Below are 55471 nucleotides of genomic sequence, written 5' to 3' on the forward strand. Positions count from 1 at the left end.
CGCAGGAGACCTTGGGCACATTCGGGGGCTGCGCCGAAGACCCTTCACCGGCGGGCGTATTGCGGTCCAGAGATACCCGGCCACCGGCACATTCATGGCGTTCCGTGGGCTAATGTCCGGTTGCCTGCTTCCGGCCTCGGGGAAAGCGGGTCGTAACCGACGGGCTTCGTCAGGTACAAAGGTCGATTACACCCCTCACCCGGGGACCAGGGCGCGTGTGCGGCGCGCCCGGCGTTCGCTCCATCTCCCTCCGGGCCCTCAAGGCCCGGGAGAGACCAGCCCCCTCGGCCCAGCCGCCGGGGGCGGCCCCATCGGCCCAGCGAGCCGGGGCTCCCACCAGGGCCATGGGCCGTGCGGTCGGCGGACGTGGTTGCCCGCCCGTTCCTCAACCTGGGAGCGGCCACTCTCAAGAAGGTTTTCTACAAAGGGGTTCGACAAGTGGCAGCGGAGATCGTCAATTCGAAGGACGGCCTGGACGAGGACGTGATCGATCCGGCCTTCGCCCTGCACCGCGGCGGGAAGATGGCCGTGCAGGCGACCGTCCCGGTCCGCAACGCGGAGGAGCTGTCCCTCGCGTACACGCCGGGCGTCGCCAAGGTCTGCAGCGCCATCGCGCGCCAGCCGGAACTCGTGGCGGACTACACCTGGAAGTCCCAGGTGGTGGCCGTCGTCACGGACGGCAGCGCGGTGCTGGGCCTGGGCGACATCGGCGCCGAGGCCTCCCTCCCCGTGATGGAGGGCAAGTCCATTCTCTTCAAGCAGTTCGGCGGCGTGGACGCGTTCCCGGTCGCACTGGACTGCCGCGAGACCGACGAGATCGTGGAGACCGTCGCACGTCTCGCACCGTCCTTCGGAGGCGTCAACCTGGAGGACATCGCGGCACCCCGGTGCTTCGAGATCGAGGCCAAGCTCAAGGAACGCCTGGACGTGCCGGTCTTCCACGACGACCAGCACGGCACGGCCATCGTCACGCTCGCGGCGCTCCGCAACGCCGCACGGCTGACCAACCGCACGCTCGGCGACCTGCGTACGGTCATCTCGGGCGCGGGCGCGGCCGGTTTCGCGATCGCCAAGATCCTCGTGGAGGCCGGCATCGGCGACGTCGTCGTGTGCGACCGCAAGGGCGTCGTCGCGCAGAGCCGTGACGATCTCACCGACGTCAAGCGGGAGTTGGCCGGCTTCACCAACAAGGAGGGGCGCACCGGTTCGCTCGAGTCGGTGATGGACGGCGCCGACGTCTTCATCGGCGTCAGCGGCGGAACGGTCCCCGAGGCGGCGGTGGCGACGCTCGCCGAGGACTCCTTCGTCTTCGCCATGGCCAACCCGAACCCGGAGATCCACCCGGACGTGGCGTCCAAGTACGCGGCCGTCGTGGCCACGGGGCGCAGCGACTACCCGAACCAGATCAACAACGTGCTCGCCTTCCCGGGTGTCTTCGCCGGCGCCCTTCAGGTGCGGGCCACCGACATCACCGAAGGCATGAAACTCGCCGCGGCGGAGGCCCTGGCGGCCGTCGTCTCCGAGGAGTTGAGCGCGGACTGCGTCATCCCCTCGCCGTTCGACGAGCGGGTCGCTCCCGCGGTGACGGCCGCCGTGGCCGCGGCGGCACGCGCGGAGGGCGTCGCCCGCCGCTGAGAGCCGCTGAGCGCGCCGTCGTCGGACGTCACCGGATGTGCGCGGCGCCGCAGCGGGACGCCTCGACGCGGGGAACTCACCGAGGGCGGTACGGGCAGGCCCTGCCCGTACCGCCCTCACGCGCATCCGGCTGTACGGGCACCCGAGGGCTATTTGAGACCGAGCACGAGCGCGTCGAGGGGCGAGCTCCACACCGGTCGCGCCTCCGAGAAGCCGGCCGCGCGCAGCAGTTCGGCGTGGCGGGCCGGTGACTGCACCTCTCCGTCGGCGTGGTCGCCGTTGAGCGGGTTGCCGATGGTGCGGAAGCGCTCGGCGACTGCGCCGGCCACCGCGGGCTCCCGGGACAGGCCGTCCCACCAGGCGACCCAGTCCTGCGTCCCCGCCGCCTCGGCCCGTTCGCGGCGCTCCTTGTCGAAGGCGTGCGCCGCCTCGTTGATGCGGGGCGTGGTCCCGTCCGGCATGTGGTCGGCGTTCATGAACACCCCGCCGTCGCGGAGCACCCCCGCGATCTGCCCGTAGAGCACGCCGAGTTCGTCGGTGCGCAGCCAGTGCAGGGCGGTGGCGGTGAGCACCGCGTCGTACGAGCGGTAGGGGAGCCTGCCCGTCCACTCCGGGTCGGTCAGGTCCGCGCTCACGAACTCCACGCGCTCGTCGCCCGCGAAGTAGCCGCGCGCGATCATGAGAAGGGCCGGGTCGAGGTCCACTCCCGTCGACCGCGCCCCGGGGAAGCGCCGCAGCAGCCGCCGCGAGATGCTGCCCGTCCCGCAGGCCAGGTCGAGCACCACGGGCCCGGGGGCGCCGGCAGCGTCCTCTTCCGCGGGGCCGGATGGAGCGGTCAGCGCCTCGGTCATGTCGAACATGACCCGGAAGCGCTCCTCGCGGTCCGGGAGGTAGAACTCCTGCTGCCGGTCCCAACTCTCCTGCCATGCACGCCAGTCCGGGCCCGCCCCTGCGATCTTCGCGTCGTCCGTGCAGTCCGCCACGCCATCCTCCAGGATGTAATACCCTCTGACCGAAACCGCTCATTACTTCAACGGTGACGATAGCCCGCGGCCGTAAGGACCACAAGTGGAGCTCAGCCATTACTCGGACCTGGCGGTCCGCCTGGTCAACACCGAGGAGCCGGAGCGCGGCACGGACACCCTCACGTCCGTCGAGTCCGTACGGGAGCTGTACGGCGCCGACCGCACGATGGCCCGCCGCGTGACGGAAGCCGACGTGGCACGGCTGCGGGCCGTACGGACACGGCTGCGCGCCGTCTTCGGCGCCGCCTCCGAGGGCGACGAGACGCGCGCCGTGGACCTGCTCAACGCGCTGCTCATGGAATTCCCCACCAGCCCTCAGATCAGCGGCCACGGCGACCCCGCCGCCGACGGACGCCCCCGCTGGCACATGCACCTCGCGGAGCATCCCGTCACCGCGGCAGCCGGCTACACGGCCACGGCCTGCATGGGCCTCGCGTTCCACCTCACCGACCTGGGCGTGGAACGGCTCGGGATCTGCCAGGCGGCACCGTGCAGCAAGGCGTACCTGGACACCTCCACCAACCGCTCCCGCCGCTACTGCTCCGACCGCTGCGCGACCCGCGCCAATGTCGCCGCCTACCGCGCCCGCAAACGCCTGGAGAGCCGGGAGAGCCGCGAGACCAACGCCGCCGAGGACGGCGACGAGCCGGCGCAAGCCCTCCCGGAGCGGCCCGAAGGCAGCACCACCAGCGGCCGCACCGCCGAGAGAGCCCACGGCAGTGCGGGCCGCAGAGAGCGCTGAGGCCCCCGGCGGGGCCGCAGCCGCACCCAGGCACGCGCCACCATCAAGTCGTCCGGGACGGTCCCGAACTCCCGGCTGTCATTGCGCACCTGCGGATTGTCACCGACCACCCACCAGCCACCCGAACGGCGCTCCACGGCCCGTTTGACGATGAGCAGATCGTGCTGGAGGGGATGCCGCAGCAGCACGACGGCTCCGCGCCGTACGCGGGCGCCGTACTTCACCACCAGCCGGTCGCCGGGACGCAGCGTCGGCAGCATCGACGGGTTGTAGACCTCCGCGAGCCCGATCCGCTTCAGCAACCCGCTCACAGTCCCGCTCCTTCGCTGTCCGTACCCTCGCGACACCCGCGCCCGCTCCGGCATCTGTGCGCCTCACCCCGGTCCCGTCCTCACGTTCACCCAACACTGGACTTTTGTCCTAAGCGCTCGGGGGCACACGCGAAAGGGCCTCCCCTACGGAGTAATCTCACAGGTGAGAAGACGATCACGAGGAAGGACGGCTCTATGCTTTCCCGTCTGTTCGCGCCCACGGTCAAGGTCAGCGCCCACTGCGACCTGCCCTGCGGTGTCTACGACCCGGCGCAGGCCCGCATCGAGGCGGAGTCGGTCAAGGCCATCCAGGAGAAGTACCAGGCCAACGACGACCCGCACTACCGCGCTCGTGCCACCACGATCAAGGAGGAGCGGGCCGAACTGGCCAAGCACCACGTCTCGGTGCTGTGGAGCGACTACTTCAAGCCCCCGCACTTCGAGAAGTACCCGGACCTGCACCAGCTGGTCAACGAGACCCTGAAGGCCCTCTCCACGGCCAAGGGCTCGACCGACCCGGCGACGGGCCAGAAGGCCCTCGACTACATCGCCCAGATCGACAAGATCTTCTGGGAGACGAAGAAGGGCTGAACGTCCTTCGCCTGCACGGGATTTCCACCGCACCCGGTCCGCACGGCGCCCCACGAAGGCGCCGATGCGGACCGGGTGCGGTCTTCGTACACACCTCACGCCACGCCGACAGGTCCCGGAGCAATGCCTCATCCGGGACCTGTCGTGTCCTCAGCACCTTCTACGGGGTGGTGCGTCATGAGATCGGCGGACGTCCGGGGTCAGACGTTCACGATCGCCACCCCGAACGGGTTGTTCCCGACGGTGGTGGTGGTGACGCTGTTGTCGCTGGTGTCGATCACCGACACCGTGCTGCCGCCGTAGTTGGCGACGTAGACCTTGCTTCCGTCCGGCGTGACGGCCACTCCCCTCGGTTCGTTGAAGCCGGCGTCGGTGATGGTGGTGATGACGGTGTTGTCGCTGGTGTCGATCACCGAGACCGAGTTGCCGCCTTCGTTCGTGACGTAGGCCTTGGTTCCGTCCGGGGTGAACGCCACCCCGTAGGGGGAGGTCCCGACGGTGATGGGGGTGCCGGAGACGGTGTTGGTACCGGTGTCGATCACCGTCACCGTGGTGCCGCCGTTGTTGGCGACATAGGCCTTGGTCCCGTCGGGCGTGACCGCAATCTCCCTGGGTGAGTTGAAGTTCGTGCCGTTGATGGTGGTGGTGACGGTGTCAGTCGCGGTATTGATCACGGTCACCGTGTCGTTGGCGGCGTTGGTGACATAGGCGGTGGTCCCGGCAATCGCCACCCAGAACGGGGTGTTGAAGTTCTCGCCGTTGATGGTGTCGGTGACGGTATCGGTGGCGGTATCGATCACCGACACCGTGCTGTCGGTGCTGTTGGGGACGTAGGCCTTGGTCCCGGCAATCGCCACGCCGTACGGGGAGATCCCGACGGTGATGAGACTTCCGGTGACGACGTTGTTGCCGGCGTCGACCACCGTCACCTCTTCCCCGCTGCTGTTGGCGACGTACACCTTGCTTCCGTCCGGGGTGAGCGCCACTCCGGCCGGGCCCTGGAAGTTCTCGCCGTTGATGGTGTCGGCGACGGTGTCGTCGCTGGTGTCGATCACCGACACCGTCGCGTCCGTCTGGTTGGTGACGTAGGCGAAGAGGGTGTAGGTGTAGCTGCCTGTTGCGGTACCGCCCGGTGTGGTGACTTCCACGTCCACCGTCGTGTAGGCCGTGCCCGGGGGTGTGGTTGCGGTGATGGTGGTGTCGTTCTCGACGATGAACGACGTTGCATCAACTCCTCCGAAGGTCACCGATGTTGCACCGGAGAACCCGCTGCCGGAGATCGTCACGTCCTGACCGCCGACTGCTGGACCTGTGGAGGGCTCCACAAGGGTGATTTCTGGTACGACGACGTAGGTGTAGGCGTCTGCGAGGGTGGCATCGCCGTTCGGGGTGCTCACGGTCACAGCCACCGTGCCGCTGCCCGCGGGCACGACCGCGAAGACGGTGTCGTCGTCCGCGACCATGAACGACGTGGCTTCCACTCCCCCGAACGTCACTGATGTTGCGCCGGTGAACCCGAAGCCGGAGATGATCACCTCTTGACCCTCGGGGCCCTCGTCCGGGACCACAGAGGTGACTGCCGGCACATAGGTGTAGGCGTCTTCGAGGGTGTCGCTGCCGTTCGGCGTGGTGACGGTTACGTCCACCAGCGAGCCGGCCACACCGTCGGGTGCGGTCGCGACGACGGTGCTGTCATCGACGAACACGAATCCGGCTTCCACCACGCCGAACTGCACGGACGTCACACCGGTGAATCCGCTGCCGGAGATCGTCACCTGTTGGCCCGCGGGGCCCTCGTCCGGGACCACCGAGTCAACCGACGGTGGTACCGGTACGCCCACGTAGTCATAGGCGATGCCGCAGCCCGGACCCACGGGAGTCACCACGCTCACCAGCACCGTACCGGTCCCGGCCGGGGCGGTGGTCTGGATCACCTTTCCCTGCAGATTGGCGAGGATGGGGGCGCTGGTGCTGCCGAACTTCACATCGGTCGCACCCGTGAATCCGTAACCGACGAGGGTGACAGGAGTGCCGCCCGCAGAAGGCCCGGATGTCGGCTGAACGGCCTGAATCGTCGCACCCGGTGTTCCCGAGTAGCAGAATGCTTTGCCGTTGCTGGTGCCGCTCGGCGTCACGACCGTGACCAGAACCGAACCGCTTCCCGCAGGAACTGTGGCTCTGATGGCTCCGTCGTTGAACAAGGTGAAATTTGCATTGGTGTTGCCGAATTTCACGGCAGTCGCACCTGTGAAACCGGACCCGGCGATCCAGGTCGTGGCTCCCGCAGGCAGTTTTGAAGGCTGAACGGCAGTGATCGCTGGCATATATTTCCTCCTCCGGGACGGGATTCCAGGCAGCAGGCTCCGTGCACCTGGACAACCCTTTCCAACCCCCCGTACACGGCTGGAATCCCGGCCGGAAAGCGGTCACCCCTGCCCCGTTGCTGGGTGTTGCCCATTGCCTCTTACCACAATGGAAGCGAACGCCAGAAACACTCGACAAGGCGTGAACGCAGGCAGAAGATGCATACATAGTGAATACGACAATCCTAGGAAGCATCAACCGCGCCCCTGCGCACCGCCGCACGCCCTCCGGTTTTCCCCTCTGCCGGACCTTCAGGGGGCGTCCGATCAACGGAACAGAACCCGATGGCAACCCGATGGCCCGAAAATCACAACGAGACCGGGGCCGGCCTCTGACCTGCACTCGAAATGGGAGGAACCCAGGGCCGGGCACCAACGGCGTGCGTGAACGCGGCTCGGTCTCAATATTTTGGAAAAGCAACGGAGTTGAACAGCAGACTCAAACTCGCAATTCAGATGTGTCACTCTTGCGAGTGAAGAAGGAACAACCGAACCCCGTCGGCAGCGGACGCCACCATTCTGACTGCAGGGCAACAACACACCTGCCCTGTCCTTCACCGACCAGAATGAGGAGGGAAGCGTGAAAGCTCGCTTCGGCGTTACACGAAGAATGGCTTTGGGGGTCGCCGCGCTGGCTGCGATCGCCGTTTCGTCTGCCCCCGGGCCGGCATCCGCCGCAACCGCCGACTCGGAACACTGGGGTGTGATCACCCGCAACACCATCGGCTCTCCCGTTGCCGAATTGAGGAACGGCCCGTACGGGTCGTTCGGCAAAACGGGCCCCACCTCGAAGCCGCCTTACGGAAAGGGCAGCCTTGGGATCGAGGTGGCGAACAACTCCACCACCCTGACTCCGCCGAGCGAGAAAGTCGACTTCGGCAACGAGGTCGACTTCTACGGTGACCCGGTGCTCGGCCTGAACCAGGTCGGCTTCTACGTCTTCCAGACCGGTGAGAACATCAGCTACGGCGGCGCGAGCAACATGCCGAACATCAGGTTCGAGATCGATCCGAACCTCTCGTCCACACCCACCAACTACTCCACGATGACGTGGCTGCCCGACCCTGTGCCGATGGCGAACGTGGACGCCTGGAGTCCCTACCTGAACGCCGCCACGAGCGGGAAGTGGATGCTCTCGGGCGCCGCGGGGACCGCGACCGGGTGCAACCAAACCACTCAGTGCACCTTCTCGGCGCTCAAAGCCGCGCTGAACGACGGCGGCGATGCGCCGACCATCCTCACCGCGGCAGTGGGCAAGGGGCGCGACAACATGTGGATCGGCGCCGTCGACGGCCTGCGGATCAACCAGAAGATCTACGACTTCGAAGCCAACGGAGTTGTGACCCGTTCGATCCTGTGATGCTTTCCCGCCTCATCGACACCCTCACCGCCTCGGACGAGAGGACACCGCTAGCCATACGCCGGGGCACTGCTGCCCACCGGCCCAACCATCGCCGGGGGACCAAGAAGGGCTGAACACCCTGCGTCCTCGCGGGATTTCCACCGCACCCGGCCCGCACGGCGCCCCACGAAGGCGCCGATGCGGACCGGGTGCGGTCCTTTGTGCACATACGCCGACGCCGACAGGTCCCGGAGGAATGCCTCATCCGGGACCTGGCGTCCTGGTTGCCGACTCCTGTCAGTGCTGCGCCGTGGAAATCCTGTAACTGAGCGGTCTGTTCAGTGTCTTGTGTGCCGAATGCCGGCGGGGCCGGACGCCGCGTCAGCTCCGAGGCGCCGCCGGTGGGACAGCGGCTGGATCACATCGGCCGTCCTCCGGTGCCGTCCCGTCGGTGGCCGGCCGGAGCCCGTCGCCCCTGTGCACCTCACTCCGCGCGCTTCAGCCGCCACAGTGACGTGACCTCCGCGCCGCGGGCGAAGTGCAACGGGTCGGAGGGGTCGGCGGACCGCTTGTGGCGGGGCCGGGCGTCCTCACGGCCCGCGACGGCGAGGCCCGCCCCGGCGATCCAGCCGAGCAACTCCTCGCGCGTGCGCAGCTGAAGACGCTCGGCGAGGTCGGAGAGGACCAGCCAGCCCTCACCGCCCGGGAGCAGGCGCTCGGCCAGCCCGGAGAGGAAACCGCGGAGCATGCGGCTGCCGGGGTCGTAGACCGCGTGTTCCAGCGGCGAGACGGGTTTCGCGGGCAGCCAGGGCGGGTTGCACACGACGAGCGGGGCCCGTTCGGTCCCCGGCGGGAAGAGGTCCGCGGCGACGACGCTCACCTGCCGTGCCACCCCCAGCCGTTCGGCGTTCTCCCGGGCGCAGGCCAGCGCCCGCTCGTCCTGGTCCGTCGCGACGACACGGGCGAGGCCGCGCCGGGCGAGCACCGCTGCCAGTACCCCGGTGCCGGTGCCGATGTCGAACGCGAGCCCGCCCGGGGGCAGTTGGGTACGGGCGACCAGGTCGACGTACTCGCCGCGCACCGGTGAGAAGACGCCGTACGCCGGGTGCACGCGGTCGCCGCCGAGCGCCGGAACGGGTACGCCGCGCTGCCGCCACTCGTGGGCCCCGATGACGCCCAGCAGCTCGCGCAGCGGCACAAGGGAGTGCCCCGCGTCGCCGCCCTCTGCTCCGTACGCCTCGGCGCACGCCTCCCGGATCTCGGGCGCGCGGCGCAGCGGTACGGCGTAACCGTTCTCGCCCCGGGGCCCGGAGTCGAGCGGCACCAGCAGCATCCCCAGCACGCGGGCGCGGCGCGACTGCGCCTGCCTGTACAGGTGGAAGGTCTCCCGCGGGTTCGCTCCGGCCTTCGGCGGCTTTCGGTCGACGCGGCGCCCCAGTGCGGACAGCAGCTGCCGCGCACCGTGGTAGTCGCCGCGCCACAGCAGCGCCGTCCCCTCGCAGGCCAGCTTGTAGGCGGCGTCGGCTGTCATGCGGTCGTCCGCGACGCGGATGTGCCGCGGGGGCCTGGTGCCGCTCTCCGAGCGCCACAGCGCCGTGCGTTCGACGCCGTCCTCGGTCCAGACGGCCAGTGGCCGCTCAAGCTCGCTCACCGGCCCACCCTATGGCGCACGGGAGACCTCACGGCACGGAAGGACCTCACGGCGCGGAAGGACCTCACGGCACGGGCGGCCCGGCGCCCCTGGAACGAGGGGCGGGCGGGGTACGTACCGCGCCCATGCTGGCGACGATGACCAGGCCGATGGCAACGAGCTCCTGCGCTTCGAGGCGCTGGTCGAGCACCAGGAATCCCGCTGTCGCCGCCGCCACCGGCATGAGGCTCATCAGCAGCGCGAAGGTCGCGGCGGGCAGCCTCCGCAGGGCGAACAGTTCGAGCGTGTACGGAACCCCCGAGGAGAGCACCGCCACCGCCGCGCCCAGACCGAGCGTCACCGGGTCCAGCAGCGCGCGGCCGGCGCTCGCGGCGCCCAGCGGCGCACTGATCAGGGCGGCCAGCCCCATGGCGAGGGCGAGCCCGTCGGCTTTCGGGAAGCGGGCGCCCGTACGGGAGTTGAAGAGGATGTAGGCCACCCACATGGCACCGGCGGCCAGGGCGAAAGCGGCGCCCGCGAGGTCGATGCGGCCGAAGCCGCTGCTGCCCAGCAGGTACACGCCGGCCAGTGCCAGCGCGGCCCACAGCAGACTCAGCAGGCGCCGGGAGCCCACGACGGACAGCACGAGCGGGCCGAGCAGTTCGAGGGTGACGGCGGCACCGAGCGGAATGCGGTCGATGGCCTGGTAGAACAGCGTGTTCATGGTGCCGAGCGCGACACCGAGGCCGGTGACGGCGGCCCAGTCCCTGCGGGAGTGCCCGCGCAGGCGCGGCCTGCACACGGCGAGCATGATCAGCGCGGAGAAGACCAGCCGGAGCGCCACGACACCGAGCGCTCCGGCGCGGGGGAAGAGCGTCGCGGCCACGGCGGACCCGAACTGCAGCGACATGGCGCTGCCGACGACCATTCCGACGGCGCCGAGCCGCCCGTGGCCCTGCCGTGCGTACGGGCCGTGGGCGCCGGAGCCGCGCCCGGTGCGGGCCGGGTTCCGCGCGGCGGTACTGTCACCAGAGCTCATGAGCACACGTTATGACCGCCGCGTCGCCGTGGGAAATGCGCACCGGCCTGCGGCTGTGCTCCCTGGGCATGGCCGCTGAACTGCGTCATCCGCGCGGCTTCGTCGCCGTCGCCGTCGCGGACGCCGATGCCGACGCCGGCGCGGACGGACGGCCGGCCGGCCGGGTGCCGCCGCCACGGGCATGCCGTCGGCGTCTTCACGGTCGCCACCTCCGCCTCCACCGTCACCTCCGCCACGGTCGCCGGCTTCGCCATGGTCCGTCGCCACAACCGAGATGCTCCGGGCCCGCACCCCCCGCACCCGCACGGGGTTCGCCCGCCGGGAGCGGCGTCGTACCTCCAATGCTCATCTGGCGCGGGAGCCCCGTCGGTTCGGGAAGGCCCGCTGCCCCGCGGGCGCGACAGCTCGTACGGGTGGCGCTCGGCGTACCGGCTGGGGATGAGCGGGGAACCCGCTGATCACCGCATACGTTTGGACGGGCAGGGACTGGGGGGAATCCGGGCATTTCTCCCGGTGACACAGGCACAGGCACAGCCACAGGAGGCAGGAACGATGGCGGGTTTCCTCGACAGGGCCAAGGAGCAGGCGCAGCGCGGACTGGCCCAGGGCAAGGAGAAGATGGAGGTGGTACAGGCACAGCGCACAAGCAGCGACCTGCTGCGCAAGCTGGGCGCCGCCTACTACTCGGAGCAGCGCGAAGACGGTTCCCGCGCGGACGTGGAGCAGGCGATGACGGCGCTGGAGCAGCACATCGCGCAGCACGGCAAGGACTTCCTGAAGAGCACGTAGCGTCCGGTGCGCGCCGCACCCGTGGCCGCACGGACCGCCCCGGCCCCCCGGCCCTCCGCGGGTCAGGGGGCCGGCGTGCACCCGGAGGTGCTCGGACCGGCCGCGAGGGAGCACCCCGGCCGGACGGACGGCCGGCTCGGACGCTTCCGGGCCCGGGCACTGCCCCGGCCCGGGGACCTCTCCCGGCCCAGGCGCTGCTCCCGGCCCCGGGGCTTCGGCGTATCCCGGCCCCGGGGCTTCGGCGTATCCCGGCCCGGGCCTCGGCGTTTCCCGGCTACCCGAAGCGCAGGCGGTACAGCATCAGCAGTGCTGCCGCAGTGTTCGCGGCTGGGACCTCACCCGCTGCGATGAGGTCCGGAGCCTCCTTCAGCGGCACCCACTCGCGCTTGTCCGACTCGAAGTCGTCCTCGGGATGGCCGGCGTAGTCGGCGCCGTCCGCCCAGTAGATGTGATGCCGCGCGTCGATGAGCCCGTTGGAGGGCTCGACGGTCATCAGGTGACGCAGCGGCCCGGGCCGCCAGCCCGTCTCCTCCAGCATCTCGCGTGCCGCCGCGGCGGCGAGGTCCTCGCCGTCCTCGACGACTCCGGCCGCGAGTTCCCATCCCCAGCTGTCGGTGATGAAGCGGTGCCGCCAGAGCATCAGCACCTCGTTGCGCTCGTTGACCGCGGTGGCCATGGCCACCGGCCGCAGCCGGATCAGATAGTGATCCAGATGACGGCCGTCCGGCAGCAGCACGTCCGCGAGATTGACCCGTAACCACTGGTTCTCGTACACAGTGTGTTCACCCAGGTTCTTCCATCGCACGTATGTGCCCCCTTCCTGACGGAGGTTGGGCACATCCCAGCACGCCGCGGCGCTTGCCTGACAGAGGCGCCGACCGGCCACCCTCCCTTCAGAGAGGAACCCGCAACGTCTCCTCGATCAGCTCCGCCGCCTGCGCGACCGGCGCACCGGGGTGCCGCAGCAGCCGCTCCCGCACGTGCCGCATGCGCTGCCGCAGCAGCTGTGATTCGATGCCCTGCGCCTCGTCGGCCATCCGTGCCGCCGTCTCCGCAGCGCGTTCCGTAGAGCCGGTGCGCAACTCGACGCCGGTGAGCGTGACCAGCCGGTTGACCCGGCCGCGCACGTGAGCGGGTGCCCTCGCGGCCTCCTCGGCATACCGCCGGGCCGGGTCAAGCTCCCCGAGTACGAGCAGCGCCTCCGCCAAACGCACCTGCACCAGGCCCGGTTGGACGTAGCCGGTCTCCTCGGGCTCCTCCTCGGGACGTATGCGGGTGGAGCAGGTCTCGGCACTGCGCATGCAGCTGTGCGCACCCCTGCGATCGCCGATGCGCGCGTACGCCTTCGCCTGCATCGCGTACAGGTCGGTCGCCAGGGCCGGAGTGGAGTGCGGCCCCGGCGTGCGTAACACCGCTTCGGCGCAGGCGATGGCGCGCCGGTTGTCCCCGAGGTGCAGGGCCTGGTTGACGATCAGGGAGACGACGTAGCCGCCGAAGAGACGGTCGCCGGATGCCTTGCCGAGACGCAGCGCCTGGTGGAAGTACCGCTGGGCGAGGCCCTGTTCGTCGGCGTCGTACGCGCAGATGCCGCTGACCGCCGCCAACGCGCCCGCGGCGCGGCACAGTTCGCGTCCGGTGCCGTCGTCGTAGTCACCGCGCAGCAGCGGTGTCACCTCACCTGTCAGGAAGCCGACGACGCGGGGGCGCGTGGCGACACCGCCCGCGTTGCGGTAGAGGTGTTCGTAGTGGCCGCGTGCGGCATGCAGCAGTGCGACGTCCGCCTCCGAGACCTCGCGTCTGCCCTTGTGGGAGACGTCCAGGTCGTCGGGAGGGTTTTCCCACTCCCACACCGGCGCCACCGCCGCCGCGCCCGTCAGCAGCGCCGGTCCGGGGGTGTCGGCGTGCAGCTGGTCGGAGCGCCACGAGACCGCCGCCCGCTCCACGAAGCGGCCCAGCGTGGCCCGTTCGTCGTCCTCCGCCGCCCCTCCGGATGCGTACCGGTCCGCCGCCGGGAGCGCGCCCGGGGGTCCGGCCATGCCTATGTCCGCGAGCGTCAGAGTGCGTTCCAGCCGCGCGCCCAGCACCTCGCATATGAACTCCGGCACCCGGCCGCGCGGACGCTGCCCCTTGAGCCAGCGCGCGACAGCCGTGTGATCGTAACGCAGAGTCACATCGTGCTCCGCGCCGAGGCGATTGACCCTCGAGGCCAGACCGGCCCGGGAGATTCCGGACTGGTCAAGCAGTACGTCCAGTTGACTGTTGGGCTCCATTTCGCCCTCCGGTCGTCCAACCCTTGTTTCAGAGAGTAACGGACATCCGTTCACACGGGGTGTGAAAGTCGCACCTCTGCGTGCGCGCAGCACATGCTCCCCAAGAAGCGGAAGACGCGCTTCGCTTGGGAGCACTCCGTACGCAACTTCGCGTCGGCGCACACAAGGAGGAAATTCCCGTGAACGACCCGATCCGATTCCGCTTCACCATCCGTCAGGTGGCCTCGCATGCGGCCCGGTGAGCGCCACCGCCGGGACCCGACGCCGAACCTCGCACTGCGCTCCTTACTGGAGGAGAGCGGATGGACGCAGGAGGCGTTCGCCCGCGCCCTCGCGAGACTCGGCAACGAGGCCGGCGTCCGGCTCGGCTACGACCGCACGTCCGTCGCCCACTGGCTGCGCGGCAGCCGCCCCTCGCCCAGGGTCCAGGGCTTCATCGCGGAGGCGCTGTCCCGGCGGCTGGGCCGCCCGGTCGCCGTGACCCAACTCGGCATGGGCGACGGCCTGTCCGGCGGCCCGGGTCCGCGGCCGAGGAGAAGCGAGGACCGAGCCGCCTGCGAACTCGGCGACGGCGGCACACAACCGGGCCCGGAGGATCTCTCCGGCCTGCGGGACGGGGCGCCCCCCGCCGACCGCCTGGCGGCCCTCACGGCGGCCGTGGTGGGCCCGCCGCGGGCGGACGCGCCGCCGCCGGCCCCCTACCGGCTGACGCTGGGCACAGCCGGCAACACACCTCGCAGCGCGGGCACTTCGGACGCCGCCGGCACCACGGCCAAGCGCGGCGGCATCGGCGACGAGCCGAGCGAAACCGCGGAGCCCCTCCGTCCCCGTCCGCCCCGGGCACACTTCCCCTCCCTCCCCCGGGGCGGACGGCCCGCCCGGCGCACCACGCCGGACGAGGTCGCATCCGCACGCGAACACGCGCGCTTCTTCGCCCAGCAGGCGGACCGGCACGGCGGCGGCCACATCCGCACGCCGCTCGCGGCCTGCCTCGCGGGGCTGGTGCGCCGGCTGCACACGGGCGGGGAGGGCCCGCATCACCCCCGGCTCGTGGCGGGCGCGGCCCGGTTGAGCTATCTGCTGGGCCGCGTCTACGCGGACGAACAGCGGCACGGCCTGGCCCAGCGCGCGTTCGACACCGCCGCCCAGCTCGCCGCCGAGGGGGAGGACCCCGAATGCGTGGCGCTCGTGCAGCGGGCGCTCAGTTCGCAGGCGTACCAGTTGGGGCACCGCCGCCTGAGCCTCGCCCTCGCCGAATCCGCGTGCGGGACGGCGCCCTCCGACGCTGCACCGTCGACGCGCTCGTTCCTGTACGCGGGGCTCGCGGTCGCGCAGGCGGCGGAGGGCGAACGCAAGCAGGCCCTGGCCGCACTCGGCCGCGCCGAACACGAACTCGCCCGCGCACCGGCCGACTTGACGACCGGGCCCGAATCCCCGGACGGCGGCGAGCCCGTCGGCTCCTACCAGGACGCGGCGCTGCACTACCAGGCGAGCCAGGTGCGGGCGGCGCTGGGAGACCGCGACGGTGCCGTGCGCGAGTTGCACGCCTCGCTGCGTTCCCGTCCGGCCGGCGAACGCCGCTCCCGCGCGCTGAGCGAGGCGGAACTGGCGGAACTGCTGCTCTCCGCGGGGCGGTTGGAGGAGGCGTGCTCGGCGTGGCGGAGCTTCCTGGAGGACTCGGCGCTCGTAAGGTCCGGCCGTGCCCGCCGTGCCCGCGACCGGATGCCACGGCTGCTGCGCCCGTACGCGCAGGAAGCCTGCGTCCAGGGCCTGTTGACGAGGGCGGGCCTCCCCTGAAACGCACGGGAAACGGAGTAAGCGCCCGGCCCGGCGGGCATCACCCCCGAACACACGAGCGCTGAGGAAGGTACGGGGCAGACATGGCCACACCCATCACAGCAAGCGCCTTCGTCGCGGCCCTGGAGAACGAGGGCGTGACGGTCGAAGAGGTCCGCGACTGGCGCAATCACAACCGCAACCACAAGGGCCCGTGGGGCCCGGTCCACGGCATCATGATCCACCACACCGTGACCAGCGGCGCCAAGGAGACGGTCGACCTCATCTACGACGGGCGATCCGATCTGCCCGGACCGCTGGCGCACGGCGCGATCACCAAGGACGGCACGGTTCATCTCGTCGGCCACGGCCGCGCGAACCACGCCGGACTCGGCGACGACGACGTGCTACGCGCGGTGATAGCGGAGGACGACCTGCCCGGACCGAACGAGATGAACACGGACGGCAACCGGTACTTCTACGGCTTCGAATGCGAGAACCTCGGCGACGGCGACGACCCGTGGCCCGAAGAGCAGCTCGACGCCATGGAACGTGCCGCCGCCGCGCTGTGCAGGCATCACGGCTGGACCGAGGACTCGGTCATCGGCCACCTGGAGTGGACGAACCAGAAGTCCGACCCGCGCGGCTTCACCATGGACGCGATGCGCAAGCGCATCGCCGCACGCCTGAAGTGAGGGGACTCTGAGGCGACGGGAGGGGCGGTCGGCGCGACAATGCGGGTGTGAACAGCAGCGCCTCCGCCCCTCACCCGCACTCCGGCTCCCCGTGCCCGGCCGGTGACGGCGCGCCCTCGGCGGACGGCCTGCTCACCGCTCTCGCCCCGCCGCCGCTGCTCCCTTCGCCGCTCCAGGAGATCCGGGACGAGCGCTTCACGGGCCGCGGCGTGCGGCTGCTGCTCAAGCGCGACGACCTGATACACCCGCGTCTTCCGGGCAACAAATGGCGGAAACTCGTCCCTAACCTGCGTGCCGCAGCAGAAGGCGGCCACACCGCGCTGCTGACGTTCGGCGGTGCCTACTCCAACCATCTGCGGGCGACAGCCGCCGCCGGCCGCATGCTGGAGCTGGCCACCATCGGCGTGGTACGCGGCGACGAACTGGCCCGCCGGCCGCTCAACGCCTCACTCGCCCAGTGCGCCGCCGACGGCATGACGCTCCACTTCGTCTCCCGCTCCGACTACAGGCGCCGCCATGAACCGGACTTCGCCGACCGGCTCCTCGGCGGCACCGACGGCACCGACGGCATGCAGATGGCGCGGGAGGCGTTCCGGATACCCGAGGGCGGCAGCAACTCCCTTGCCGTGCACGGCTGCACGGCGCTCGGCGAGGAACTGCGCGACCGCACCGACGTCGCCGCCGTCGCGTGCGGCACCGGCGGCACCCTGGCCGGCCTCGCCGCCGGTCTCGGTGCCGGGCGGAGCGCACTCGGCATCCCGGTGCTGCGCGGGGGCTTCCTCGCCGGCGACGTCGGTGAGCTGCAGCGAAGCGCGTTCGGCGGCCCGCGCGGCACCTGGCGTCTGGACGAGCGGTTCCACTTCGGCGGCTACGCCCGCGTCGACCGCGAACTGGACGAATTCGCCGACGACTTCGCCGCCAGGCACGCCCTGCCGCCGCTGGAGCGGGTCTACGTGGCCAAGCTGCTGTTCGCGCTCACCGCACTCGTGGAAGAGGGTGCCTTCGCCCCGGGCAGCACCGTGACCGCCGTCGTCACCGGCCGGCGTTAGCGTGGAGAGATGATCAGAGCCGCGGAGCCGTCCGACGTACCCGCCATCCACGCGATGATCCGCGAACTCGCCGAGTACGAACGGGCCCTGGAACATGCCAGGGCCACGGAGCGGCAGTTGCACGACGCCCTCTTCTGCGAACACCCCGCGGTCTTCGCTCTGATCGCCGAGGAGACCACGGAGAGTGAGCCCGTCGGTTTCGCTCTGTGGTTCCTCAATTTCTCCACATGGACCGGCACTCACGGTGTGTATCTGGAGGACCTGTACGTGCGCCCGGCCGCCCGCGGCGCGGGGCACGGCAGGCAACTGCTTTCAGCCCTTGCCGGAATCTGTGTCGAACGGGGTTATGAACGCTTCGAGTGGTGGGTATTGGACTGGAACGACCCCTCGATCGGTTTCTACAGATCACTCGGCGCCGAACCGATGGAGGAGTGGACGGTCTTCCGTATGTCCGGGGAACCACTGAGGAAGCTGGCAGACGGCAACACAGCGTAACCATCGGGGATTCACGACCTCCGACCCCTAGCCACAGAAAGTACCCATATGTTTACTATGGGTGACGCTCATGTGATGGGGAGCCGCAGTTCGTCGTAGATCCATGCGGGCGACATCAGCTCGCGGATCGCGATAGCGTCGCAGGCGAACCATCGACGGCGTCAGTCCGTTGGTTCTCCGTGGCGGAGATCCACGGGCAGGGCGGCGGACCGACGCACTCGTACAGCGAACGAGCCGAACCGGCTTGTGCCACTTTGGAGGTGAGGGTGTCCCAGATCGCAGGTGAGCCCGTGGGGCAGGACGGACAGGACTTCGTCGAGGTCCGGCTGCCCGCGGCGGGTGCCTATCTGTCGGTGTTGCGCACGGCCACGGCCGGGCTCGCAGCCCGCTTGGACTTCACCCTTGACGAGATCGAGGATCTGCGGATCGCCGTCGACGAGGCGTGCGCGATCCTCCTCCAGCAGGCGCTGCCGGGCTCCGTGCTCAGCTGCGTCTTCAGGCTCGTCGGCGATTCCCTCAGGGTCACCGTCTCGGCACCCACGACCGACGGCAGGGCGCCGGAGCGCGACACCTTCGCCTGGACCGTGCTCTCCGCCCTGGCCGGCGAGGTGGACTCGGCGGTCTCCGACGACCGTACGGTCAGCATCAGCCTGCACAAGAAGCGCGGTGCCGGCCCCGGAGCGCCGTGACCGGCCACGAGGCACGGGAGCATTGGGCGGGCCGCGCCGGTGCGGCGGCCGACCAGGTCGTGCCTGAGCAGGCCAGGCCGCACCCCGCCGACCCCAGCAGTCAGCGACCGGAGCAGGCAGAGCGGGCGGACGCGATGGACATGCAGCAACAGGAGACGCACGGACACGAGACCGCGCGCGGGCACGAGCACGGTGCCGGCCAGCACGGCGCACGCACGGCACGGGCTGCGCAGTTCGCGCACTTCGACCCGCACGACCGCAGCGGAGCCCGGGGGATGTTCATCGCGCTGCGCGGTCTTCCCGACGGCTCCCCCGAGCGTGCCGAGCTGCGCAACCACCTGGTGCGGATGCATCTTCCGCTGGTCGAGCACCTGGCCCGCCGCTTCCGCAACCGGGGCGAGCCCCTCGACGACCTGACGCAGGTCGCCACGATCGGTCTGATCAAGTCGGTCGACCGCTTCGACCCGGAGCGCGGCGTGGAGTTCTCCACCTACGCCACCCCCACCGTCGTGGGCGAGATCAAACGGCACTTCCGTGACAAGGGCTGGGCCGTGCGTGTCCCGCGCCGCCTTCAGGAACTGCGTCTGTCGCTCACCTCCGCGACGGCGGAGCTGTCCCAACTGCACGGCAGGGCCCCGACCGTGCACGAACTGGCCCAGCGCCTGTCGATCTCCGAGGAGGAGGTGCTGGAGGGCCTGGAGTCCGCCAACGCCTACAGCACTCTCTCCCTCGACGTTCCCGACACCGACGACGAGTCGCCGGCCGTCGCGGACACCCTGGGCGCGGAGGACGACGCCCTCGAGGGTGTGGAGTACCGAGAATCGCTCAAGCCCCTGCTGGAGGAACTGCCGCCGCGCGAGAAGAAGATCCTGCTGCTGCGCTTCTTCGGCAACATGACGCAGTCGCAGATCGCGCAGGAGGTCGGCATCTCGCAGATGCACGTATCGCGCCTTCTGGCACGTACGTTGGCGCAGCTGCGCGACAGGCTTCTGATCGAGGAGTGACGGGCGTACGAGAAGGAGCCCGGCCGGGATCGGCCGGGCTCCTTCTCGTACGCCCGAAGGCCGGGGAGAGCTACGCGTCGCGCGGTCCGATGCCCAGCGCCTCCGTCGCCGTGGGATTGACGAGACAGCCGAGCACCGCGACGCCCGTCAGCGCGATGACGATGCCCCCGGCTGTCCACACGCCGCCGTTCTGAGCCATCTGGTAGCCCGTGGGCAGCGCGATCAACTGCACGATCATCGACGGTCCCCGGCTCCACCGCCTGCGCAGCCACAATCCCCGTGCGGCTGCGAGCGGGAGCACGGAGAGCGCCAGGACGGTCACGGCCATGGTGACCGCCTGCACCATTCCGTCCGGCTCGTCCGTCGTGAGCTTCACCAGCGACGCGACACCGAACGCGGCAACGACCGCCCCTTCGAGCGCGGTCAGCACGGCGGCGGCCGTGAGGCGTCGTGGGCGGCGGCCATCGGGAACCTCGCGGGGCGAGGACGTCTCATTCGGTGTCGGCACGGTGAAGAGCGTAGTCCCACGCGTGCAGACGTCCGCAACGCCAGGGGGCGCACCGCCCCGCCTATGTACGCTGCCCTCCATGCGCGCACTCCTCGTCGTCAATCCGGTAGCGACCACCACCAGCCTGCGCACGCGAGAGGTCATCACCCACGCACTCGCGAGCGACCTCAAGCTGGACGTGGTGACGACCGAGTCCCGCGGGCACGCCCGTGAACTGGCGCGGCTGGCGGCGCAGAACGGGGAGACGCGGCTGGTGATCGCGCTCGGCGGCGACGGCACCGTCAACGAGGTCGTGAACGGTCTGCTGCACCAGGGGCCGGACCCGGAGAGACTCCCCCGCCTCGCGGTCGTGCCCGGCGGTTCCACCAACGTCTTCGCCCGCGCGCTGGGCCTGCCCAATCACGCCGTCGAGGCGACCGGAGCGCTGCTCGACGCCATCGAGTCGGGCCGGGAGCGCACGATCGGCCTCGGTCTCGCTTCGGGAGTGCCGGACACGGAGGACGCGGGGCTGCGCCCGCGCTGGTTCACCTTCTGCGCGGGCCTCGGCTTCGACGCCGGCGTCGTGGGCCGCGTCGAGCAGAAACGGGAACTCGGCAAGCGTTCGACCCATGCCCTGTACGTGCGACAGGTGTTGAAGCAGTTCGCCAAGGAACAGCACCGCAGCCGCGGCACGATCAGGCTGGAGCGGAAAGAGCACGAGCCGGTCGAGGATCTCGTGGCGTCGATAGTCTGCAACACCGCACCGTGGACCTATCTGGGCAACCGGCCCGTCTACGCCGCGCCCCGCGCCTCATTCGACACCGCCCTCGACGTGCTCGGGCTCTCGCGGCTGACGCCCCTGGCCATGAGCCGGTACGGCACCCAGCTGCTCACCTCGAGCCCCACCCGCGGACCCCGCGGTAAACACGCGGTAACGCTCCATGACATCGAGGACTTCACCTTGCATTCGCAGGTTCCACTGCCGTTTCAGATGGACGGTGACCACCTGGGAGTGCGGAACAGCGTGAACTTCACAGGCGTACGCCGTGCACTGCGTGTGATTGCTTAAGTCCAAGGCCCAAAAGTCCTTCCACTCGAACGTTTAGGCCAGGATCCACCCCCTGGAAGTACGCCTGTGAGGGAGGCGACACCAAGGAATCAAAAAAAACTTGGCGGAGGGGGTTGTATCCGCCGCCGAGGTTTGCGAGTCTCTTCATGGCGATCGGGCGGCCCCTCACGGCGGCCCCCAGGTGCCCGAATCCTTTCTCTCATTTCCACTGGGACCCGCATCACAGTCGATCGGCAGCCCTTCCCTTGCGAGAGGATTCGTGAAAGCGTTCACATTCACAAGCCCAGCACACTCACAAGGAGAGGTAGCAGCCATGGACTGGCGTCACCACGCCGTTTGCCGCGAGGAAGACCCCGAGCTGTTCTTCCCCATCGGCAACACTGGTCCTGCGCTGCTGCAGATCGAGGAAGCGAAGGCCGTCTGCCGCCGCTGCCCCGTCATGGAGCAGTGCCTGCAGTGGGCCCTGGAGTCCGGCCAGGACTCCGGTGTCTGGGGGGGCCTCAGCGAGGATGAGCGCCGCGCGATGAAGCGCCGCGCCGCTCGCAACCGGGCGCGGAACAACGCCGCGACCGCCTGAGACTGACGCCCACACCCGGCCACTCGCTGCATCCCGAGCCGCAGCACGCAGTGCCACGAAGAGCACCGCGTTCATACAGACGTGGAGCCCCGGCCCAACAGGGCCGGGGCTCCACGTCTTTGCGCCTTCGCCGCGTCTGCCTGTTCCCGGCCGCTTCAGCGTTCGCGCTTCTCCACCGAGACCGGAAGGTCGAAGACGACGCGGGTACCGCGCTCCGGTGCAGGCAGCATGTCGAACTCTCCGCCCAACTCGCCCTCCACCAGCGTCCGTACGATCTGGAGTCCCAGATTGCCGGTCTGCTTGGCATCGAAGCCCTCGGGCAGGCCCCGGCCGTCGTCCTGGACGGTGACCAGCAGCCTGCCCGGCTCCTTGCCCTTGCCGCCCGTGCGCACCGCGCCGACTTCGATCGTGCCCTGTGCACCCGGACCGAAGCCGTGCTCCAGGGCGTTCTGCAGAACCTCGGTGAGCACCATCGACAGGGGTGTGGCGACCTCCGCCTCCAGCACCCCGAAGTGGCCGGTGCGACGGCCGGTGACCCGGCCCGGTGAGATCTCGGCGACCATCGCCAGCACCCTGTCGGCGATCTCGTCGAACTCGACACTCTCGTCCAGGGTCTGGGAGAGCGTCTCGTGCACGATGGCGATCGAACCGACCCTCCTCACGGCCTCGTTGAGTGCGTCGCGTCCGCGGTCCGAGTCCATCCTGCGGGCCTGCAGGCGCAGCAGCGCGGCAACCGTCTGCAAGTTGTTCTTCACCCGGTGGTGGATCTCGCGGATCGTGGCGTCCTTGGTCATCAACTCCCGCTCGCGGCGCCGCACTTCGGTGATGTCGCGCAGCAGGATGAGCGAACCGATGCGTGTTCCCTTGGGTTCGAGCGGGATGGCGCGCAGCTGTACGACGCAGTCGTTGGCCTCGACCTCTGCGCCGCGCGGGGCCCAGCCGCTCGCCAGCTTCACCAGCGCCTCGTCGACGGGGGCGCGGGAGGGCGCGAGTTCGGCGGTGACCCGGCCGAGGTGGAGCCCCACGATCTCCGTGGCGAGGCCGAGCCGGTGGTACGCGGAGAGGGCGTTGGGACTGGCGTACTGGACGATTCCGTCCGAGTCGAGCCGGATCAGTCCGTCGCCCACGCGCGGCAGATGGTCGATGTCGAGTTGCTCTCCCGGGAAGGGGAAGGAGCCCGTCGCGATCATCTGGGCCAGGTCGGACGCACTTTGCAGATACGTGAGTTCGAGCCGGCTGGGAGTGCGCACCGTCAGCAGATTCGTGTTGCGCGCGATGACGCCGAGGATGCGGCCCTCCCGGCACACGGGGATGGACTCGACCCGTACGGGTACCTCCTCGCGCCACTCGGGATCTCCCTCGCGCACGATCCGGCCCTCGTCGAGCGCCGCGTCGAGCAGCGGCCGCCGGCCCCGCGGCACGAGGTGGCCCACCATGTCGTCCTGGTGCGAGGTGGGCCCGGTGTTGGGCCGCATCTGGGCGACGGAGACGTAGCGCGTGCCGTCCCGGGTGGGGACCCACAGCACGAGGTCCGCGAAGGAGAGGTCCGAGAGCAGCTGCCACTCGGAGATGAGCAGATGCAGCCACTCCAGATCGGTGTCGGAGAGGGCCGTGTGCTGCCGTACGAGGTCGTTCATGGAGGGCACACCGACGAGCCTACCGGCGGGCCGGACCGGGCGGTGTGGCCGCCTTCTCCCGGCTCCTGCCGCATCGGCCGGAATTCATACGTTCCTGATGAACTTTGCCGACGGCATGGACAGACAAGAGTGGTCTAGTCCACAATCGCTGCCAGGCAAGCAGTACTGGCTTCTGCCTTCCCCGCACAGGAGGGCGGAGTGGGACCCGGGCGTCGTCTGCCCTGATGGCACCCCGGTCTCCGGCATCGGGCTGCGGTGCCGGACGGGTTGAGGGTCCCGCCCCGGCGCCGTGGCCCGAGGTGTGTCCGGGGTCCGCCCCCTGCGCTCTGCGCCGCTCCCCCGGCCTTCCCGTACCGACGGCACGCGCGCTCAGCGGGTCTCCGTCACCTTTGCCAGCGCGCGGGGTGCGTCCGGGTCCTGGCCGCGGGCGATGGTGACCTCGTAGGCCAGCATCTGCAGCGGGATGATCTCGAGGATGGGCTGGAGCTCCTCCGGCAGTCCCTCCGTCGGCAGGGCGAAACCCGCGGACGCACGGTCGACCTCCTCGCGGCTGCCGATGACGACGAGGTCGGCGCCGCGGTCGCGCAGGCGGTCGAGGACGGGTTGCAGCGCCTCACCGCCCCTGCCTTCGGTGACGACCGCGATGACCGGCGAGATGTTGTCGACCATGGCCAGCGGGCCGTGCAGCAGGTCGGCGCCCGAGTACGACAGCGCGGGGATGTAGCTGGTCTCCATCAGTTTCAGCGCCGCTTCCTTCGCCGTGGGATAGCCGTAGCCCCGGGAGGTGAGCACCATCCGCTCGGCGAACCGGTAGCGCCCGGCGAGGGCCTTGACCTCGGGCCGGCGGTCGAGCACCGACTGCGCCAGGTCCGGCAGCAGCTCCGCCTTGCCGGCGCCCTGACCGCCGCGCATGCCGTCCACGAAGAGGTACAGCGCGAGGAGTTCGGCCGTGTAGGTCTTCGTCGCCGGGAGGGCCTTCTCCTCGCCCGCGAGGACGTCGATGTGGAATTCGCTGACCTCCGCGAGCGGTGAGGCGGAGTTGTTCGTCACCGCGAGGGTGAGCGCGCCCGCCTCACGCGCCGCCCGTGTGGAGGCGACGAGGTCCGGTGAGCCGCCCGACTGGCTGACGGTGATGACGAGGCAGTCCGTCAGGTCCGGCCTGGCACCGTAGGCGGTCGTCGTGGACATCGACGTCAGGCCGCAGGGCTTGCCCAGCAGGATCTCCAGCAGGTACTTGGCATAGAGCGCGGCGTTGTCGGAGGTGCCGCGCGCGGTCAGCAGCACGAAGCGGGGGCTGCGGGCCGCGACCTCCTCGGCGATCTCACGGATCCTCGGCGCTCCCTCGTTCAGGATGCGGCGCAGCACCGCCGGCTGTTCGGCCATCTCACCGGACATCACCCGGCCAGGTGCGCTGCGGGGCCGGCCCTGCGACGAGGCCTGCTCGGGTGTCGGTGCCGAGGTGGCGGACATGCTTGCTGCCTCCAGTGGAGTCGTCGGGGCCGGGGACGCGCGAGCGGACGGAGGGTCGGGGACGGAGACGGGCGGGGCGCCCCGGGGGTCAGTCGCCGGGGGGCTGTCCGGCGATGACCTCGGCGGCGGCCCGTCCGCACACGCGGGCGGCTCCGTGGGTGGCGATGTGCAGGGCTCCGGCGGGCGGTGCCTGTGGCACTCCCATCTCGACCACGACGGTATCCGGACGTGAGGCGAGCAGAGCGTCCAGCGCGTCGGCCATCCACGGATGACGGTGCACGTCGCGCACCACCGCGACGATCCTACGGTCCGCCGCATCGGCGAGCACACCTGCTGCCAGGCCGGACGGACCTTCGCCTGCCGCGTCCGCCGCGTATGCCGCAGTGGCGGTGCCGGGCAGCAGCCGCGTCAGTTCGGCGGCGACGCCCCAGGGGGTCTCTCCGCCGACGGCGATGTTGGCGGCGGGTGAGAACGAGGCGACGAACGCGGCCCCGGTGAGCGGTTCGAACGCCTGCGTCGCGGCGGTGCCTCCGCCGGGGACGGTGACACGCAGCGCGCGGCGGGCCGCTGCGAGGCCGACGCCGTCCGCCGTCCCGGTGCGTGCCCCCGCAGGCTCCGCGGCCCCGGCGGCCTGTGACACCGCACGCTCACGGGTTGCGGCGCCGGCACCGTTCGCCCAGCGCGCGAGCGTGCGCACGCGGCCCGCGGCGTCGGCGAGGCGCTGCTCGGTCAACTCGCCGTCGTGAACTGCCCGTACGAGGGCGTCGCGCAGCCGCAGGACGGTCTCCTCGTCGGCCAGGCCCCCGCCGACGCACAGGGCGTCCGCGCCCGCGGCGACGGCGAGGACGCTCCCCCGCTCCAGGCCGTAGGTGCCGGAGATGGCCCGCATCTCCATGCCGTCGGTGACGATCAGGCCGCTGTGTCCGAGGCCGCCGTCCTGGTGTGACGCGCGTAGCAGGCCCATGAGAGCGGCGGGGCTGAGCGTGCCGGGCAGGGACTCGTCGAGGGCGGGCAGCAGAATGTGCGCGCTCATGACGCCTTTGGCGCCCGAGTCGATCGCGGCCTGGAACGGGACGAGTTCACGCTCGCGCAGGGTCCCCATGTCCACGTCGATGCGGGGCAGGGCGTGGTGGGAGTCGACGGCGGTGTCGCCGTGCCCGGGGAAGTGCTTCACGCAGGCGGCCACGCCCGCCGACTGCAGCCCCTCGACGTAGGCGACGGTGTGCCGGGCCACCAGCTGCGGGTCGTCGCCGAAGGAACGGACGCCGATGACCGGGTTGTCCGGGTCGGAGTTGACGTCCGCGGAGGGCGCCCAGTTGAGGTTGACCCCGCACGCGGCCAGCCGGCGGCCGAGCTCGTGGGCGACGGCACGTGTCAGAGCGGTGTCGTCGACGTGGCCCAGAGCGAGGTTTCCAGGGAAGGAGGAACCCGTGCGGGCCTCCAGGCGGGTCACGTCGCCGCCCTCCTCGTCGATCGCGACCAGCACCTCGGGCCGTACCTCGCGCAGCTGGGCGGTGAGCGCGGCGAGCTGCTCCGGCGATTCGATGTTGCGTCCGAACAGGCCGACGGAGGTGAGCCCTTCGCCGAGCTGCCGCAGCAGCCACTCGGGCGCGCTGGTGCCGGTGAAACCGGGCTGGAGCACGGTGAGAGCGTCCCGGGTCAGGCTCTCGGTGCCGGTTGCGAGCGTGGTCATGTGCGCATTGTCCCTTCACTGTTGGCCCTCACCGGGAGATCCGTCGCGGGCTCGTCGTGCGGCTCGTGCTGCCGTCCCTCGTCGTCCTTCCGTCGTGGTGCGCGTGCGGCCTTCGTCCGTCCGGCCGGTCCTCGGCCCGCCCTCCGTGTGTGCTCCGCCTGCGCCCCGCTATCCCTTCACCGCACCGGAGGTGAGTCCGCTGACGGCCTTGCGCTGGAGGTACAGGAAAAGCAGCAGGATCGGCACGGCGAAGAGTGAGGCGGCCGCCATGGTGGCACCCCAGTCGTCCCCGAACGCCGTCTGGAATCCGGAGAGCCACAGCGGCAGCGTCTGGGACTGTGCGTCCTTGTTGAGGATGAGCACCATCGGGAACTCGTTCCACGCCGTGATGAATCCGAACAGGGACGTGGCCATCACACCGGGCGCGAGCAAGGGGAAAATCACCCTGCGGAACGCCTGGGTGCGTCCGCAGCCGTCGACCATCGCCGACTCCTCCAGCTCCCTCGGCACGGCTGCCACGTAGCCGCGCAGCGTCAGCACGGTCAGCGGCAGCACCATCACCGTGTAGAAGAGGGTGAGGGGTACGAGGCTGTTGAGCATGTCGGCGTCCCGCACCGTCATGTAGATCGCGATGACCATGACCTCCCAGGGGGCCATCTGCGCGATCATGAACGTGAGGACGATGCTCTTTCGTCCCGTGAAGCGCATGCGCGCCAGGGCGAACGCCGCGAAGAGCGCGATGAGCAGGGCGATTACGACCGCCGTGAGCGTCACGGTGACGGAATTCCGCACCAGCGTCCAGAAGTTGTCGGCCCGTACGGCCGTGGCGAAGTGCTCCAGCGTGGGGCTGGTGGGGAACCAGACGGGGGTGTCGGTGACGATGTCGCGGTTCGGTTTGAACGCCGTGCTGAACATCCAGTAGACGGGAAAGACGAAGAAGGCGAAGAGCACGAGAGCCGTCGCGTCGGGCCAGATCCCTGACCAGGCACGAGCACGGCCGCGAGGCCGCCGGCGGCCCGGCCGGAACGAGCGCCGGCGGTCCGCCGGCGGTGCTGTCACTGTCACTTCTCGTCCTCCTCCTGCCGCATGGCGGCGCGCAGGTAGTACGACATCAGCCCCAGCAGGATCACGATCGTGAGGACGGAGATGGCCGCGCCTGTGCCGTAGTGCTGGTTCCCGACGCCCTCGACGAACGCGTAGACGGGCAGGGTCTCGGTGAGGCGGTCCGGCCCGCCCTCGTTGATCGCGAAGATGTGCGGGAACGCCTTGAATATCCAGATGACTTCGAGAAACGTCGTCACCAGCAGGAACGGCCGCAGGAAGGGGAGGGTGACCGTGGCGAAGCTCTGCCGGGCGTTCGCACCGTCCAGCGCGGCCGCCTCGTACAGCTCCCTGGGGATGGTCGTCGTCGCCGCGTAGAGGTTGATCGCGACGAACGGCACCGACGTCCAGACGATGAGCAGCGAGATGACGAAGAACGTCGGGATCTGCCCGCCGGTCCAGTTGAAGCCCGCCATGGAGTGGAGGCCCACCGCGTCCAGCAGCCAGTTGACGACGCCGAAGCGCTGCGCGAACAGCCACTGGTAGACGGTCGTCGCGGCGATGACCGGCATCGCCCAGGCGAGCACGAGACCGGAGGAGAGCAGCAGCCGCATGCGCGGGCCGAGGCGGGCGAGCAGCAGCCCCGTCAGGGTGCCGAAGAGCATGATCACGGCGACGTTGACGGCGGTGAAGAGCACCGACCGCAAGGTGACCCGCCAGAAGTCCTCACTGCCGAGAGTGGCGCGGTAGTTGTCAGTTCCTGCCCACTCGGTGACGTGCTGGATCAGCTGCGTCATGTTGAGGTTCTGGAAGGAGAGCAGGCCGTTCATCACCAGCGGCCAGCCGAGTAGTACGGCGGTGGCCGCGAGCGCCGGGAGCAGCAGCAGGTACGGCAGTCCGCGGGGGCTCGTGCGCTGCCGCCGGCCGTGCGGGCCGCCGGTCGGCGTGGTGCGTGTCCCCGGTGGTGCTGTGCGAGGTGTGCTGCTGCGCACCGGTGGCGGCGCGCCGTCGGTCTGCACTGGCATCGGTGCTCCAGGTCCCGTGGTCGAGAGCCCGGGCTGCCGGTGTGCCGGCAGTCGTGCCGCCCCCTCCGGCAACACGACTGCCGGCACTCCGGCAGCCCGGGGCGTCACTGCTTCTGCGAGAGCCTCTTGTTGATCTCGTCCTCGACCGATTCGGCAGCCGCAGCGTGCGACTTCCCCTTGAGCACGGCCGTCATATAGCTCTTCACGGGGTTCGGCGGGTTCTCCACGGCGGCCCACTGCGGGATCAGAGGCGTCAGACCGCCGCCCGCGACGGCCGGCGCCGCCGCCTCGGCGGCCGGATTGCCCTCGACCTTCTTCTGCAGTGAGGCCTTGTTCGGTATCACGCCGCCCTCCTGGGCGAGCGCGCCCTCGAACCTGTCGGAGAGTGCGATTCTGAGGAACTCCTTCGCGAGTTCCTGCTTCTCGCTCCCCGCGGCCACGGCCAGGTTGGAGCCTCCGAGGAAGACGCCTTCGGGCTTGTCCGCGCTCTCACCGGGGATGGTGAAGTACCCGATGTCCTTCTTGATCCCGGGATTGGCCTCGACCGCCGTCGCCGCCTCCCATCCCAGCCCGATGAATGCGCCCGTCTTCCCCTTGGCGAAGACTTCGGCCTGCTGGGGGGTGGCCTCGTCCTTGTCCTTGGGCGCCTTGGAGTACGACGCGTACTTCTCGTAGAGCTTCATGGCGGCGCCGACCCTGGGGTCGTCGAGGTTGGAGACCCACTTGCCGCCCTGCTTCCTGATGAGGTCCGCCTTCTTGCCGATGAGGAGGCCGTCGAAGAAGTACCAGTTCTGGCCGGGCAGGTAGAGGGGCTCGGCGTCGGTCTTCTTCTCGATGGCGTCGAGCGCGTCGAAGAACTCGGCGCGTGTCGTGGGGGGTTCGTCGATGCCGGCGTCCGCCCAGATCCGCTTGTTGTAGATGACGGTGCGGTTGACCGTGTACCAGGGGGCCGCGTACTGCTTTCCGCCGTACACCGCTGACTTGTTGACGGACTCCGTCCAGTCCTTGCCGATGCTTCTCTTCAGGTCGCCCAGGTCGGCGAGTCCGCCCGTCCTCGCGTACGCGGGGGTCTGGGTGTTGCCGACCTCGATGACGTCCGGCGGATCGGGCTCGGAGAGGGCGGTGGTCAGTTTCTGCTGGATGCCGTTCCACTGCTGGACCTCGAGGTTCAGCTTGGCTCCGGTCTTCTTCTCGAAGGCCGCCTTGACGTCCTTCTCCCACTGTTCGGGCGTGGACCCGTCCATGGCCCACAGCGTCAGCGTCTGTCCCTTGAACCCGTCGGCACCGGAGTCCGGCTCACCGCCCGGCCCGCAGGCCGCAACGCCCGCCATCAGAGCCGCGATTCCTGTCGCGGCGATGAGTCCTCGTCTCACGGCTTCCTCCCCAAGGGACCGGGCCTGGTTTAATGGTTTAGACCAGTCGGCAGCTTGGCCTAGACCTTTAGCTCTTGTCAACGGTGCAGGATCCGACCGGCGGTTCCGTTACCGGAACGACATCTGGGCGGGAGAGTCCCGCAGCGCCGAGCACGTGCCACGATGTGAGCCGCGAAGTACAGCCGGAACGGAGAGCGAAGACCGGGACACCACCGGAAACGCCGCCGCTCCGGTGCCGTAACCGGAGCCGGAGGACGGGCAGTCGGCACGGCCCGCACACACGGAGGAAACCGGTGACGGCGGCACGACACGAAGGGGAAGGCGAGCCATGAGCACGGACGGGGGCGCGGTCACAGCCGCGGCAGAGCCGGAGCCCGGAAGCGGCAACGGCGGCGCGCGGACCACTCGCGTGCCCAAGTACTACCGGCTCAAGCGGCACTTGCTGGAGATGACGGAGACCATGCCGCCGGGCACTCCGGTGCCTCCCGAACGCACCCTGGCAAGCGAGTTCGACACCTCGCGCACGACCGTCCGCCAGGCCCTCCAGGAACTCGTCGTCGAGGGCCGGCTGGAGCGGATCCAGGGCAAGGGGACCTTCGTCGCAAAGCCCAAGGTCTCCCAGGCGCTGCAACTCACCTCGTACACGGAGGACATGCGCGCCCAGGGCCTCGAACCGACCTCACAGCTGCTGGACATCGGCTACGTCACCGCGGACGACCGCCTCGCCGACGCGCTCGACATCCCCACGGGCGGTCGTGTGCTGCGCATCGAGCGGCTGCGCCTGGCCAGCGGTGAACCGATGGCGATAGAGACGACCCACCTCTCGCAGCGCCGCTTCCCGGCGCTCCGCCGCAGCCTGGTGAAGTACACGTCGCTCTACACGGCGCTGGCCGAGGTGTACGGCATCCACCTCGCGGAGGCCGAGGAGACCATCGAGACCTCGCTCGCCACACCGCGCGAAGCCGGCCTGCTCGGCACCGATGTCGGCCTGCCCATGCTGATGCTCTCCCGGCACTCGCTCGACACGGAGGGCGAACCGGTGGAGTGGGTGCGCTCCGTGTACCGGGGCGACCGCTACAAGTTCGTCGCCAACCTCCAGCGCCCACGGGACGGCCGGAACAGCTGATACGGCCCATTCACGGCACAGAGGCAGGAAAGTGGCAGGAAAGAGGCAGGGCAGCGAGAGGGCGGCGACACGGCAGAGCGCCGTGAACTGGCCTGAATCACACCGGGCTTGTGCGGGGGGCACACGGCGCACCACATCCCCCGCGAAACAAAAGGTGCCGTTCCGTTATCCGTGCAGGTAGTGACGGGGCGCGAACCGCTCGTCTAGATTCCTGCGCGTCTCGACAGGAACACCCGACGGACGGAGCCGAGGCATGCCAGCGCCCCCAGAAACACCCGAGCCCGCGCCGAAGTCGCAGCCACCCGTCATCACGCCCATACGGGTCGTCATCGGGCTGTGCCTTTTCATCCCGTTCGTCGCGCTTCTGTGGGTCAGTTCCTACTCCCGTATCGAACCCACCCTCGTCGGAATGCCGTTCTTCTACTGGTATCAGATGATGTGGGTGGTGCTGTCCGCTGCGATGACGATGACCGCGTACAAGCTGGTCAAGCGTGACAACGCGCAGCGGCGCGCCGCCCGCGGAGAGGACGGTGCCCGATGAACGGGGTCAACGGAGTCGCACTCGCCGTCTTCGTCTTCTTCTTCGTGCTCGTCACAGCGATGGGTTTCATGGCCGCTCGCTGGCGCAAGGCGGAGAACGCCAACAGCCTCGACGAATGGGGCCTGGGCGGACGCAGCTTCGGCACCTGGGTCACCTGGTTCCTGCTCGGCGGCGACCTGTACACGGCGTACACGTTCGTGGCGGTCCCGGCGGCCATCTACGCGGCGGGGGCCGCGGGCTTCTTCGCCGTCCCGTACACGATTCTCGTCTACCCGCTCATCTTCACCTTCCTGCCCCGGCTTTGGTCCGTCTCGCACCGCCACGGATACGTGACGACCTCGGACTTCGTGCGCGGCCGCTTCGGGTCCAAGTCGCTGGCACTCGCCGTCGCCGTCACGGGCATCCTCGCGACGATGCCGTACATCGCGCTCCAACTGGTCGGCATCCAGTCGGTGCTGGACGTCATGGGCATCGGCGGCAGCGAGTCGACGCACTGGTTCATCAAGGACCTGCCGCTGCTGATCGCGTTCGCGGTGCTCGCGGCCTACACCTACTCGTCCGGGTTGCGGGCGCCGGCTCTGATCGCGTTCGTCAAGGACACGCTGATCTACATCGTCATCGCGGTGGCGATCATCTACATCCCGATCAAGCTGGGCGGTTTCGACGACATCTTCGCCAAGGCCGGCGACGCTCTCTCGCAGACCAACCCGGCCACGGGCAAGCCCAAGGGCGAGCTGGCCCCCAGCGCGACCAACCAGTGGGCGTACGCGACGCTGGCGTTCGGCTCCGCGCTCGCGCTCTTCATGTATCCGCACTCGGTCACGGCGACGCTCTCCAGCAGCAGCCGCAACGTGATCCGCCGGAACACCACGATCCTGCCGCTGTACTCGGTGATGCTGGGCATGCTCGCGCTGCTGGGCTTCATGGCGATCGCCGCCGGAATCAAGGTCGAGAACGGGCAGCTGGCGATTCCGCAGCTCTTCGAGAACATGTTCCCGGCCTGGTTCGCGGGCGTCGCGTTCGCCGCCATCGGCATCGGCGCACTCGTACCGGCGGCCATCATGTCGATCGCCGCCGCCAACCTGTTCACCAGGAACATCTACAAGGACTTCATCCGCCCGGACGCCACAGCCGAGGACGAGACGAAGGTCTCCAAGATCACCTCGCTGCTGGTGAAGGTGGGCGCGCTCGTCTTCGTGCTCGGCATGGACAAGACGGTGGCGATCAACTTCCAGCTGCTGGGCGGCATCTGGATCCTCCAGACCTTCCCGGCACTCGTCGGCGGCCTCTTCACGCGCTGGTTCCACAGGTGGGCCCTGCTGGCGGGCTGGGCCGTGGGCATGCTCTACGGCACGATCACGGCGTACGGCGTCTCGTCGCCGGTGCAGAAGCACTTCGGCGGCCCCAACGACATCATCCCGGGCATCGGGGAGATGGGGTACATCGGCCTGACCGCCTTCGTGCTCAACGCGGTGGTCGCCATCGCGCTCACGTTCGTGCTGCGGGCCGTGAAGGCCCCGGAAGGCGTCGACGAGACACAGCCCTCGGACTACACGGCGGACGCCGGGGACCCGGGCGTCAAGGAGGAACTGCCCTCGCCGACAGCCGCCCCCTGAGCCCGCCCCGCGCCCCACGGACAAGTCCGCCGCACCCCGCTGACAGACCCGTTGTCAGTGGGGTGCGGCATGCTCGCTCCATGGACATCACGATCAGAGCGGCGCGGGACGAGGAGCTGGAGGACGTCGGCGAGCTGACGGCGCGGGCCTATCTGGAGGACGGGCTGCTGGACTTCGGTGAGCACGACCCGTATCTGGAGGTGCTGCGCGCCGCAGGGCGCCGGGCGCAGCACACGGAGGTGCTCGTCGCACTCGACGCCGCCTCGGAATCGGTGCTCGGCGCGGTCGCCTTCGTCGGGAACGGCGGGGAGTACGCGGACCTGGCCCGCACCGGCGAGGGCGAGTTCAGGATGCTCGCCGTACGGCCCGAGGGGCGCGGACGCGGCGCCGGCGAGGCGCTGGTGCGGGCATGCATCGACCGGGCGCGCGAGTCGGGGCTGGAGCGGCTCGTGCTGTGCAGCCATGAGCGGATGACGACGGCGCACCGGCTCTACGGGCGCCTGGGGTTCGTCCGCGCGCCGGAGAGGGACTGGCAGCCCTATCCGGGCATGTGGCTGCAGGCCTTCAGCCTGGAACTGTGATCCGCGACTCCCCCGACACAACATGTGGGGGCGAGTAGCGCGTCCGGCTACCAGATGTATGCTCGTGCTCGCTGCCGCGCAGGGGAATCCGGTGCGAATCCGGAACTGTCCCGCAACGGTGTGCGATGTGCTGCTCTGCTCTGCCCGGTTGCTCTCTTCCGGCATGAGCTGCGATGGGCCGTCGTCGCGAGTCCGAGTGCCTGCCGGTCGCGTCGAAAGACGTCCGGGTCCCGAGGGTTGGGCCGGTGGACGCCGCGAGGACTGCCGCGTCGGCGATGCGGCACGCCTTGTGCGCCCGCTTGTGCGCTCTCCCGGTGACCCGGTACCTGATCCGAGCGAGGGAGAGCACATCCCGTGACCATCGCACCCGCACCCGCACCCGAGTCGCCGCCACCGGCCGACGACGACGCACTGCTGCGCACCCTGACCGAGCTGACCGCGGGCCTGCCGGGCACCGAGGCCGAGCGGATCGCCGCGGCGGTGCTGCGCGGAGGACGGCAGGGCGACGGCGAATCCGAGTTGCGGGCGCTGGCCGCCGAGGAGGCGGCCGGGCTCATCGGCGAGGAGCCCGCGTACTCGCAGCTCGCGGCCCGGCTGCTCACACTCGCCATCCGCGACGAGGCGCGCGGCCAGGGCGCGGTGTCCTTCTCCTCCTCCGTCGCGACGGGGCACCGCGAGGGTCTGATCGCCGACCGCACCGCAGAGTTCGTGCGGGCGCACGCCGAGCGTCTGGACGGCCTGGTCGAGGACGCGGTCGCGGGCGGGGCGGACGACCGCTTCGGCTACTTCGGGCTCCGCACGGTGTACTCGCGCTATCTCCTGCGCCACCCCACAAGCCGGCAGGTGATCGAGACAGCGCAGCACTTCCTGCTCCGCGTGGCCTGCGGCCTGGCCGCCGACGACTCCTCGCGGGCTGCCGACGAAGTGGCGGAGCTCTACGCGCTGACGAGTTCGCTCGCCTATCTGCCGTCCTCCCCCACGCTCTTCAACTCCGGTACGCGGCACGCCCAGATGTCCTCCTGCTACCTGCTGGACTCGCCGAAGGACGAACTCGACTCGATCTACGAGCGCTACCAGCAGGTCGCACGGCTGTCCAAGCACGCCGGCGGCATCGGACTTCCCTGGTCCCGCATCCGCGCCCGCGGTTCGCTGATCCGCGGGACCAACGGCCACTCCGGCGGCATCGTGCCGTTCCTGCGCACCCTGGACTCCTCCGTCGCCGCCGTGAACCAGGGCGGCAGGCGCAAGGGGGCCGCGTGCGTCTACCTGGAGACGTGGCACGCGGACATCGAGGAGTTCCTGGAGCTCCGCGACAACACGGGCGAGGAGGCCCGGCGCACGCACAACCTCAACCTCGCGCACTGGATTCCGGACGAGTTCATGCGGCGCGTGGAGGCCGACACCGGCTGGTCGCTCTTCTCTCCGGCCGACGTGCCGCGGCTCGCCGACCTGTGGGGCGAGGAGTTCGACGCCGCCTACCGCGAAGCCGAGGCAGCGGGCCTCGCCGTGCGGACGGTGCCCGCCCGTCAGCTGTACGCGCGCATGATGCGCACCCTGGCGCAGACGGGGAACGGCTGGATGACGTTCAAGGACACCTCCAACCGCACCGCCAACCAGACCGCGGGGCCGGGCCGCATCGTGCACTCCTCGAACCTGTGCACGGAGATCCTGGAGGTCACCGACGACGACGAGACGGCCGTCTGCAACCTGGGGTCCGTCAACCTGGCCGCGCACCTGAGCGAGTCCGGCGGGATGGACTGGGAACGCCTGGACGCCACGGTCCGCACGGCCGTGACGTTCCTCGACCGCGTCGTGGACGTCAACTTCTATCCGACGCAGCAGGCGGAGCGCTCCAACTCCCGCTGGCGGCCCGTCGGTCTGGGCGTGATGGGCCTGCAGGACGTCTTCTTCCGGATGAGGCTGCCCTTCGACTCCGGAGAGGCGCGCGAGCTGTCCACGCGGATCTCCGAACGGATCATGCTCGCCGCCTATGAGACCAGCGCGGACCTCGCCGAGCGGCACGGGCCGCTGCCCGCCTGGCACGAGACCCGCACGGCACGCGGCGTCCTGCATCCCGACCACTATCCGCAGACCGAGCAGACCTGGCCGGAGCGCTGGTCCGCGCTGCGCAGCCGCATCGCCCGGACAGGGATGCGCAACGCGCTGCTCCTCGCCGTCGCGCCGACCGCCACCATCGCGGCGATCGCCGGCGTGTACGAATGCATCGAGCCCCAGGTCTCCAACCTCTTCAAGCGGGAGACGCTCAGCGGGGAGTTCCTCCAGGTGAACGCCTATCTGGTCGGGGAGTTGAAGCGGCTCGGGCTGTGGGACGAGCGCACCCGTGAGGAACTGCGCGAATCCAGCGGCTCGGTGCAGGAAATCCAGCGGGTGCCGCAGGACGTCCGCCGGCTCTTCCGCACGGCCTGGGAGCTGCCGCAGCGTTCCCTGATCGACATGGCCGCCGCCCGCACCCCCTACCTCGACCAGAGCCAGTCGCTGAACCTGTTCATGGCGGCGCCGACGATCGGCAAGCTCAGCTCGATGTACGCCTACGCCTGGAAGAGCGGCATCAAGACCACGTACTACCTGCGTTCGCGCCCGGCGACGCGCATCGCCCGCGCCGCGGGAGGCACCGGCACAAGCACGAACACCGAGACCCGGACGGAGCCCCGGCCGGAGACGGGGACGGTCCCCGCCGTCCCGGACCCCCGGGCTGCGTCGTCCGGAGACGACGCGGTCACCTGCTCCCTGGAGAACCCCGAGTCCTGCGAGGCATGCCAGTGATGACAAACGCCGAGAACACCCGTGGCGGCCCCGCCGGGAACCTGCTCGACCCGGGCTTCGAGCTGACGCTGCGCCCGATGCGCTACCCCGGCTTCTACGACCGCTACCGCGACGCCATCAAGAACACCTGGACCGTCGAGGAGGTGGATCTGCACTCCGACATCTCCGACCTCGCCGAACTGACCCCGGGCGAACAGCACATGATCAGCCGCCTCGTCGCGTTCTTCGCCACGGGTGACTCGATCGTGGCGAACAATCTCGTGCTCTCGCTGTACAAGCACATCAACTCCCCCGAGGCGCGGCTGTACCTCTCGCGTCAGCTCTTCGAGGAGGCCGTCCACGTCCAGTTCTATCTGACGCTGCTGGACACGTACCTGCCGGACGTCGACGAGCGCGCGGAGGCCTTCGCCGCCGTCGAGAACATCCCGTCCATCAGGGAGAAGGCACAGTTCTGCTTCCGCTGGATGGCGGCGCTGGAGGAGGGCGAGGGAGCGGAGCGGATCGAACGGCTGGAGAGCCGAGCCGACCGGCGGCGCTTCCTGCTGAACCTCATCTGTTTCGCGGCGTGCATCGAGGGGCTCTTCTTCTACGGGGCGTTCGCCTACGTCTACTGGTTCCGCTCCCGCGGGCTGCTGCACGGGCTGGCCACCGGCACCAACTGGGTCTTCCGTGACGAGTCGATGCACATGTCCTTCGCCTTCGACGTCGTGGACACCGTGCGCGAGGAGGAGCCCGAACTCTTCGACGCGGAGCTGGAGAAGGAGGTGACGGAGATGCTGGAGGAGGCCGTCGAGGCGGAACTGCAGTTCGCCCGCGACCTGTGCGGCGAGGGCCTGCCGGGCATGAACACCGAGTCGATGGAGCAGTATCTGCGGGCGGTCGCCGACCAGCGGCTCGTACGGCTGGGTTTCCCGGCGCGCTACGGCGCCCGCAACCCCTTCTCCTTCATGGAGCTGCAGAACGTGCAGGAGCTGACCAACTTCTTCGAGCGGCGCGCCTCCGCCTATCAGGTCGCCGTCGAGGGATCGGTCGCGTTCGACGACGACTTCTGAGCCGGATCCGTCGCAGCACAAGGGGGCCGCGCTGCCGGCGCGGCCCCCTCGTTCGCAGTTCCTGTTCCCGTTCCCGTTCCCGTTCCCGTTCCGCAGAGCCTGATTGCAAGAGCCTGTTCCGCAGACCCTGTTCCTCTCCCGCGGAGCCGGCTCGGTCAGCCCTTGCCACCGTCCAGGCAGCCCCCGCAGTTGTGGAACGTGACGTCCCAGTGGTTGCCCTCGTCGAAGTAGATGTTCCCCGAGCCGGACTGCCACTTGCTTCCACCGATGGAAGTGAAGGTGTTCTTGACGTAGTTGCTCAGGCAGCTCGTCATGCTGAAGTCGAGCTTGTAGCCGTTCCAGTGGCTGTACGTGCCGCTGGCGTGGCCGGTCTCGGTCCCGCCCGTGACGGTCAGGCTGCAATTGCTGGCGTTCTTGAGCGTGATGGCCCCGTCGATCGTCGCCGAGTTGACCTGCTCCAGCGAGGTGCAGTTGGGCTTGTTGCGGTCGGAGCAACCGCCGCTGGAAGTGATGCTGATTCCGGCTCCGTTGAGCTTGCTCACCGCGGCGGAGTGGCTCATCTTCGCGAGCGGGCTCGCGTTCTCGGTCTGGTCGGTCGTCGCCTCCGCCACGTACGCGGTGGAGAAGAGCGCGAGTGCCATCGCCGATGCGCCGACGGCTGCCCGCAGAGCGATCTTTCTGTTCATGGGGGGTTGGTTTCCTTCCTGGAATGGATCAGGGCCGGCGTTGCCGACTGTCGTCGTGCGGGTGTGATCCGTGTACGTGTTGCACCTGAAGTCAGGAGGTGACGCCGCAGTCGGGGGCGTCCCAGTACTTGCCGGAGCGGTGGTCCACGTGCGTGTGGTCGTCGTGCCCCGGGTAGCCCGGCCCGAGAATGCCGTTGAAGCCGCGGTTGCGTGCCTCCTTGGCGAGGGTGCAGAGCGAGTGGGGTCCGGAGCCCAGGTCGGCCGCGTCACCGTAGAGATGACGGCTCGAAGGCGCGCCTCCCACCTGGTCGTTGCAGGCCTTGGACCGGAAGCCGCTGGTGACCCTGAGCGGCTCGTCGCCCAGCGCGTGCCGCATGGCCTCCAGCTTCCACATGGTGCGCAGCGCGTTGGACTTGGCCTCCGCGGCGCTGACGGCTCCGCCGCTCCAGTCGGAGTTGCAGTTGTTCAGCTCCCCGAAGTCGAAGTGGGCGGGCGAGCAGTCGTCGTCCTGAAGCTCGTAGATCTTGTCGTATGTGGCGGCGTCGGCCGTGCCGCTGGCGCTCAGCCCGTATGCCTGCTGGAAGCGGGAGACGGCGGCTTTCGTGGCCGGGCCGAACTCGCCGTCGACGGCGATGACTTCGCCGCTCGCAGGGTAGCCGGACACCCGGATCTGCAGTTGTTTGACGTCGTCCCCGGAAGCGCCCTCTGCGAGATCGCGGTTCCAGGTGAAGCAGCCGTCGGCGGCCCGCTCCGGGGCGGCGATCGCGACGGCGGACGTGCCCACCAGAGCGGCTGCCGCGACCATGACAAGTGTCAGAACGGCTCTGACCGTACGCCGGGGCATGGTGCCTCCATGAATGTGGGGGGTGACCACAGAGCTTGTCGTGACGAAAAGAAGGCGTCAACAACTGCCAGGAAATGCCAATGGACTTGGCCACTGAATCCTGAACGACCGCCTCCGCTGCGACCGCACCCCCTGCCGCCGGCCGTCACGAAGCCGCACAGCACGACCGCCGCCCGGCACCAGTGGCACCGGGCGGCGGTCGTACGGCGAAGAGCGGGGCCTCCCGCCCGGGCTCAGTCGTTGGGCACGGTCTCGTACCGCGGCGTTCCCTCGGCCATCTGCCGCAGGGCGTCCTTCCGTTCCCGCTTCGAGAGCCGGTCGATGTACAGATAGCCGTAGAGGTGGTCCGTCTCGTGCTGGAGGCAGCGCGCGAAGTAGCCGGTGCCCTCGACGGCGATGGGCTTGCCCTCGGCGTCCTGCCCGCGCACGACCGCATAGTCGGGGCGCGCGAGGGCCTCGTAGGCGCCGGGCACCGACAGGCAGCCCTCGTTGGAGTCGTCCAGACTGCGGCTGCCGGCGGGCAGTTCGTCCAGCACCGGGTTGCAGACGGCGCCGACGTGCCGCACTCCCCCGTCGTCCACGCAGTCGTAGACGAAGACCTTCAGGTCGACACCGATCTGGTTCGCGGCGAGACCGACTCCCTCCGCCGCCCGCTGGCTGGCGAACATGTCGTCGATGAGGGAGGCCAGTTCGCCGTCGAAGGAGGTGACGTCCTTGCACTCCTTGTGCAGCACCGGATTCCCGACGACGGTGATCGGACGTGCCGTGCCGCGCTCACGGTGAGCGTTCTCGCGGGCTTCGCAGTCCCTGGTGTCGTCCACGAAGCCGGAACCGGCCGTGTCAGCTGCCCCCGTCACGGTCTCCCCGCTGATCTCCTGCTGCTGTTGCGCCATCCCGCCGCTTGCCTTCCTCGCCACGTGAACCGTCGCCTCACAGCGTAGCCGGATGTGCGGCACGGCCGTCCCGGGACAGGGGGTACGGGGTTCCCCCGCAAGCCGGCCGGCGAAGGCCTCTCAGCAGACCTCTTCGAGGTCTCGCCACTCGCGGCTGTCCGGGCTGTCCGCCACCCAGCTGTCCAGCAGCCCCCGCACGAGACCGCTCGGAGCCGCCAGCCCGCATTCGCGCTCGGGAACCCACAGATCGCCCGGCCCTCCCGGCGTCATGTGACCGAGCGGACCGGGATGCCCAGGCGAGCTGTGGTCGTGCGGATCGACGTGCGTGGCTCCGTCGCCCTCGTCGGCGGGCATGCTGCTCTCGGAGCACGTGCGGCACAGCAGGCGCACCGAGGAGGACCAGTCCTCCGCGGCGAATCCGGCGTCCGAGGCCAGCCGCTCCAGCGCGTCACGGTCGGTCTCGGTGGCCGCCTGGAGCAGGACCACCCAGGTGGGCACGGGCGAGGGGGCCCAGAGCTCGATCTCGTCGAAGACGGGGTAGGACGGGCCGCTCATCGTGGTGCGTTCGCCGTGCGGCACCCCGTCGTGGAGCACCACCTCGCCCCAGCGCCGCCCGGAGGACGGCAGCGGAATGCTCTGGATCTCGACGCGGGCCGGGTCGATGCGGCGTCCCCATACGACCTCGGCCTCACCCTCGGGCGAGAGCCGCACGGCCGCGCTGCCCAGTTGCATCCCGGTCGGTTCGGCGACCGCCGCGGACTGTGACTGCCCGGGCACGCGCAGCCCGTATGCCTGCCAGGCACGCCGGGCCAGGGGCCAGTCCTGCAGAGCGGTGGCGGCGATGCCGACGTTCCACCAGTCGGGAGCGCCCGTCTGGCGTTCCAGCAGTGCGACGGCACGCAGCCCCGCGGTGCGGGCCTGCTCCCAGTCGTGCCGGAACTTGTGCAGCAGTGCGAGGTTGAACCACGACTCCGACAGCCACGGCTCGAGGTCGGCGGCCTGCGTGAGCAGTGCTCCCGCGTCCTCGTAGCGACCGTCGCCGATGAGTGTGAAGGCACGGTCCGTCGCCTGCCGCCACGAGGCGGAGGGACGATGTCTCACCCTGCCGAAGATCCTCACGATGTTCCCGCCTGATTCCCGCCTGTAGACCGGCTGCTGCTCGCGCTCGCTCCTGCTTTCGGCGTCCTTCTTCCCAGCTCCCCGCACTCGATGTGAGCACGGTGTATGCGCTCTCCGGAGTTCCCCTCCCGCATCCAACCATGCCCGTCGGGCGGCCTGCTCACTACCCGGGCGTCAACTCGTGACACCTCGCGACACCACGCGTGACAGCGCCTCCACGACGCGTGGTTCGTAGTCGTGTGCGCACCCGAGCCGCAGCTTCTCGAGGGCTCGCAACGACCGTTCGATAGAAGCCTTCCCGGCGACCATGTCCTCGTAAGCGTTGACCGCGCGGACGATACGTGCTGTGAGCGGCTGCTCACGGAAAGGACTGGCCTGCCGTTCGACCACCACGGCGACGTCGGAGGCCACCCCCGTCTGACGCACCACCGCGCCGCCCAGCAGGGCGATGCGGCGCTGCAACTCCGGTTCGAGCCCTTCCGTGGCGCCCGAGGCGACCGGGTCGACGAGGGAGAGCTGGCCGATGTCGTGCATGAGCGCCGCGTACTCCAGCACGGTGAGGTCCGGCTCGGTCAGTCCCAGCTCGCGCCCCACGGCCAGGCTGAGCTCGGCGACCCTGCGCGCATGCCCGGGCGGTGTGTAGCCCGCCACCTCGGTGGAGCGTGCGAGGGAGGCGATGGTCTGCCGGTACGTCGCGCGTACGGACGCGTACCTGCCGAACGAGAACTGCGTGAGCAGCAGCGGCAGGCAGAAGACGGGCAGCGCCCACAGGCCTGCGGCGCCGACGGCGAGCGCGATCACCGCCCCCGTCGCCCCGATGGCCGCGGCTATGCCGACACGGGCGCGCAGCTGGTCGCGGAGCAGCGGCCCGACGGGCCTGCGGGCACCCGCTGCGGCGAACACGGCCGCCAGGACGGCATCGCAGAGCCCCGTCAGCAGTGTGATGGCGAGCAGCAAGAGCGCGTAGTTCGGCCCGCGTCCCACCCACTGCGCCAACGCGCCGGAGTTGTACAGGGGTTGGAAGCAGGTGGCGGCGAAGCCGACGGCGAGCACTCCCCGCAGCGCGTGGTCGACTTCGAGGGACGGGCCTCTCAGCGCGCGGGGCGCATGGCCGGCCAGGGCGGCGACGATCACCACGGCCACGACCTGAAGGACGCCGTGTGTGGTGCCCTCGCCCCCGACATCCCCCAGCAGGGCGTAACCCAGGGCTCCCGCGGCGCCCAGCGGTGCGCTGGTGGGGGCGCGTCCTTCGTGGTCGCGGCCGGGCAGCCGCACCCGCGCCGATTCACCCACTGCCACGACAGCGGCGAACGCGAGCGCCACCCAAGGCTCTTCGAGCCCCCGCCACAGCGTGACACCGAGCGCGGCGCAGCTGAGTGCGACGGCCGCGCCGCGGCACAGGGCGACGGCGATCCTCATGCCGGCGGCCGCCCCGCGTTGGCCCCTTCGGCCCGGGGAGCGCCGTCCGCCCGCGGGGCGGATTCGCCGCGCTCGGCGGACTCGCCGGGTTCAAGGGGCTCGACGGGCTCCGCGAAGGGTTCGACGGGCTCGACACGCTCGGCGCGTTCAACGGGCTCCGCGCGCTCGGCCGGTTCCGCCGGGTTCCGCGCCACGGGCACGTTTCCGCCCGTACGGTCCGCCGTGACGGCGGGCGACCAACCCTGCCGGTCCAGAGCGCCGGCCAGTGCCCGCACCATCCGCGGGTCGAACTGCGTGCCCGCGCAACGTTTCAGCTCGGCGACCGCGCTGCCGACCGGCCGCGCCCGGCGGTAGCTGCGCGTGGACGTCATCGCGTCGAAGGCGTCGGCCACGGCGACGACCCGCGCGAACTCGGGGATCTCGGCGCCGGCGAGGCCGTACGGATAACCGCTGCCGTCCAGCCGCTCGTGGTGGTGCAGGATCGCCGCGCGCGCCTCCTCGAGGAAGCCGATGCCGCGGACCATCTCGTGCCCGTACTCGGGGTGCAGCTCGATGACGCGGCGCTCCTCGGGCGTGAGCGGACCTTCCTTGCGCAACAGCCGTGTGGGAACGCCGAGTTTGCCCACGTCGTGGAGGATGCCGGCAAAGCGGAGCGCCTCGGTCCGCTCCTCGTCCATGCCGAGCTCACGGGCTATCAGGGCGGACGCACGGCCGACTCGTTCGCTGTGGCCGCGCGTGTAGCGGTCCTTGATGTCGACCGCCTGCACCAGCGCACGGATCGTCGACTGGTGAGCACCGCGCTCACGGTGGTACTGCGCGAACGCCCAGCAGCAGATGTACATCGGCAACAGCACGAAGAACGCCGCGGCCGGCCCGTACGGACTGCGCCACAGCACGGCCATCATCAGCCCCACGAACCCGTGCAGCAGCTGGGGCGGAACCGCGCGCTGGAACTGCCCGCGCCAGGCCGCCCGCGGCGCACACCTCTCGGCGGCGACGAGGACGGCGCCGTCGAGCAGGGTGACCACCGCGCAGAACGTGAGACCCGCGGCAACGGCAGCAGCCGGAAACGCCGGAAACCCCGGCAGCGACGCGGGCCCCGGGCCGGAGGGGCTCTCCTGCGCGAGGCCGGACAAGCCGCAGTCGAACAGCGCGCACACATGCGCCGACGCCCAGGCGGCAAGGGCCAGTTGAGCGGCGTGCCAGCCGCGCCGCGCGGCAGCGTGCCGCGGTTCGACGCGCCCGGCCAGCGCCCCCGGCAGCGGTACGAGCGCCGCGGCGGCGGGCGGCAGCAGGAAGGCACCGGTCAGGAGGACGGGGAAGAAGGCACCCATGTTCCCGGGGATCCTGTGGCCCACCAGCGGGCATCGCGGCAGGAGTTCACAGATCGCGTAGAGGGCGGCGAGCGGCACCAGGACGCCCCACTCGACACCGGACAGGTCCAGGAGGGCGGGGGCCGCGCACCACAGGGCGACCGACGCGGCGCACACGATGAGCCCGCGTGCCGCCCACGGCAGGCCGACTCGCCCTGCACGCATCGGAAACTCCTCCCCGTACCACGGTGGAAGGGGAGAATAGGACGGCTGTGGTGGCAGCGGGGCTGATCCCGCTCAATCCTCCGCAGGGGACGCCGAGTTCTCACACCTTTGAGTGAGAAGAAGCCGGTCCACGGGGCAGAACGCTCCCTGCTGCCCTACGTATACGCCACCTCAGGGCTGCCGGCGCGGCGTTCGTCCACGCCCACACCTGCGCCGCGTCAGGGTCGTGCCAGCAATGTCAGGCGGTGCCAGGCAGTGCCAGGCAGTGCCAGTGTCAGGCATCAACATGTCAGGCCCTCAGGCGTACTTCTTGCGCCCCGAGGCGCTCTGCGGCTGCGCCGCAGACGTGTCCGAGGTGTCCCCCTCGGGCTCCGGTTCGGCTGCCGCCGCTGGTGCTTCGACGCCCGGTGCTTCGGCGCCCGCCGCCTCGGCCGCACGGATCAGCTGGATCCGCCCCATCACCTTCGAGCGAAGGTCCGACGGCACCTCGTCCTTGCCGCAGCAGCGCTTGACGAGCTTCTTGACCTCCTGCTCGAGGCCGTACTTCTCCAGGCACGGAGAGCACTCGTCGAAGTGCTCCTTGAACTTCACGCAGTCGCTGTCCGGCATTTCCCGGTCGAGGTACTCATAGAGGTGGTCGAGCACCTCGGAACAGTCCGTCTCGTGCGGTTCTCCGCAGCTCATGAGCCCGAACCTTTCCCGTTGTGCGATTGCGCGGCTCCCGCAGGAGCAAGACCCCGGTCACGCGCGTAGTCCTCGAGCATGTCCCGCAGTTGACGCCGGCCACGGTGCAGCCGGGACATGACCGTCCCGATCGGCGTCCCCATGATGTCGGCGATCTCCTTGTAGGCGAACCCCTCGACGTCCGCCAGGTACACGGCGATACGGAACTCCTCCGGGATCGCCTGGAGGGCCTCCTTCACATCCGAGTCCGGCAGGTGGTCGAGGGCCTGCGCCTCGGCGGAGCGCAGCCCCGTCGACATGTGCGACTCGGCGCGCGCGAGCTGCCAGTCCTCGATGTCCTCCGCCGCGCTGCGCTGAGGCTCGCGCTGCTTCTTCCGGTAGGAGTTGATGAAGGTGTTGGTGAGGATCCGGTACAACCACGCCTTGAGGTTGGTGCCTTCACGGAACTGGTGGAAGGAGGCGTACGCCTTCGCGTACGTCTCCTGCACGAGATCCTCGGCATCGGCCGGGTTCCGCGTCATGCGCAGGCCGGCCGAGTACATCTGGTCGAGGTAGTTCAGCGCGTCCCGCTCGAAGCGGGCGCTGCGCTCCGCCTCGGTCTCCTGTCCGGCGTTTTCGCCGTCTTCGGTCCCGGTGACCGGACCCACCTCCTCCGGTGCCACGGCAAGCCCGATGGCGGACCCGCCCGAATCGGAGAATAGACGACGTTCCGCTCCGCGCGCCGCCCCGGTCACCGTCCCGCCGGCGAGCGCGACCGTGGCCCAGTCCAGGTCGGCGGCCTTCGGACGCTGCGGGCAAGCGACAGAACCCATGCTGACGGCTCCCTTGGTCTCGGTCATTCGACTCTGCTGTGAACGCATCCGCCCCGGGTGTTCATTCCCGCGCCCCGTAGTCATCCCCGGCCGCCGGAAGAAGACAGGGAAAGCCCGTGGAGCCAGTCGGCGACAGCGTCCGTGAGCAGGGTCATCGCCTCCTCCTCACCGGTTCCGGCGCTCTTGGGCACGGAGAGGCCGTGGTCACCGTGGGGCACCTCCACGATGCGTGTGTCCTCGGGGAACTCCGCGGGGCGGCCGAACGGGTCGCGCCCGCCCTGCACCACGAGCACCGGCACTCCCGCCCCGGTCAGCTCCTCGACCCGGGACTTCTCCGGTTTCCCCGGGGGATGCAGCGGAAAGGACAGCGCGAGCACGGCCGCCGCTCCGAGTTCCCTGCCCGTACGGCATGCCACGCGCGCACCTGCGCTGCGCCCGCCCGCCACGACGGGCAGGTCCGGCGAGCACAGATGCGGCCACAGGTCCCTCCATGCGGCATCGAGGGTCTTGGGTGCGGGCGCGACTTTCTTCCCGGCCACGCGCCACGGCTGTTCGACGAGCGCGACGGTCACGCCCCGCGGAGGGAGGGCGTCGGCGAGCGCCCTCAGGTCCCGCGCCTCGATCCCGCCGCCCGCGCCGTGGCCGAGGGCGAGGACGGCACGCGCCTCACGTGCGGCGTGCCAGGTGATGCGGGCGTCTCCCGCGGTGGTGGGGACGGTCCGGGCGGCGGTACGGGAACCTTCGGCTGCCTTCCCCTTGCCCCCGGCACGGTCGTTGTGCGCGCCGTGTCGGGCGCCTGCGGCTTTCTCGGTCATGGAAAACCATCCTGCCCCGTTCTGCCCCGTACCTCGGTCGTCCCCGTCCCCCTGTCGTCCCCGCAGCCGGCCGGGCCGGCGGTTACGCGGCTCCCCTGCCCGTGGTCGAGGGCGGCAAAAGGAGCTCCGGTCGTGTCAGGCAATCACCCGTGGCCGTGCCGCACGCCGTGGCCGGCGCCCTGCGGCCGCGCGTCAGAACAGCGTGCCGACCTCGGGGCCGGTCAGCTCCCTGACGAGTTCCGCGCTGTTGTTGCGTACGTTGCTCACCTCGGTGGAGACCGGATACGCGCGCATCATCCCCGGCGGCGGGGGCTCCAGCAGCGCCCGCAGCTCCTCCTGCGGCCGGCGAGCCGGGTCGAGCCATGCGTTCCAGCGCTCCGGGAGCAGCATCAGCGGCATCCGCGGGTGGATCTCCGCCAGCGATTCGGGGCCGTCCTCGCCGGCCGGTTCCGCCAGCGGCGCCGTTTCCGCCTCCGTCGTGACCACGGTGCAGGTGGTCCACCACGCCCTCGGGTGGTCGTCGGGCAGTGTGCTGTCGCGCCAGAACTCGTACAGCCCGGCCATCGCCATGACGGAGCCGTCGGCGGGGGTCACGAAGTACGGCTGCTTCCGCGGCCGTTTCCGCCTCCCGTCCTGCTCCAGCTGGAGCTCGCCCTTGGCCGTCGCCCATTCGAAATATCCGTCGGCCGGCAGGAGGCACCTGCGGGCGGCGAAGGGCCGCCGGTACGCCGGCTTCTCGTGCACCGTCTCCGCCCTGGCGTTGATCATCTTCGCGCCCATGTCCGGCGACTGGGCCCACCCGGGTACGAGGCCCCACGTCAGCGTCCGCAACTGCCGTACGGGGCGCGGGTCGTGCGCTCCCTTCAACGGGCGGTCCAGGATCGCGTGCACCCGTTTCGTGGGGGCGACGTTCCAGTCGGGCGCCAGGGTCTCGCTGGGCTCCCACATCTCCACGCCGAAGAGCGCGACAAGGTCCTCGGGTCTCCGGCTTGCTGCATACCTTCCGCACATGAGTGCCACACTGCCACGGCACTGATGAGGAGCGCCCCGCGTTCACGGAGAAGCGCGCTCCGCCGGAGAAGAAGGTGTGCGGGGCAGTTCGTGCCGCGCCGGGAGGACAAAGGACAGAATGGACACCACGAGCATCGCCGGTCTCTGGGACCGGGTCTTCGGCACACAACCCGACCCCGACCAGTGGCTGGTCCTCACCACCGCCGCCATAGCCCTCGCCGCCGTCGTGCCGCACAGCGTGTGGCGATTGTCACGGAACGCGGTCACCATCGCTCACGAGGGCGGCCACGGGCTCATAGCCCTGGTGTCGGGGCGCCGGCTGGAGGGAATCCGTCTGCACTCCGACACCTCGGGCCTCACCCTCTCCCGCGGCAAGCCGACCGGCATCGGCATGGTCCTCACCGCGGCCGCCGGCTACACCGCACCCTCCCTGCTCGGCCTCGGCGGTGCCTGGCTGCTGGCCGCGAACCACATAACGCTGCTCCTGTGGAGCGCCACCGCCCTGCTGGTGGCGATGCTCACGATGATCCGCAATGCCTACGGTGTCCTGACCGTGCTCCTCACCGGCGGCGCCTTCGTCCTCGTCTCATGGCTGACGGAGCCACAGGTGCAGGCGGGGTTCGCCTACGTCGTGGTCTGGTTCCTGCTGCTCGGAGGCGTACGGCCGGTCTTCGAACTCCAGGGCAAGCGCCGGCGGGGAGGCGCGCCCGACTCGGACGCGGACCAGCTCGCCCGCCTCAGCCACCTGCCCGCCGCGGCCTGGCTGCTCCTCTTCCACGTGGTCTCGCTGACCTCACTGATCGGCGGCGGACGCTGGCTGCTGAGCCTGTGAGCCACCGCGAAGGCTTCGGCGGAGTCGCACACGAGGGGTTCCGTGCGTAATTCGCCGAGATCGGTGCACCGGGGCGAACGACTAAGGTGAGTTCCATGACCGAGCAGACCGTCTCCGCCGCCCTGTGGCCCGCGCCGTTCGCGCAAGGACCCGTCGACGCGACCGTCGCCGTGCCCGGTTCGAAGTCGGTCACCAACCGCGGTCTCGTGCTCGCCGCCCTGGCCGCCGACACCGGGCTGCTGCGCCGCCCGCTGCGCTCGCGGGACACCCTGCTGATGGCGGAGGCCGTGCGCGCACTCGGCGTGCACGTCGAAGAGGGCGTCGGCCCGGACGGCACCGGTGAGTTCTGGCGCGTGATCCCGGCGGCGCTGCGCGGCCCGGCCACCGTCGACGTCGGCAACGCGGGCACGGTGATGCGGTTCCTGCCGCCTCTGGCCGCCCTGGCGGACGGCCCGGTGCGCTTCGACGGCGACCCCCGCTCGTACGAACGTCCGCTCCACGGCGTCATCGACGCGCTGCGGGTCCTGGGCGCCCGCATCGACGACGACGGCAGGGGACGCCTGCCGATGACGGTGCACGGCACAGGCTCTCTCGCCGGCGGGGCCGTGCAGATCGACGCGTCGGCCTCCAGCCAGTTCGTGAGCGCGCTGCTGCTGTCCGGGCCGCGCTTCAACCAGGGTGTCGAAGTGCGTCACGTCGGTGCCGCGGTTCCCTCGGCACCCCATATCCGCATGACGATCGACATGCTCCGCAAGGCCGGCGCGCAGGTCGACGCGCCGGAGGACGGCGGCGAGCCCGACGTCTGGCGGGTCACGCCCGGCGCCCTCCTCGGCCGGGACCTGGTCGTCGAGCCCGACCTGTCCAACGCGCAGCCCTTCCTCGCTGCCGCGCTGATCACGGGGGGCCGCGTCACCGTCCCCGACTGGCCGGAGCACACCACTCAGCCCGGGGACGCACTGCGCCGCATCTTCACGGAGATGGGCGGATCGTGCGTGCTGGACGAGCGCGGGCTGACCTTCACCGGAAGCGGCCGCATCCACGGCATCGACGTCGACCTGAGCGACGTCGGCGAACTGACGCCCGGCATCGCGGCGGTGGCCGCCCTCGCCGGGTCCGAGTCGGTGCTGCGCGGCGTCGGCCACCTGCGGCTGCACGAGACGGACCGCCTGGCGGCCCTCACCAGGGAGATCAACGGCCTCGGCGGCGACGTCACCGAGACCGAGGACTCCCTGCGCATCCGCCCGCGTCCGCTGCACGGCGGCGTCTTCCACACCTACGACGACCACCGCCTGGCCACCGCCGGTGCCCTTCTGGGCCTGGTGACCGAGGGCGTGAAGGTCGAGAACATCGCCACGACGGGCAAGACCCTCCCCGGCTTCGACGGCATGTGGGCAAAGATGCTCGGCACGGACGGCGGGAACGCCGCGAGCGGCGGCACACGCGTCGAAGAGAGCGCCTGAGGGCGGGCCCGGCGATGCGCCGCTACGGCAAGCACACCGACGAGGACGACGTCCGCGTACGTCCCAGCCGCAAGGGCAGCCGTCCGCGCACCCACACCCGCCCCAAGCACGAGGACGCGGCGGCGGGCATGGTGCTCACCGTCGACAGGGGCCGGTTCACCTGCCTCGTCGACGGCCGCATCATCACCGCGATGAAGGCGCGCGAACTCGGCCGCAAGGGCGTGGTCGTCGGGGACGAGGTGGCCCTCGTCGGCGACCTGTCCGGGGCCAAGGACACCCTCGCCCGCATCGTCCGCGTCGAGAAGCGCACGTCTGTGCTGCGGCGCACCGCCGACGACAACGACCCGTACGAACGTGTCGTCGTCGCCAACGCCGACCAGCTGGCCATCGTCACCGCGCTCGCCGACCCGGAGCCGCGTCCGCGTCTGATCGACCGCTGTCTGGTCGCCGCCTACGACGCCGGCCTGGATCCGCTGCTCGTACTGACGAAGTCCGATCTCGCCCCGGCCGGACCGCTGTTGGAGAAATACACGCCCCTCGGGGTGCCGCACGTGGTGACCAGCCGCACCGAACTGGCCGACGGAGAGGCGGCGGAACGGGTACGGGAGTCGCTCTACGGGCGGGTCACCGTGTTCGTCGGGCACAGCGGCGTCGGCAAGACGACCCTGGTGAACGCCCTCGTCCCCGAGGACCGCCAGCGCACGACCGGCCACGTCAACGCGGTGACGGGGCGCGGCCGGCACACGACGACGTCGGCGCTGGCCCTGCCGCTCCGCGAAGAGGGGAGCTGGGTGATCGACACCCCGGGCGTGCGCTCCTTCGGACTCCACCACGTCGACCCGTCGCGGGTCATCGGCGCCTTCCCCGACCTGGAACCGGGAACCGCCGGATGCCCGCGCGCATGCAGCCACGACGAGCCGGACTGCGCACTCGACCAGTGGGTCGCAGAAGGCCACGCCGACCCGCAGCGGCTTCACTCGCTGCGCCGGCTGCTGGAGACGCGGGAACTGCGCGAAGGCGACTGACCTGCACAAACGGGCGGGCACGGGCATCATCACGCCGCCCGGAAGCCCTGCCGCCCACAGCCCGGGAGCACGCCAGGCACGCGGACACGCACGCCCGGAGGCATTCCACACGGCGGCGCGGCAGCCGGTCGTCGCGGCGGGATTCCCGGAACCGGGGTCAAGCGGGGCGGGGCGCCACCCGCGGGCCGCGGCGCCGCAGGGTCAGCGCGGCTGCGACAGCAGCGCCCGCACCACCTCGCGGATCTGACTCACCGCCTCCTCGTCCCGCCGCTCCGAGGGCGGGGCCACGACGAACGACAGCGTGATCCGCACCCCCGCCTCGCACGCCAGGCCCAGCCGGCCGGAGGAGCCGTTCGGCGAGAGCCCGTCGATCATGCGCTCGCACAGCGTGGCGGCCAGCGCCCCCGGTTCCCCGGGACGTACGGCGGACGCATCCCCGGCGGTGCCGGCCGCTCCGGCGTCCCCGGCCGCGGGCAGCGGCATCGGCGTGCCCCAGCATCCGGTGAGTGCCGCGCGGACGATGGGTTCGTCACGGGCTGTCCGCAGCATCCAGGCCGCCGCCGCCGCGAAGGAGGCCACCGGGTCGGCTCCGCCGCGGGAGCCCTCGGCAGCCGCACGTACCGCTCCCTCGACGAAGCCGTCGACCAGCCGTTTCACCAGGGCGGCACCGAGGCCCTCCTTCGTGCCGAACTCGTTGTAGAGCGTCTGCCGGGACACACCGGCGGCGGTGGCGACGTCCACCATCCGCACTCCTGTCCACGGCTGTGTGCCGACGGCCCTGTGTGCGGCTTCCAGCAAGGTCTCGCGTGCAGTAGGCATCGTGCCTCCGAACCCGGCGGCTGGGGTGCGGGACAGAATTGACGCGCCGCCAACTCCTGTCAAGACAGCGGGCAAAGACCCCGTCGACGACGCCGGTCCACGGCTTGCCGTCCGTGGCCCCCGTGGTGCCCCCCGGCGCCACCCCTCAGCGCGAACGGAGGCACTCGCATGGCTTCCCCCGGCACTGCCCTGTGGCTGGCCACCGGGCTGGTCGATACTGTTCACACATGCCGGGTTACCACGATGATCTGCGTCTCGCCCATGTGCTGGCCGACGCCGCCGACGCCGCGACGATGGAGCGGTTCAAGGCTCTCGATCTGAAGGTCGAGACGAAGCCGGACCTGACGCCGGTGAGCGAGGCCGACAAGGCTGCCGAGGAGCTGATCCGTACTTCGCTCAAGCGCACCCGCCCGCGCGACGCGGTGCTCGGCGAGGAGTTCGGCACGGAGGGGCACGGTTCCCGGCGCTGGATCATCGACCCGATCGACGGGACGAAGAACTACGTCCGCGGGGTTCCCGTGTGGGCGACGCTGATCGCCCTGACCGAGCTGGGCGAGGGAGGCGACCAGCCGGTGGTGGGCCTGGTCTCGGCGCCCGCGCTGAACCGGCGCTGGTGGGCGGCGAAGGGGGGCGGCGCCTACACCGGGCGGAGCCTGTCGCAGGCCACGCGTCTCCAGGTCTCCCGGGTCGAGTCCGTGCGGGACGCCTCCTTCGCGTACTCGTCCCTGCACGGCTGGGAGGAACGCGGCATGTTCCCGGGCTTCCTGGAACTGACCCGCGACTGCTGGCGTACGCGGGGTTACGGGGACTTCTGGCCGTACATGATGGTCGCCGAGGGTTCGGTGGACGCGTGCGCCGAACCCGAGCTGTCGCTCTGGGACATGGCCGCCCCCACGATCATCGTTCAGGAGGCAGGCGGCACGTTCACAGGCCTCGACGGCAGGCACGGCCCGCACAGCGGGAACGCCCTCGCCACCAACGGTCTGCTGCACGAGGAAGTGCTCACGTATCTGACCGCGTAGCAGGTACGCGGCACCACCCCGGGCGCGCGTGAGCCGGCGGGCCGCCTGTCGGGGACGCGCCCTTGTTGTGGTCCCGGAGCCGTGTGAACATAAGACTCCGAAAGATTGTGACCTTGTGAATCTCTTCTCGAATGGGAGAGGTTTCTCCAAGGAGGTGGACCACGCACATGCCCACCCTCGTCCGAGACGCCATGACCACGGTTGTTCTGACCATCGGCCCCGCCCACACACTCCGCCAGGCCGCCGCCCTGATGTCGGCCAGGCGGGTCGGCGCAGCCGTGGTCTTCGACCCCGACACCAGCGGGCTCGGCATCCTGACCGAGCGCGACATCCTCAACTCCCTCGGCGCGGGCCAGGACCCCGACCAGGAGACGGCACAGTCCCACACCACGACCGACGTCGTCTTCGCCGCGGAGGAGTGGACTCTGGAGCAGGCCTCTGAAGCCATGACCCACGGCGGGTTCCGCCACCTGATCGTGCTGCACGAACAGGAGCCCGTCGGCATCGTGTCCGTACGGGACATCGTGCGCTGCTGGACCGGCAGAGCCGAGGCCGTGGGGGCCGTCGGGGTGTGAGCCGGGCGCTCGCGCGGCTCACACCGGCGCGGCGGCGCGGGCCTCCTGCACACGGCGAGCAACACCGGAGGGACCGTGCGACGGCACGGTCCCTCCGGGTTCTTACGGCAAGCTGCCGGATCAGCCGCGCAGGGCCTGTACCGCGGCCTCTGGCCGCTTGCCGCAATCCTCGTCCGCCTGGCGGAAGTTCTCGATCGCCCGCCGGAAGACCTCTTCGCGCGGAGCCTGCGAGAGGCCACCCGTCACGACCGGGCAGCTTGAGCCGATCCTACATTGGACTTTGTCTAAGTCAAGAACTTGACGAAGTCCGTACGCGTTCTTTTCCCGGACCCCCGCACTGCTAGGGTTGGCGTATGAGCGACCTGCTGGAGCGACTCCGCGACCGGGGCTGGCGGCTCACCGCGCAGCGGAGAGTCGTGGCCGAGGTGCTGGACGGCGACCACGTGCACTTCACGGCGGACGAGGTGCACGCCCGCGCTGCCGTTCGCCTGCCGGAGATCGCGCGGGCCACCGTCTACAACACGCTGAGCGAACTTGTCTCCATCGGCGAGGTGATCGAGGTCAGCACTGACGGCCGCGCGAAGCGGTACGACCCCAACGCCCGCCATTCACATCAGCACTTGGTCTGCTCGAAGTGCGGCACGATCCGTGATGTGCACCCCTCCGGCGACCCGCTGGCCGGTCTTCCCGAGAGCGAGCGCTACGGGTTCACGGTCTCGGACGCCACCATCACCTACCGGGGCACCTGCCCCCAGTGCACCGCCGGCTGACACCGACGTCCCGCCCGGCTTGATCCGGGCAGACGGCAGCTCCCCGCCACACGCACGTGACGAGACATGCGAAGGGCCCGGATCCCTGAGGATCCGGGCCCTTCGACTTTCAGTAGCGGGGACAGGATTTGAACCTGCGACCTCTGGGTTATGAGCCCAGCGAGCTACCGAGCTGCTCCACCCCGCGCCGTTGTGCCGCAACTCTAACCCTGCGCCGACGACCAGCGCAAATCGCTTCCGTGCAGTGAGGCCGGGCCGGCACGGGATCGCGTCCGGGCCGGTCCGACCGCACAGGCGTCGTCGGCCCACACAGGCTTCGCCCCGGCCGGTCCGGCCGGGGCGAAGCGTCAGGCCGTGAGCTCCGAGTGGAGGGCGTCGTACAGCTTGGCCGCACGCGCGGCCACCTCGGACGGGCCCAGCTCGACCGCACGCGCGCACCAGTGCTGCCCCGTCTCGAGCTCGCCCCGGCGTGCGCTCAGCAGCGCGAGGCGAAGCGCCGCGCGCCCGTGCCCCGCCTCGGCGGCACGGGTCCACCACAGCGCCGCCTCCGGCTCGCTGCCCTCCCGGGCCAGCAACAGCCCCAGGTTGAACGCCCCGTTGGGGCTGCCGGCCTGCGCCGCGGCCCGGTACCAGCGCGCGGCGTCGACGATCTCGCCCCGCGCCGCCAGGCACATACCAAGCCGCACCTGTGCACGCCGGTGACCCTGCTCGGCCGCACGCTCGTACCACTCCTCGTGCTCGTCACGGCTGCTCACATGTGCGGTCGCACCCGTCGAATCGGCCTCCCGCGGGCTGCGGCGCTCCAGGAGCACTGCGAGCCGGAAGGCGCCCTCCACATTGCCGGCGCCCGCGGCGCAGCGCAGCTGGCGCTCCGCTCCCTGCTCGTCTCCCTCCCTCAGCAACGCGATCCCGACCTGCAGCGCGGCCTCCGCATGCCCGGCCGCCGCGGCCTGCGCGTACCAGACGCGGGCCGTACGGTGATCACCCCGGCCGACGTGCAGGATGCCCAGATTGAACGCGGCGTCGACGCTCCCCGCCTCCGCCGCCTTGGAGAACCAGGGCTCGGCGCCGTCGGCGTCGCCACGCTGCAGCAGAAGCACGGCGAGAGCGTTGGCCGCCTCGCGGTGCCCGGCGTACGCGGCACGCCGGTACCACTGCTCGGCCTGAGCCGTGCGCCCCTGCGCCGCGCAGAGCAGTCCGAGGTTGAACGCTCCGTTGTCGCAGCCCGCGTCGAGTGCCACGCGGTACCAGCGCTCCGCGGCCTGCCTCTCACCGCGGTCGGCGTGAAGAGCACCCAGCGCGTTCGCCGCGTTGCCGTCGCCTTCCTCGGCGGCACGGCGCCACCAGACGGCCGCGCTCTCCTCGTCGCCCGCGTCCCGCAGCAGGAAGCCCAGCGCACACGCGGCGCGCGGCTCGCCCTCCTTCGCGGACGTGAGGTACCAGCGGCCCGCCTCCTTCAGTTCGCCGCGGCGCTCAAGGATGGCGCCGAGCCGGAGCGCGGCGCGGCGGTGACCGCGCGCGGCCGCCTGCCTGTACCACTGCTCGGCCTCGCGCTCGACGGTCTCCGCCGCCTCGTCGTCACCGGTGACGTCGGCCGCGCGCTTGCCGATGATCTGCGCGAGCCGGTACG

At 70.3% G+C, this 55471-nt stretch carries 51 protein-coding genes, 1 tRNA gene, 2 pseudogenes and 1 riboswitch (1 of these 55 running past the window's edge); of the genes and pseudogenes, 25 read left to right on the forward strand and 29 right to left on the reverse strand.

Annotated features, from left to right (window positions below):
* The first annotated feature begins 438 nt into the window (after nucleotides 1–438).
* Nucleotides 439–1635, forward strand: coding sequence for an NAD(P)-dependent malic enzyme (locus H180DRAFT_RS12470; RefSeq protein ID WP_055486095.1), 1197 nt, complete (start codon nucleotides 439–441; stop codon nucleotides 1633–1635).
* Nucleotides 1636–1784: 149 nt separating this feature from the next.
* Here the strand turns inward: H180DRAFT_RS12470 and H180DRAFT_RS12475 are convergent, their stop codons facing one another.
* Nucleotides 1785–2618, reverse strand: a complete 834-nt coding sequence (locus tag H180DRAFT_RS12475; RefSeq protein WP_254665999.1) for a class I SAM-dependent methyltransferase — start codon at nucleotides 2616–2618, stop codon at nucleotides 1785–1787.
* A gap of 85 nt (nucleotides 2619–2703) precedes the next feature.
* Here H180DRAFT_RS12475 and H180DRAFT_RS12480 point away from each other — a divergent pair, with 85 nt between their 5' ends.
* Entirely contained in the window at nucleotides 2704–3402 is a 699-nt protein-coding gene (locus H180DRAFT_RS12480) for a CGNR zinc finger domain-containing protein (RefSeq protein ID WP_055486096.1), read from the forward strand.
* Here the strand turns inward: H180DRAFT_RS12480 and sodX are convergent.
* Nucleotides 3348–3662: pseudogene (sodX, locus tag H180DRAFT_RS30415) on the reverse strand (nickel-type superoxide dismutase maturation protease); the annotation flags it as partial. The gene H180DRAFT_RS12480 and the pseudogene sodX sit on opposite strands and share 55 nt — an antisense overlap.
* Nucleotides 3663–3908: 246 nt before the next feature.
* On the opposite strand from sodX, the gene sodN reads away from it, so the two are divergent.
* Nucleotides 3909–4304, forward strand: coding sequence for a superoxide dismutase, Ni (gene sodN / locus H180DRAFT_RS12490; protein WP_028434210.1), 396 nt, complete (start codon nucleotides 3909–3911; stop codon nucleotides 4302–4304).
* A 200-nt stretch (nucleotides 4305–4504) separates the two neighbouring features.
* Here the strand turns inward: sodN and H180DRAFT_RS12495 are convergent, their stop codons facing one another.
* The gene (locus H180DRAFT_RS12495; RefSeq protein ID WP_074466767.1) at nucleotides 4505–6628 is read right to left on the reverse strand and encodes an IPT/TIG domain-containing protein; all 2124 of its coding nucleotides are present in this window, start codon (nucleotides 6626–6628) and stop codon (nucleotides 4505–4507) included.
* Nucleotides 6629–7247: 619 nt separating this feature from the next.
* Between H180DRAFT_RS12495 and H180DRAFT_RS12500 the strand changes: the two genes are divergently transcribed.
* The gene (locus tag H180DRAFT_RS12500; RefSeq protein WP_254666000.1) at nucleotides 7248–8027 is read left to right on the forward strand and encodes a hypothetical protein; all 780 of its coding nucleotides are present in this window, start codon (nucleotides 7248–7250) and stop codon (nucleotides 8025–8027) included.
* Nucleotides 8028–8493: 466 nt separating this feature from the next.
* Here the strand turns inward: H180DRAFT_RS12500 and H180DRAFT_RS12505 are convergent, their stop codons facing one another.
* The 3 genes from H180DRAFT_RS12505 to H180DRAFT_RS12515 all read right to left on the reverse strand — a co-directional run bounded on the left by H180DRAFT_RS12505 (nucleotide 8494) and on the right by H180DRAFT_RS12515 (nucleotide 10932).
* Nucleotides 8494–9660 (reverse strand): N5-glutamine methyltransferase family protein, encoded by a 1167-nt coding sequence (locus tag H180DRAFT_RS12505; protein ID WP_055486098.1) that lies wholly within the window; start codon nucleotides 9658–9660, stop codon nucleotides 8494–8496.
* A gap of 64 nt (nucleotides 9661–9724) precedes the next feature.
* On the reverse strand, nucleotides 9725–10678 hold the full coding sequence (locus tag H180DRAFT_RS12510; protein ID WP_254666001.1) for an EamA family transporter: 954 nt from the start codon (nucleotides 10676–10678) through the stop codon (nucleotides 9725–9727).
* Complete coding sequence (locus tag H180DRAFT_RS12515; protein ID WP_055486099.1) at nucleotides 10675–10932, reverse strand: hypothetical protein; 258 nt, start codon at nucleotides 10930–10932, stop codon at nucleotides 10675–10677. Before H180DRAFT_RS12515 ends, H180DRAFT_RS12510 begins: the two co-directional genes overlap by 4 nt.
* 298 nt (nucleotides 10933–11230) lie before the next feature.
* On the opposite strand from H180DRAFT_RS12515, the gene H180DRAFT_RS12520 reads away from it, so the two are divergent.
* Nucleotides 11231–11467, forward strand: a complete 237-nt coding sequence (locus H180DRAFT_RS12520; RefSeq protein ID WP_055486100.1) for a hypothetical protein — start codon at nucleotides 11231–11233, stop codon at nucleotides 11465–11467.
* A gap of 274 nt (nucleotides 11468–11741) precedes the next feature.
* Here the strand turns inward: H180DRAFT_RS12520 and H180DRAFT_RS12525 are convergent, their stop codons facing one another.
* Both H180DRAFT_RS12525 and H180DRAFT_RS12530 read right to left on the reverse strand, forming a co-directional pair.
* Nucleotides 11742–12272, reverse strand: coding sequence for an NUDIX hydrolase (locus H180DRAFT_RS12525; RefSeq protein WP_055486101.1), 531 nt, complete (start codon nucleotides 12270–12272; stop codon nucleotides 11742–11744).
* A gap of 88 nt (nucleotides 12273–12360) precedes the next feature.
* A complete protein-coding gene (locus H180DRAFT_RS12530; protein ID WP_055486102.1) occupies nucleotides 12361–13737 on the reverse strand; it encodes an NsdA family TPR-like regulatory protein in 1377 nt (458 codons plus the stop codon).
* A gap of 228 nt (nucleotides 13738–13965) precedes the next feature.
* On the opposite strand from H180DRAFT_RS12530, the gene H180DRAFT_RS12535 reads away from it, so the two are divergent.
* The 6 genes from H180DRAFT_RS12535 to H180DRAFT_RS12560 all read left to right on the forward strand — a co-directional run bounded on the left by H180DRAFT_RS12535 (nucleotide 13966) and on the right by H180DRAFT_RS12560 (nucleotide 19445).
* Nucleotides 13966–15534: a helix-turn-helix domain-containing protein gene (locus H180DRAFT_RS12535; RefSeq protein ID WP_055486103.1), complete on the forward strand. Its 1569-nt coding sequence runs from the start codon at nucleotides 13966–13968 to the stop codon at nucleotides 15532–15534.
* Nucleotides 15535–15617: 83 nt separating this feature from the next.
* Nucleotides 15618–16208: an N-acetylmuramoyl-L-alanine amidase gene (locus tag H180DRAFT_RS12540; protein WP_055486104.1), complete on the forward strand. Its 591-nt coding sequence runs from the start codon at nucleotides 15618–15620 to the stop codon at nucleotides 16206–16208.
* Between the two features lie 128 nt (nucleotides 16209–16336).
* A complete protein-coding gene (locus H180DRAFT_RS12545; RefSeq protein WP_055486231.1) occupies nucleotides 16337–17257 on the forward strand; it encodes a 1-aminocyclopropane-1-carboxylate deaminase/D-cysteine desulfhydrase in 921 nt (306 codons plus the stop codon).
* A 9-nt stretch (nucleotides 17258–17266) separates the two neighbouring features.
* Nucleotides 17267–17752 (forward strand): GNAT family N-acetyltransferase, encoded by a 486-nt coding sequence (locus H180DRAFT_RS12550; RefSeq protein ID WP_055486105.1) that lies wholly within the window; start codon nucleotides 17267–17269, stop codon nucleotides 17750–17752.
* Between the two features lie 266 nt (nucleotides 17753–18018).
* Nucleotides 18019–18441 carry an ATP-binding protein gene (locus tag H180DRAFT_RS12555; protein WP_055486106.1) on the forward strand — a complete coding sequence of 141 codons (423 nt, stop codon included), beginning with the start codon at nucleotides 18019–18021 and terminating at the stop codon, nucleotides 18439–18441.
* A gap of 59 nt (nucleotides 18442–18500) precedes the next feature.
* Complete coding sequence (locus H180DRAFT_RS12560) at nucleotides 18501–19445, forward strand: RNA polymerase sigma factor SigF (protein WP_254666011.1); 945 nt, start codon at nucleotides 18501–18503, stop codon at nucleotides 19443–19445.
* Nucleotides 19446–19515: 70 nt separating this feature from the next.
* Here the strand turns inward: H180DRAFT_RS12560 and H180DRAFT_RS12565 are convergent, their stop codons facing one another.
* Entirely contained in the window at nucleotides 19516–19953 is a 438-nt protein-coding gene (locus H180DRAFT_RS12565) for a hypothetical protein (RefSeq protein ID WP_055486108.1), read from the reverse strand.
* A 79-nt stretch (nucleotides 19954–20032) separates the two neighbouring features.
* Here H180DRAFT_RS12565 and H180DRAFT_RS12570 point away from each other — a divergent pair, with 79 nt between their 5' ends.
* Together H180DRAFT_RS12570 and H180DRAFT_RS12575 are read left to right on the forward strand one after the other, a co-directional pair.
* Nucleotides 20033–21001, forward strand: a complete 969-nt coding sequence (locus tag H180DRAFT_RS12570) for a diacylglycerol/lipid kinase family protein (RefSeq protein ID WP_055486109.1) — start codon at nucleotides 20033–20035, stop codon at nucleotides 20999–21001.
* Between the two features lie 313 nt (nucleotides 21002–21314).
* On the forward strand, nucleotides 21315–21578 hold the full coding sequence (locus tag H180DRAFT_RS12575) for a WhiB family transcriptional regulator (RefSeq protein ID WP_016469673.1): 264 nt from the start codon (nucleotides 21315–21317) through the stop codon (nucleotides 21576–21578).
* Between the two features lie 155 nt (nucleotides 21579–21733).
* Here the strand turns inward: H180DRAFT_RS12575 and H180DRAFT_RS12580 are convergent, their stop codons facing one another.
* The 6 genes from H180DRAFT_RS12580 to H180DRAFT_RS12605 form a co-directional block, all read right to left on the reverse strand.
* Nucleotides 21734–23215: a sensor histidine kinase gene (locus H180DRAFT_RS12580; protein ID WP_055486110.1), complete on the reverse strand. Its 1482-nt coding sequence runs from the start codon at nucleotides 23213–23215 to the stop codon at nucleotides 21734–21736.
* 369 nt (nucleotides 23216–23584) lie between these two features.
* Nucleotides 23585–24610: an SIS domain-containing protein gene (locus H180DRAFT_RS12585; protein ID WP_055486232.1), complete on the reverse strand. Its 1026-nt coding sequence runs from the start codon at nucleotides 24608–24610 to the stop codon at nucleotides 23585–23587.
* A gap of 163 nt (nucleotides 24611–24773) precedes the next feature.
* Nucleotides 24774–26378: a glycoside hydrolase family 3 protein gene (locus tag H180DRAFT_RS12590; protein WP_055486111.1), complete on the reverse strand. Its 1605-nt coding sequence runs from the start codon at nucleotides 26376–26378 to the stop codon at nucleotides 24774–24776.
* Between the two features lie 168 nt (nucleotides 26379–26546).
* Nucleotides 26547–27353 carry a carbohydrate ABC transporter permease gene (locus H180DRAFT_RS12595; protein ID WP_055486233.1) on the reverse strand — a complete coding sequence of 269 codons (807 nt, stop codon included), beginning with the start codon at nucleotides 27351–27353 and terminating at the stop codon, nucleotides 26547–26549.
* Nucleotides 27354–27439: 86 nt separating this feature from the next.
* A complete protein-coding gene (locus H180DRAFT_RS12600; RefSeq protein ID WP_079100066.1) occupies nucleotides 27440–28444 on the reverse strand; it encodes a carbohydrate ABC transporter permease in 1005 nt (334 codons plus the stop codon).
* A gap of 104 nt (nucleotides 28445–28548) precedes the next feature.
* Nucleotides 28549–29817, reverse strand: a complete 1269-nt coding sequence (locus H180DRAFT_RS12605; protein WP_055486113.1) for an extracellular solute-binding protein — start codon at nucleotides 29815–29817, stop codon at nucleotides 28549–28551.
* A gap of 328 nt (nucleotides 29818–30145) precedes the next feature.
* On the opposite strand from H180DRAFT_RS12605, the gene H180DRAFT_RS12610 reads away from it, so the two are divergent.
* The 6 genes from H180DRAFT_RS12610 to H180DRAFT_RS12635 all read left to right on the forward strand — a co-directional run bounded on the left by H180DRAFT_RS12610 (nucleotide 30146) and on the right by H180DRAFT_RS12635 (nucleotide 37517).
* The gene (locus H180DRAFT_RS12610; RefSeq protein WP_055486114.1) at nucleotides 30146–30943 is read left to right on the forward strand and encodes a GntR family transcriptional regulator; all 798 of its coding nucleotides are present in this window, start codon (nucleotides 30146–30148) and stop codon (nucleotides 30941–30943) included.
* A 253-nt stretch (nucleotides 30944–31196) separates the two neighbouring features.
* Nucleotides 31197–31484 (forward strand): DUF3311 domain-containing protein, encoded by a 288-nt coding sequence (locus tag H180DRAFT_RS12615; RefSeq protein ID WP_055486115.1) that lies wholly within the window; start codon nucleotides 31197–31199, stop codon nucleotides 31482–31484.
* Nucleotides 31481–33100 (forward strand): monocarboxylate uptake permease MctP, encoded by a 1620-nt coding sequence (gene mctP, locus H180DRAFT_RS12620; RefSeq protein ID WP_055486116.1) that lies wholly within the window; start codon nucleotides 31481–31483, stop codon nucleotides 33098–33100. Before H180DRAFT_RS12615 ends, mctP begins: the two co-directional genes overlap by 4 nt.
* A gap of 80 nt (nucleotides 33101–33180) precedes the next feature.
* The gene (locus H180DRAFT_RS12625; protein ID WP_055486117.1) at nucleotides 33181–33681 is read left to right on the forward strand and encodes a GNAT family N-acetyltransferase; all 501 of its coding nucleotides are present in this window, start codon (nucleotides 33181–33183) and stop codon (nucleotides 33679–33681) included.
* A 45-nt stretch (nucleotides 33682–33726) separates the two neighbouring features.
* Nucleotides 33727–33904, forward strand: a riboswitch (cobalamin riboswitch).
* A 131-nt stretch (nucleotides 33905–34035) separates the two neighbouring features.
* Nucleotides 34036–36465, forward strand: coding sequence for a ribonucleoside-diphosphate reductase subunit alpha (locus H180DRAFT_RS12630; RefSeq protein ID WP_055486118.1), 2430 nt, complete (start codon nucleotides 34036–34038; stop codon nucleotides 36463–36465).
* Nucleotides 36456–37517, forward strand: a complete 1062-nt coding sequence (locus H180DRAFT_RS12635) for a ribonucleotide-diphosphate reductase subunit beta (protein ID WP_055486119.1) — start codon at nucleotides 36456–36458, stop codon at nucleotides 37515–37517. The genes H180DRAFT_RS12630 and H180DRAFT_RS12635 overlap by 10 nt, the downstream gene beginning before the upstream one ends.
* A gap of 155 nt (nucleotides 37518–37672) precedes the next feature.
* Here the strand turns inward: H180DRAFT_RS12635 and H180DRAFT_RS12640 are convergent, their stop codons facing one another.
* The 10 genes from H180DRAFT_RS12640 to H180DRAFT_RS12685 all read right to left on the reverse strand — a co-directional run bounded on the left by H180DRAFT_RS12640 (nucleotide 37673) and on the right by H180DRAFT_RS12685 (nucleotide 47338).
* On the reverse strand, nucleotides 37673–38203 hold the full coding sequence (locus H180DRAFT_RS12640; protein WP_055486120.1) for a hypothetical protein: 531 nt from the start codon (nucleotides 38201–38203) through the stop codon (nucleotides 37673–37675).
* Nucleotides 38204–38294: 91 nt separating this feature from the next.
* Entirely contained in the window at nucleotides 38295–39047 is a 753-nt protein-coding gene (locus H180DRAFT_RS12645; protein WP_055486121.1) for a D-Ala-D-Ala carboxypeptidase family metallohydrolase, read from the reverse strand.
* 233 nt (nucleotides 39048–39280) lie between these two features.
* Nucleotides 39281–39940 carry a peptide deformylase gene (gene def, locus H180DRAFT_RS12650; RefSeq protein WP_055486122.1) on the reverse strand — a complete coding sequence of 220 codons (660 nt, stop codon included), beginning with the start codon at nucleotides 39938–39940 and terminating at the stop codon, nucleotides 39281–39283.
* A gap of 120 nt (nucleotides 39941–40060) precedes the next feature.
* Entirely contained in the window at nucleotides 40061–41059 is a 999-nt protein-coding gene (locus H180DRAFT_RS12655; RefSeq protein WP_055486234.1) for a tetratricopeptide repeat protein, read from the reverse strand.
* A gap of 174 nt (nucleotides 41060–41233) precedes the next feature.
* Complete coding sequence (locus H180DRAFT_RS12660) at nucleotides 41234–42478, reverse strand: HD-GYP domain-containing protein (RefSeq protein WP_055486123.1); 1245 nt, start codon at nucleotides 42476–42478, stop codon at nucleotides 41234–41236.
* Nucleotides 42475–44016, reverse strand: a complete 1542-nt coding sequence (locus H180DRAFT_RS12665; protein WP_074466769.1) for an HD-GYP domain-containing protein — start codon at nucleotides 44014–44016, stop codon at nucleotides 42475–42477. The genes H180DRAFT_RS12660 and H180DRAFT_RS12665 overlap by 4 nt, the downstream gene beginning before the upstream one ends.
* A 297-nt stretch (nucleotides 44017–44313) precedes the next feature.
* A complete protein-coding gene (gene rsrA / locus H180DRAFT_RS12670; protein WP_055486124.1) occupies nucleotides 44314–44700 on the reverse strand; it encodes a mycothiol system anti-sigma-R factor in 387 nt (128 codons plus the stop codon).
* The gene (locus H180DRAFT_RS12675) at nucleotides 44697–45512 is read right to left on the reverse strand and encodes a sigma-70 family RNA polymerase sigma factor (protein ID WP_074466785.1); all 816 of its coding nucleotides are present in this window, start codon (nucleotides 45510–45512) and stop codon (nucleotides 44697–44699) included. Before H180DRAFT_RS12675 ends, rsrA begins: the two co-directional genes overlap by 4 nt.
* A gap of 80 nt (nucleotides 45513–45592) precedes the next feature.
* A complete protein-coding gene (locus H180DRAFT_RS12680) occupies nucleotides 45593–46327 on the reverse strand; it encodes an alpha/beta hydrolase family protein (protein WP_254666002.1) in 735 nt (244 codons plus the stop codon).
* Nucleotides 46328–46519: 192 nt separating this feature from the next.
* Nucleotides 46520–47338, reverse strand: coding sequence for an SOS response-associated peptidase (locus H180DRAFT_RS12685; protein ID WP_055486237.1), 819 nt, complete (start codon nucleotides 47336–47338; stop codon nucleotides 46520–46522).
* Between the two features lie 118 nt (nucleotides 47339–47456).
* On the opposite strand from H180DRAFT_RS12685, the gene H180DRAFT_RS12690 reads away from it, so the two are divergent.
* The 3 genes from H180DRAFT_RS12690 to rsgA all read left to right on the forward strand — a co-directional run bounded on the left by H180DRAFT_RS12690 (nucleotide 47457) and on the right by rsgA (nucleotide 50655).
* Nucleotides 47457–48170 carry a M50 family metallopeptidase gene (locus H180DRAFT_RS12690; RefSeq protein ID WP_055486125.1) on the forward strand — a complete coding sequence of 238 codons (714 nt, stop codon included), beginning with the start codon at nucleotides 47457–47459 and terminating at the stop codon, nucleotides 48168–48170.
* 95 nt (nucleotides 48171–48265) lie between these two features.
* The gene (gene aroA, locus H180DRAFT_RS12695; protein ID WP_055486126.1) at nucleotides 48266–49630 is read left to right on the forward strand and encodes a 3-phosphoshikimate 1-carboxyvinyltransferase; all 1365 of its coding nucleotides are present in this window, start codon (nucleotides 48266–48268) and stop codon (nucleotides 49628–49630) included.
* Nucleotides 49631–49644: 14 nt separating this feature from the next.
* Nucleotides 49645–50655 carry a ribosome small subunit-dependent GTPase A gene (rsgA, locus tag H180DRAFT_RS12700; protein ID WP_055486127.1) on the forward strand — a complete coding sequence of 337 codons (1011 nt, stop codon included), beginning with the start codon at nucleotides 49645–49647 and terminating at the stop codon, nucleotides 50653–50655.
* Between the two features lie 201 nt (nucleotides 50656–50856).
* Here rsgA and H180DRAFT_RS12705 read toward each other — a convergent pair whose 3' ends face one another.
* Nucleotides 50857–51474, reverse strand: coding sequence for a TetR/AcrR family transcriptional regulator (locus tag H180DRAFT_RS12705; RefSeq protein WP_055486128.1), 618 nt, complete (start codon nucleotides 51472–51474; stop codon nucleotides 50857–50859).
* Between the two features lie 227 nt (nucleotides 51475–51701).
* Here H180DRAFT_RS12705 and hisN point away from each other — a divergent pair, with 227 nt between their 5' ends.
* Nucleotides 51702–52496 carry a histidinol-phosphatase gene (gene hisN, locus H180DRAFT_RS12710; protein ID WP_055486129.1) on the forward strand — a complete coding sequence of 265 codons (795 nt, stop codon included), beginning with the start codon at nucleotides 51702–51704 and terminating at the stop codon, nucleotides 52494–52496.
* A gap of 167 nt (nucleotides 52497–52663) precedes the next feature.
* Nucleotides 52664–53071: a CBS domain-containing protein gene (locus H180DRAFT_RS12715; RefSeq protein WP_055486130.1), complete on the forward strand. Its 408-nt coding sequence runs from the start codon at nucleotides 52664–52666 to the stop codon at nucleotides 53069–53071.
* A gap of 120 nt (nucleotides 53072–53191) precedes the next feature.
* On the opposite strand, the pseudogene H180DRAFT_RS30790 reads toward H180DRAFT_RS12715, so the two are convergent.
* Nucleotides 53192–53317: pseudogene (locus H180DRAFT_RS30790) on the reverse strand (hypothetical protein); the annotation flags it as partial.
* A 107-nt stretch (nucleotides 53318–53424) separates the two neighbouring features.
* Here H180DRAFT_RS30790 and H180DRAFT_RS12720 point away from each other — a divergent pair.
* A complete protein-coding gene (locus H180DRAFT_RS12720) occupies nucleotides 53425–53841 on the forward strand; it encodes a Fur family transcriptional regulator (protein WP_055486131.1) in 417 nt (138 codons plus the stop codon).
* Between the two features lie 113 nt (nucleotides 53842–53954).
* Here the strand turns inward: H180DRAFT_RS12720 and H180DRAFT_RS12725 are convergent.
* Both H180DRAFT_RS12725 and H180DRAFT_RS12730 read right to left on the reverse strand, forming a co-directional pair.
* Nucleotides 53955–54028: transfer RNA gene (locus tag H180DRAFT_RS12725), tRNA-Met, on the reverse strand.
* A 160-nt stretch (nucleotides 54029–54188) separates the two neighbouring features.
* On the reverse strand, nucleotides 54189–55471 hold the 3' portion of the coding sequence (locus H180DRAFT_RS12730; RefSeq protein ID WP_074466786.1) for a tetratricopeptide repeat protein. 478 nt of this gene lie beyond the right edge of the window; the window shows 1283 of its 1761 coding nt (coding positions 479–1761); the start codon falls outside the window, past its right edge; the stop codon is at nucleotides 54189–54191.

Origin of the sequence: Streptomyces sp. WMMB 322 (assembly GCF_900090145.1) — a bacterium.
GTDB lineage: Bacteria > Actinomycetota > Actinomycetes > Streptomycetales > Streptomycetaceae > Streptomyces.

What these genes read in the sequence shown, in the direction of transcription:
- rsrA (WP_055486124.1), bottom strand. Translation starts at nt 44,700, where the DNA reads ATGAGCTGCGGAGAACCGCACGAGACGGACTGTTCCGAGGTGCTCGAC.
- H180DRAFT_RS12645 (WP_055486121.1), bottom strand. Translation starts at nt 39,047, where the DNA reads ATGCCCCGGCGTACGGTCAGAGCCGTTCTGACACTTGTCATGGTCGCG.
- H180DRAFT_RS12665 (WP_074466769.1), bottom strand. Translation starts at nt 44,016, where the DNA reads ATGCGTGCAGGGCGAGTCGGCCTGCCGTGGGCGGCACGCGGGCTCATC.
- H180DRAFT_RS12520 (WP_055486100.1), top strand. Translation starts at nt 11,231, where the DNA reads ATGGCGGGTTTCCTCGACAGGGCCAAGGAGCAGGCGCAGCGCGGACTG.
- mctP (WP_055486116.1), top strand. Translation starts at nt 31,481, where the DNA reads ATGAACGGGGTCAACGGAGTCGCACTCGCCGTCTTCGTCTTCTTCTTC.
- H180DRAFT_RS12615 (WP_055486115.1), top strand. Translation starts at nt 31,197, where the DNA reads ATGCCAGCGCCCCCAGAAACACCCGAGCCCGCGCCGAAGTCGCAGCCA.
- H180DRAFT_RS12715 (WP_055486130.1), top strand. Translation starts at nt 52,664, where the DNA reads ATGCCCACCCTCGTCCGAGACGCCATGACCACGGTTGTTCTGACCATC.
- H180DRAFT_RS12580 (WP_055486110.1), bottom strand. Translation starts at nt 23,215, where the DNA reads ATGAACGACCTCGTACGGCAGCACACGGCCCTCTCCGACACCGATCTG.
- H180DRAFT_RS12495 (WP_074466767.1), bottom strand. Translation starts at nt 6,628, where the DNA reads ATGCCAGCGATCACTGCCGTTCAGCCTTCAAAACTGCCTGCGGGAGCC.
- rsgA (WP_055486127.1), top strand. Translation starts at nt 49,645, where the DNA reads ATGCGCCGCTACGGCAAGCACACCGACGAGGACGACGTCCGCGTACGT.
- H180DRAFT_RS12625 (WP_055486117.1), top strand. Translation starts at nt 33,181, where the DNA reads ATGGACATCACGATCAGAGCGGCGCGGGACGAGGAGCTGGAGGACGTC.
- def (WP_055486122.1), bottom strand. Translation starts at nt 39,940, where the DNA reads ATGGCGCAACAGCAGCAGGAGATCAGCGGGGAGACCGTGACGGGGGCA.
- H180DRAFT_RS12600 (WP_079100066.1), bottom strand. Translation starts at nt 28,444, where the DNA reads ATGCCAGTGCAGACCGACGGCGCGCCGCCACCGGTGCGCAGCAGCACA.
- H180DRAFT_RS12515 (WP_055486099.1), bottom strand. Translation starts at nt 10,932, where the DNA reads ATGGCGAAGCCGGCGACCGTGGCGGAGGTGACGGTGGAGGCGGAGGTG.
- H180DRAFT_RS12570 (WP_055486109.1), top strand. Translation starts at nt 20,033, where the DNA reads ATGCGCGCACTCCTCGTCGTCAATCCGGTAGCGACCACCACCAGCCTG.
- H180DRAFT_RS12635 (WP_055486119.1), top strand. Translation starts at nt 36,456, where the DNA reads ATGCCAGTGATGACAAACGCCGAGAACACCCGTGGCGGCCCCGCCGGG.
- aroA (WP_055486126.1), top strand. Translation starts at nt 48,266, where the DNA reads ATGACCGAGCAGACCGTCTCCGCCGCCCTGTGGCCCGCGCCGTTCGCG.
- H180DRAFT_RS12575 (WP_016469673.1), top strand. Translation starts at nt 21,315, where the DNA reads ATGGACTGGCGTCACCACGCCGTTTGCCGCGAGGAAGACCCCGAGCTG.
- H180DRAFT_RS12660 (WP_055486123.1), bottom strand. Translation starts at nt 42,478, where the DNA reads ATGAGGATCGCCGTCGCCCTGTGCCGCGGCGCGGCCGTCGCACTCAGC.
- H180DRAFT_RS12680 (WP_254666002.1), bottom strand. Translation starts at nt 46,327, where the DNA reads ATGACCGAGAAAGCCGCAGGCGCCCGACACGGCGCGCACAACGACCGT.
- H180DRAFT_RS12535 (WP_055486103.1), top strand. Translation starts at nt 13,966, where the DNA reads ATGCGGCCCGGTGAGCGCCACCGCCGGGACCCGACGCCGAACCTCGCA.
- H180DRAFT_RS12530 (WP_055486102.1), bottom strand. Translation starts at nt 13,737, where the DNA reads ATGGAGCCCAACAGTCAACTGGACGTACTGCTTGACCAGTCCGGAATC.
- H180DRAFT_RS12585 (WP_055486232.1), bottom strand. Translation starts at nt 24,610, where the DNA reads ATGTCCGGTGAGATGGCCGAACAGCCGGCGGTGCTGCGCCGCATCCTG.
- H180DRAFT_RS12685 (WP_055486237.1), bottom strand. Translation starts at nt 47,338, where the DNA reads ATGTGCGGAAGGTATGCAGCAAGCCGGAGACCCGAGGACCTTGTCGCG.
- hisN (WP_055486129.1), top strand. Translation starts at nt 51,702, where the DNA reads ATGCCGGGTTACCACGATGATCTGCGTCTCGCCCATGTGCTGGCCGAC.
- H180DRAFT_RS12705 (WP_055486128.1), bottom strand. Translation starts at nt 51,474, where the DNA reads ATGCCTACTGCACGCGAGACCTTGCTGGAAGCCGCACACAGGGCCGTC.
- H180DRAFT_RS12590 (WP_055486111.1), bottom strand. Translation starts at nt 26,378, where the DNA reads ATGACCACGCTCGCAACCGGCACCGAGAGCCTGACCCGGGACGCTCTC.
- H180DRAFT_RS12720 (WP_055486131.1), top strand. Translation starts at nt 53,425, where the DNA reads ATGAGCGACCTGCTGGAGCGACTCCGCGACCGGGGCTGGCGGCTCACC.
- H180DRAFT_RS12550 (WP_055486105.1), top strand. Translation starts at nt 17,267, where the DNA reads ATGATCAGAGCCGCGGAGCCGTCCGACGTACCCGCCATCCACGCGATG.
- H180DRAFT_RS12540 (WP_055486104.1), top strand. Translation starts at nt 15,618, where the DNA reads ATGGCCACACCCATCACAGCAAGCGCCTTCGTCGCGGCCCTGGAGAAC.
- sodN (WP_028434210.1), top strand. Translation starts at nt 3,909, where the DNA reads ATGCTTTCCCGTCTGTTCGCGCCCACGGTCAAGGTCAGCGCCCACTGC.
- H180DRAFT_RS12510 (WP_254666001.1), bottom strand. Translation starts at nt 10,678, where the DNA reads ATGAGCTCTGGTGACAGTACCGCCGCGCGGAACCCGGCCCGCACCGGG.
- H180DRAFT_RS12690 (WP_055486125.1), top strand. Translation starts at nt 47,457, where the DNA reads ATGGACACCACGAGCATCGCCGGTCTCTGGGACCGGGTCTTCGGCACA.
- H180DRAFT_RS12640 (WP_055486120.1), bottom strand. Translation starts at nt 38,203, where the DNA reads ATGAACAGAAAGATCGCTCTGCGGGCAGCCGTCGGCGCATCGGCGATG.
- H180DRAFT_RS12675 (WP_074466785.1), bottom strand. Translation starts at nt 45,512, where the DNA reads ATGGGTTCTGTCGCTTGCCCGCAGCGTCCGAAGGCCGCCGACCTGGAC.
- H180DRAFT_RS12610 (WP_055486114.1), top strand. Translation starts at nt 30,146, where the DNA reads ATGAGCACGGACGGGGGCGCGGTCACAGCCGCGGCAGAGCCGGAGCCC.